Origin of the sequence: Coleofasciculus sp. B1-GNL1-01 (genome assembly GCF_040220235.1) — a bacterium.
Taxonomy (GTDB): domain Bacteria; phylum Cyanobacteriota; class Cyanobacteriia; order Cyanobacteriales; family Coleofasciculaceae; genus Coleofasciculus.
Genome location: NZ_JAVJTO010000089.1, coordinates 1 through 45,204, shown reverse-complemented (window position 1 = coordinate 45,204; position 45,204 = coordinate 1). Strand labels below are relative to the sequence as shown.

Annotated in this window: 40 protein-coding genes; 24 read left to right on the top strand and 16 right to left on the bottom strand. The window is 45.2% G+C overall.

Going from position 1 to position 45,204, the window contains the following annotated elements; genetic code table 11:
* Nucleotides 1-163: 163 nt before the first annotated feature.
* Nucleotides 164-1,144, bottom strand: a complete 981-nt coding sequence (gene holA, locus RID53_RS22210; protein ID WP_446390171.1) for a DNA polymerase III subunit delta — start codon at nt 1,142-1,144, stop codon at nt 164-166.
* A gap of 33 nt (nt 1,145-1,177) precedes the next feature.
* Here holA and RID53_RS22205 point away from each other — a divergent pair, with 33 nt between their 5' ends.
* The 5 genes from RID53_RS22205 to cbiE all read left to right on the top strand — a co-directional run bounded on the left by RID53_RS22205 (nt 1,178) and on the right by cbiE (nt 7,366).
* On the top strand, nt 1,178-1,966 hold the full coding sequence (locus RID53_RS22205; RefSeq protein ID WP_446390170.1) for a DUF1868 domain-containing protein: 789 nt from the start codon (nt 1,178-1,180) through the stop codon (nt 1,964-1,966).
* A 205-nt stretch (nt 1,967-2,171) separates the two neighbouring features.
* A complete protein-coding gene (locus RID53_RS22200) occupies nt 2,172-4,142 on the top strand; it encodes an AAA family ATPase (protein WP_446390169.1) in 1,971 nt (656 codons plus the stop codon).
* A 221-nt stretch (nt 4,143-4,363) separates the two neighbouring features.
* Nucleotides 4,364-5,221: an NAD-dependent epimerase/dehydratase family protein gene (locus tag RID53_RS22195; protein WP_446390168.1), complete on the top strand. Its 858-nt coding sequence runs from the start codon at nt 4,364-4,366 to the stop codon at nt 5,219-5,221.
* A 151-nt stretch (nt 5,222-5,372) separates the two neighbouring features.
* Nucleotides 5,373-5,984 carry a cobalt-precorrin-8X methylmutase gene (locus RID53_RS22190; protein ID WP_446390167.1) on the top strand — a complete coding sequence of 204 codons (612 nt, stop codon included), beginning with the start codon at nt 5,373-5,375 and terminating at the stop codon, nt 5,982-5,984.
* Nucleotides 5,985-6,091: 107 nt separating this feature from the next.
* Nucleotides 6,092-7,366 carry a precorrin-6y C5,15-methyltransferase (decarboxylating) subunit CbiE gene (gene cbiE, locus RID53_RS22185; protein ID WP_446390166.1) on the top strand — a complete coding sequence of 425 codons (1,275 nt, stop codon included), beginning with the start codon at nt 6,092-6,094 and terminating at the stop codon, nt 7,364-7,366.
* Nucleotides 7,367-7,411: 45 nt separating this feature from the next.
* On the opposite strand, the gene RID53_RS22180 is transcribed toward cbiE, so the two are convergent.
* Together RID53_RS22180 and leuB are read right to left on the bottom strand one after the other, a co-directional pair.
* Complete coding sequence (locus RID53_RS22180; protein WP_446390165.1) at nt 7,412-7,678, bottom strand: hypothetical protein; 267 nt, start codon at nt 7,676-7,678, stop codon at nt 7,412-7,414.
* An 89-nt stretch (nt 7,679-7,767) separates the two neighbouring features.
* The gene (gene leuB, locus RID53_RS22175; RefSeq protein ID WP_446390164.1) at nt 7,768-8,859 is read right to left on the bottom strand and encodes a 3-isopropylmalate dehydrogenase; all 1,092 of its coding nucleotides are present in this window, start codon (nt 8,857-8,859) and stop codon (nt 7,768-7,770) included.
* 302 nt (nt 8,860-9,161) lie between these two features.
* Between leuB and RID53_RS22170 the strand changes: the two genes are divergently transcribed.
* Together RID53_RS22170 and RID53_RS22165 are read left to right on the top strand one after the other, a co-directional pair.
* Nucleotides 9,162-10,868, top strand: a complete 1,707-nt coding sequence (locus RID53_RS22170) for an ABC transporter permease (protein WP_446390163.1) — start codon at nt 9,162-9,164, stop codon at nt 10,866-10,868.
* 99 nt (nt 10,869-10,967) lie between these two features.
* The gene (locus RID53_RS22165) at nt 10,968-11,882 is read left to right on the top strand and encodes a glycine betaine ABC transporter substrate-binding protein (protein WP_446390162.1); all 915 of its coding nucleotides are present in this window, start codon (nt 10,968-10,970) and stop codon (nt 11,880-11,882) included.
* 309 nt (nt 11,883-12,191) lie between these two features.
* Here RID53_RS22165 and RID53_RS22160 read toward each other — a convergent pair whose 3' ends face one another.
* Nucleotides 12,192-13,244 (bottom strand): GHMP family kinase ATP-binding protein, encoded by a 1,053-nt coding sequence (locus RID53_RS22160; RefSeq protein ID WP_446390161.1) that lies wholly within the window; start codon nt 13,242-13,244, stop codon nt 12,192-12,194.
* A gap of 107 nt (nt 13,245-13,351) precedes the next feature.
* On the opposite strand from RID53_RS22160, the gene RID53_RS22155 reads away from it, so the two are divergent.
* Nucleotides 13,352-14,632, top strand: a complete 1,281-nt coding sequence (locus RID53_RS22155; protein WP_446390160.1) for a glycosyltransferase — start codon at nt 13,352-13,354, stop codon at nt 14,630-14,632.
* A gap of 16 nt (nt 14,633-14,648) precedes the next feature.
* Complete coding sequence (locus RID53_RS22150) at nt 14,649-15,635, top strand: sulfotransferase family protein (protein WP_446390159.1); 987 nt, start codon at nt 14,649-14,651, stop codon at nt 15,633-15,635.
* A 73-nt stretch (nt 15,636-15,708) separates the two neighbouring features.
* Here RID53_RS22150 and RID53_RS22145 read toward each other — a convergent pair whose 3' ends face one another.
* The gene (locus tag RID53_RS22145; protein WP_446390158.1) at nt 15,709-17,100 is read right to left on the bottom strand and encodes a cytochrome P450; all 1,392 of its coding nucleotides are present in this window, start codon (nt 17,098-17,100) and stop codon (nt 15,709-15,711) included.
* Nucleotides 17,101-17,339: 239 nt separating this feature from the next.
* On the opposite strand from RID53_RS22145, the gene crtO reads away from it, so the two are divergent.
* From crtO to RID53_RS22130, 3 genes are all read left to right on the top strand, one after another.
* Complete coding sequence (gene crtO, locus RID53_RS22140; protein ID WP_446390157.1) at nt 17,340-19,040, top strand: beta-carotene ketolase CrtO; 1,701 nt, start codon at nt 17,340-17,342, stop codon at nt 19,038-19,040.
* Between the two features lie 137 nt (nt 19,041-19,177).
* Nucleotides 19,178-19,732, top strand: coding sequence for a DUF2231 domain-containing protein (locus RID53_RS22135; protein WP_446390156.1), 555 nt, complete (start codon nt 19,178-19,180; stop codon nt 19,730-19,732).
* 138 nt (nt 19,733-19,870) lie between these two features.
* The gene (locus RID53_RS22130) at nt 19,871-20,314 is read left to right on the top strand and encodes an OsmC family peroxiredoxin (protein ID WP_446390155.1); all 444 of its coding nucleotides are present in this window, start codon (nt 19,871-19,873) and stop codon (nt 20,312-20,314) included.
* A gap of 417 nt (nt 20,315-20,731) precedes the next feature.
* Here RID53_RS22130 and psbA read toward each other — a convergent pair whose 3' ends face one another.
* The 3 genes from psbA to RID53_RS22115 form a co-directional block, all read right to left on the bottom strand.
* Complete coding sequence (gene psbA, locus RID53_RS22125) at nt 20,732-21,814, bottom strand: photosystem II q(b) protein (RefSeq protein WP_446390154.1); 1,083 nt, start codon at nt 21,812-21,814, stop codon at nt 20,732-20,734.
* A 142-nt stretch (nt 21,815-21,956) separates the two neighbouring features.
* Nucleotides 21,957-23,474: an MBOAT family O-acyltransferase gene (locus tag RID53_RS22120; protein WP_446390153.1), complete on the bottom strand. Its 1,518-nt coding sequence runs from the start codon at nt 23,472-23,474 to the stop codon at nt 21,957-21,959.
* A gap of 363 nt (nt 23,475-23,837) precedes the next feature.
* The gene (locus RID53_RS22115) at nt 23,838-26,873 is read right to left on the bottom strand and encodes a DUF1574 domain-containing protein (protein WP_446390152.1); all 3,036 of its coding nucleotides are present in this window, start codon (nt 26,871-26,873) and stop codon (nt 23,838-23,840) included.
* Nucleotides 26,874-27,105: 232 nt separating this feature from the next.
* Between RID53_RS22115 and RID53_RS22110 the strand changes: the two genes are divergently transcribed.
* The 4 genes from RID53_RS22110 to RID53_RS22095 all read left to right on the top strand — a co-directional run bounded on the left by RID53_RS22110 (nt 27,106) and on the right by RID53_RS22095 (nt 32,927).
* Nucleotides 27,106-27,348, top strand: coding sequence for a hypothetical protein (locus tag RID53_RS22110; RefSeq protein ID WP_446390151.1), 243 nt, complete (start codon nt 27,106-27,108; stop codon nt 27,346-27,348).
* 96 nt (nt 27,349-27,444) lie between these two features.
* The gene (ppc, locus tag RID53_RS22105; protein WP_446390150.1) at nt 27,445-30,558 is read left to right on the top strand and encodes a phosphoenolpyruvate carboxylase; all 3,114 of its coding nucleotides are present in this window, start codon (nt 27,445-27,447) and stop codon (nt 30,556-30,558) included.
* 528 nt (nt 30,559-31,086) lie between these two features.
* Nucleotides 31,087-32,262 (top strand): AAA family ATPase, encoded by a 1,176-nt coding sequence (locus RID53_RS22100; RefSeq protein WP_446390149.1) that lies wholly within the window; start codon nt 31,087-31,089, stop codon nt 32,260-32,262.
* A gap of 2 nt (nt 32,263-32,264) precedes the next feature.
* Nucleotides 32,265-32,927, top strand: a complete 663-nt coding sequence (locus RID53_RS22095) for a phage tail protein (RefSeq protein WP_446390148.1) — start codon at nt 32,265-32,267, stop codon at nt 32,925-32,927.
* Nucleotides 32,928-33,116: 189 nt separating this feature from the next.
* On the opposite strand, the gene RID53_RS22090 is transcribed toward RID53_RS22095, so the two are convergent.
* The 5 genes from RID53_RS22090 to RID53_RS22070 all read right to left on the bottom strand — a co-directional run bounded on the left by RID53_RS22090 (nt 33,117) and on the right by RID53_RS22070 (nt 34,589).
* A complete protein-coding gene (locus RID53_RS22090; RefSeq protein WP_446390147.1) occupies nt 33,117-33,293 on the bottom strand; it encodes a hypothetical protein in 177 nt (58 codons plus the stop codon).
* On the bottom strand, nt 33,283-33,768 hold the full coding sequence (locus RID53_RS22085; RefSeq protein ID WP_446390146.1) for a DUF3368 domain-containing protein: 486 nt from the start codon (nt 33,766-33,768) through the stop codon (nt 33,283-33,285). Before RID53_RS22085 ends, RID53_RS22090 begins: the two co-directional genes overlap by 11 nt.
* A complete protein-coding gene (locus tag RID53_RS22080; RefSeq protein WP_446390145.1) occupies nt 33,765-34,010 on the bottom strand; it encodes a UPF0175 family protein in 246 nt (81 codons plus the stop codon). Before RID53_RS22080 ends, RID53_RS22085 begins: the two co-directional genes overlap by 4 nt.
* A 147-nt stretch (nt 34,011-34,157) precedes the next feature.
* Nucleotides 34,158-34,439: a hypothetical protein gene (locus tag RID53_RS22075; RefSeq protein WP_446390144.1), complete on the bottom strand. Its 282-nt coding sequence runs from the start codon at nt 34,437-34,439 to the stop codon at nt 34,158-34,160.
* Nucleotides 34,440-34,460: 21 nt separating this feature from the next.
* Entirely contained in the window at nt 34,461-34,589 is a 129-nt protein-coding gene (locus RID53_RS22070) for a hypothetical protein (protein ID WP_446390143.1), read from the bottom strand.
* On the opposite strand from RID53_RS22070, the gene RID53_RS22065 reads away from it, so the two are divergent.
* The 3 genes from RID53_RS22065 to RID53_RS22055 are packed head-to-tail and all read left to right on the top strand — an operon-like array spanning nt 34,588 to nt 39,525.
* Entirely contained in the window at nt 34,588-37,674 is a 3,087-nt protein-coding gene (locus RID53_RS22065; RefSeq protein ID WP_446390142.1) for a CHAT domain-containing protein, read from the top strand. The genes RID53_RS22070 and RID53_RS22065 overlap by 2 nt on opposite strands.
* A 32-nt stretch (nt 37,675-37,706) precedes the next feature.
* Entirely contained in the window at nt 37,707-38,060 is a 354-nt protein-coding gene (locus RID53_RS22060) for a hypothetical protein (RefSeq protein ID WP_446390141.1), read from the top strand.
* The gene (locus tag RID53_RS22055; protein ID WP_446390140.1) at nt 38,050-39,525 is read left to right on the top strand and encodes a hypothetical protein; all 1,476 of its coding nucleotides are present in this window, start codon (nt 38,050-38,052) and stop codon (nt 39,523-39,525) included. Before RID53_RS22060 ends, RID53_RS22055 begins: the two co-directional genes overlap by 11 nt.
* A gap of 40 nt (nt 39,526-39,565) precedes the next feature.
* Here the strand turns inward: RID53_RS22055 and RID53_RS22050 are convergent, their stop codons facing one another.
* Both RID53_RS22050 and cutA read right to left on the bottom strand, forming a co-directional pair.
* Entirely contained in the window at nt 39,566-40,300 is a 735-nt protein-coding gene (locus RID53_RS22050) for a phosphatase PAP2 family protein (protein ID WP_446390139.1), read from the bottom strand.
* Nucleotides 40,301-40,641: 341 nt separating this feature from the next.
* A complete protein-coding gene (cutA, locus tag RID53_RS22045; RefSeq protein ID WP_446390138.1) occupies nt 40,642-40,983 on the bottom strand; it encodes a divalent-cation tolerance protein CutA in 342 nt (113 codons plus the stop codon).
* Nucleotides 40,984-41,061: 78 nt separating this feature from the next.
* Here cutA and RID53_RS22040 point away from each other — a divergent pair, with 78 nt between their 5' ends.
* The 4 genes from RID53_RS22040 (at nt 41,062) to RID53_RS22025 (ending at nt 44,006) form a co-directional block, all read left to right on the top strand.
* Nucleotides 41,062-41,379: a hypothetical protein gene (locus RID53_RS22040; protein WP_446390137.1), complete on the top strand. Its 318-nt coding sequence runs from the start codon at nt 41,062-41,064 to the stop codon at nt 41,377-41,379.
* A 99-nt stretch (nt 41,380-41,478) separates the two neighbouring features.
* Nucleotides 41,479-42,024, top strand: coding sequence for an RNA 2'-phosphotransferase (locus RID53_RS22035; protein WP_446390136.1), 546 nt, complete (start codon nt 41,479-41,481; stop codon nt 42,022-42,024).
* Nucleotides 42,025-42,061: 37 nt separating this feature from the next.
* On the top strand, nt 42,062-43,267 hold the full coding sequence (locus tag RID53_RS22030; protein WP_446390135.1) for an AAA family ATPase: 1,206 nt from the start codon (nt 42,062-42,064) through the stop codon (nt 43,265-43,267).
* Between the two features lie 445 nt (nt 43,268-43,712).
* Nucleotides 43,713-44,006 (top strand): hypothetical protein, encoded by a 294-nt coding sequence (locus RID53_RS22025; protein WP_446390134.1) that lies wholly within the window; start codon nt 43,713-43,715, stop codon nt 44,004-44,006.
* An 84-nt stretch (nt 44,007-44,090) separates the two neighbouring features.
* Here RID53_RS22025 and RID53_RS22020 read toward each other — a convergent pair whose 3' ends face one another.
* A complete protein-coding gene (locus tag RID53_RS22020; protein WP_446390133.1) occupies nt 44,091-44,891 on the bottom strand; it encodes a hypothetical protein in 801 nt (266 codons plus the stop codon).
* Between the two features lie 124 nt (nt 44,892-45,015).
* Between RID53_RS22020 and RID53_RS22015 the strand changes: the two genes are divergently transcribed.
* On the top strand, nt 45,016-45,204 hold a 189-nt coding region (locus RID53_RS22015; RefSeq protein ID WP_446390132.1), incomplete at its 3' end, for a helix-turn-helix domain-containing protein.

Below are 45,204 nucleotides of genomic sequence, written 5' to 3'. Positions count from 1 at the left end.
CCTATTGCCTATTGCCTATTGCCTATTGCCTATTGCCTATTGCCTATTGCCTATTGCCTATTGCCTATTGCCTATTGCCTATTGCCTATTGCCTATTGCCTATTGCCTATTGCCTATTGCCTATTGCCTATTGCCTGTTGCCTATTCCCTGACATAAGACGAATTAACGACAAATTTGACACAGTTTAATCACTTGAGTTTGCAGAGTGGAGAGTCCGTCAGCACCTCGTTTTAGGCTAACCTCTAACTCTAATAAAACTCGTAACGTTGCCATTAATTGATCCAGGCTGAGGTGTTGCACATCTTTCTTCAAGAAGTAAATACGCTTAGGGTTACCAACTTCGGCGGCGTTAGCAATAACTTTTATATCCTTTTCCCCCTCACTTATCATTAATTTCACCCATAACCAAGTGCGAAATTGTCCCACAAGGGTGGCGACAATTCGTAATGGGTGTTCGTTGTTGTTGATTAAGTCAGCAATCAATCCTAATGCTTTATGAGTATCGCCTTTGAGAATACTCCCGGCTAATTGTAGACTATTGTGAGTTGTGGTCGTGACTAATGCAGAAACAGCGCGTTCATCTAAGCTAGTTGTTTCATCGCCTGCGTAAAGGCGTAATTTATCAAGTTCGTTGGCAAGTTGGCGGGTATTGTTACCCACTGCATCAGCCAGGAGTTCAGCCGCTAGGGGTGTAAGTTTGACACCTGTGGTTTGGGCGTAGGATTTAACCTGTTGAACTAATTCTTCGGTTTTCCAGGGAGGAATTAGGGGAAATTCTTTGATTTTGGCGTGTTTTTGCAGCAGTTTGGTGGATTTGAGTCGCCCATCGGGGCGAGTATGAGTGGTGAGGAGTAATATAGATTCTGGCGGAATAGCGGGAAGCGTGCGCTGAAGTTCAGCCAGAACATTTTCGGAACAGGTTTGGCAAACGCTGGTATCAACTAGCCAGACGAATCGCCCTCCCATCCCAAAGGGGGGAGTCATCGCCTGATTGAGTCCTTGAATCACGGCGTCGGGTTGGTCTGGGGGAATTTTATCATAGTTAAAACTCAGCCAGTTGGGATCGAGGACAGACTGGCGTAGTTCGTTGACGGCTTGGGTAAGGGAAAAGTCATTGTCTCCCCAATAAAGATAAATTGGCATAAGGATGTTTAGCGTATTCGGAGGAAATTCAACGTGGATGATACTTATCCAACCTATGTCAATCGGGTAGCGAGGATGACTGTACCCGATAGTTATCACTCCCAATTACCCAATATCCAGGAGTCACCGAAGTTTGAGCATCTGACTGATGGCACAACCAAGGCGGTTAATTTTCCAGGATACACGGTGATGACGCCACCGTGGGAGGATGAGTCGGAGAATGAGGCGTTTTACGGGAGTTTACAGGAGTTACAACGGATATTAGAGCAAGAATTGCCACCCAGTTTCATGATATCGCTTCCGCCTGAGAGTTTTCATTTCACGCTGGCGGATTTAATTTGGGAGAATAATTATCGGGATGCGGTGCAGGATAATCCAGAGTTTGAACCGCAACTTCAGGGACGTATTCGAGAGAGTTTTGGGCAATATCAGGAGTTATATAGGAATTCTTATCCTATATATTGGCAGTTTTTCGGCGTGATTGTTATGCCCCGTGCAATTGGGGTTTGTTTGGTGCCAAAAGAGGAGGAGTCTTATCAACGAGTGGTTGAGTTCCGGCGTTGTCTTTATCAAAATCCGGGATTAATTGGTTTGGGGGTTGAGCAGCAGTACCATTTTACGGCGCATATTACGTTAGGATACTTCGGGGAAATTCCAGCACAGCTTGAGCGCGATCGCATCAGTAGTATGTTATCGGATTTGAATGAGGAATGGTTAGGGAAGGAGGATAATTTATTTTTGGTTAAGCGGGCTGAGTTGCGGAAGTTTGATAATATGACTCATTTCTATCGCGAATCCGATTTTCCGGTTGTTGAGTTTTAAGTTAGTGTAGGGTGGGGTGGGGGGAATGTTTACGTTGATAAGTTTTAAACCTGCCCTTTGTTAGGTTGTTGAAGATGGGATTTGTGTAGTTGCGGTGTGAATGGTTTTGTCTCAGGATTGAATCGTTTTTAACGCAGAGGGACGCAGAGGAAAGCGCAGAGGTTCGCAGAGGGTTTTGCGTTAGTTGTGAGTAGGAGATGGTAGGATGTTTCTGGCTAAGTTTCGATTGTATAATTATAAGTCGTTTCGGGATTCGGGTTGGTTGGAGTTTGCGCCCGGTATCAATATTATTGTCGGACAGAATAATTCGGGGAAGACGGCGCTGTTGGAGGCGCTGACGCTGAATTTTGAGAATGTGCCGCATCGGAGTTTGAGAACTTTACCCAATTCGGATTCACGATTAGATGATGAATCGAGGGCGGAAGTTATAGTAACTTTACCCAAGGCGGAATTTATTGATTTCATAAATAAATTACCTGAGAATTCCTTTGGGATATTGCCGCACAATCATCAAAAATTAAAAGAATTCGTTGATTTTTTTCAAGAATGGCTATACAGTCTTCAAGACATTTATCTTCAAGTTTCCCAAGCCGAAAATTCATATATTGAAGATGATGATATACAAATCTCTTGTCTAAATCCTACTATCAAGCTTTACCATGTTACAGACAACAATTGGAATAGTAGAGTTGGGATAAAGCATAAAGCCAAAATAATTTCTTTTGAGTTGCGAGGAGACAATAAATTAAAGGTTGGCGATGAAATAACTCTTGAGGGAGATGAACAATCTATTTGGGTTACGATATTTAATAAATTTAAATACCGTATATATCGTTTTCATGCTGAACGTCCTACTCGATCAATATGTGATTCTGGAAGTAGCAGATATCTTCGAGCTGATGCATCTAATCTTCCTGAAGTTATCAATAAACTAGAGGAGCGAGGAAATCGAAAAATATTTGATCAGTTTAACGAATATGTCTCAAGAATTTTTCCGGAGATTCAGTGTGTTTCTGTTCATAATATAAAGATCAAAGAAAGACCTGTGCTTTCCTCTTCTGCAATAGAAGTTTTAGTATGGTCGAAAGATGCTGCTGAAAATGATAGAGAAGATTTAGCGATTCCTCTTTCAGCTTGCGGTACTGGAATTGGTCAGGTATTAGCAATTCTCTACGTCGTTATTACCTCCCAAGAACCGCGAACTATTATAATTGATGAACCCCAATCCTTCCTACATCCAGGCGCAGCCAAGAAACTAATCGAGATTCTCAAAGAGTTTCCGCAGCATCAATATTTTATCGCCACTCACTCACCGATGATTATAGCGGCGGCGAATCCTTCTACTATTGTGAAGCTGCGATATGAGGAGGGGGAAAGCAAAGCCGAGGTGATGAATTTAGACGATATTAAGGAACAGCGTTCTCTATTAACTGACTTAGGCGTTAGGTTATCCGATATTTTCGGGATGGATAATATTCTCTGGGTGGAAGGGGAAACGGAGGAAAACTGTTTTCCGATGATTCTAGAGAAATTAGCGACAACATCTTCTTTAAGAGAACTGCAAATCCTCAGAGTTAGAAAGGTTGGAGATTTTCAGCAGAAATCCACTAAAGCGGCTGACAATATATTTTACATCTACGATCGCCTGAGTAGTCGGATCAGTTTATTCCCGGATCAGATGCGGTTTTTATTTGATCGAGAGAATAGGTCAAATGCGGAAATTGCCAAGCTGGAAAGGGAACGTCCTAATTTGTTCTTTCTCCCTCGCTGTATGTATGAAAATTATCTGCTGCACCCACAAGCAATCACTACTATTATCAATGATGAGTATGAAGGCTGTGAAAATCTTACACCCGAAGAAGTTGATGCAGCCAAAGTCTCTGAGGCAGATGTTGAGCAAAAAATGGCTGATAAGAAATCTAAGAAGCGTTACTTTGACTCGAAAGAGTTTCAGGAAGACAAGCTAAAGGATTCAGATTGGGTTGACCAGAATATTAATGCAGCCAAGCTGCTCAATGATTTGTTTTCGGAGTTATCTGAAAATCGAATAGAATTTCGGAAAACTCGGCATTCTCTCAAGCTGACAGAATGGTTACTGGGATACGAACCTGAACAAATGACTGAACTGGCTGAGTTTTTACAGGGGGTGGTTGAAGGGAATATTGCTCAGATGTAAATTTTAATGGATTTGTAATAAATAATCTGTCATGCATTATCTCACTCTGTTGGTACAGTTTTGATTGAGCGGTTTGATCTCAGTATTGAATCGTTTTAACGCAGAGGTAAGCGCAGAGGTAAGCGCAGAGGTACGCAGAGGGTTTGGCGTGGGTTATAAGTGGGGGATGGTAGGATATAGTATTACTAAAATAGTTGCGATTACCAAATAGGAGGGTTACATTGATTGTCGAAAAGGTCTGTGAGAACGTGGCGATTATCGGTTGTGGCTATGTGGGAAAGGCTGTAGCTTGTTATTGGCAAAAACAGGGTCACTTCGTTACAGTAACGACGACTAGGAAAGAGCGCGTCACCGAACTTGAGGAAGTAGCCGCACAGGTAGTGATTATGACAGGGAATGATGCTAATGCTGTACAGTCTGTGGTACAAAATCAGAACACTTGTCTTCTGAGTCTTGCTCCAATCAGTACTCGCCAGGTGGATGCAGAGGTATATCGGGAAACCTACATTCCCACAGCGAAAAATGTGGTAGCCGCATTGAAGGAGACGTCTAGTGTTAAGCAGTTAATTTACCTGAGTAGCTGTTCGCTATACGGTAACAAAAATGGTGAGTGGGTTGATGAGAATTCCAGGATAGATATAGATAATAAGTATAATCAAGTGCTGGGTGAAGCCGAGCAGATTTTGTTAAGTTCTGTCCGTGAAGACTTAAGTGTTTGTATCCTACGCTTGGGTGGAATCTATGGTTCGGGTAGAGAACTAATGAAACGGTTAAGCCGTCTGGCGGGAAAAAGTTTACCTGGAAGTGGTGAAAATGTAGGTTTTTGGATTCATTTGGATGATATTGTTGGAGCGGTGGATTTCGCCCATCAGCATAGACTCAATGGTATTTATAATCTGGTTAATGATTTACGCTGGACTTACCGAGACTTATGCGATTATGTTTGCGACAAGCAAGGTTTAGAGAGAATTGTTTGGGATGCTTCTCAACCCAGTTTTCGTCCTCTTAATGCCCAGCTCAGCAATCAGAAGATTAAAGCAGCAGGTTACACGTTGATTCATCCCCAGACGATTGTCTGATTTAGAATTTGTGCGGTCATAAGCAAGTCGAACAAAAGAAAATAACACTGTATTAAGTGTAAGTAAATCGCCCTCCAACTCTTACTGTTACCTGTTACCTGTTCTCTATTCCCTGATCTCAACTGTCAACCTTAATTTTGTCCACCTACTTATGAATCCGCTAAATCATCCAATATTAGAGCAAAGTTTCGCTATCATTGACCAAGAAATTGGCGAACATACGTTTACGCCTGATGAATATGCGATTGTTCGACGGGTGATTCACAGTACCGCTGATTTTGAATTGGCTAAACTGATTAATTTTAGTCCAGAAGCAATTACATCCGGAATTGCAGCCATCCAGAATAAAGTCCCGATTATTACTGATGTGGGTATGGTTAAACAGGGAATTACGGGAATGGTGAGTAAGACGTTTGGGAATCCGGTAATGGCGGCGGTTGAACAAGCATCGGTGGCGCTTCCTGGGAAAACTCGCACAGAAACGGGTTTATTAAGTTGTTATCGTCAGTTTCCGGAAGCCATTTATGTGTTTGGTAATGCGCCGACTGCACTCTTAGCATTATGTGCTGAATTCCAACAAGCTTTAGTAAAACCAGCTTTGGTTATTGGCGCACCTGTGGGATTTATTTCTGTCGTAGAAGCTAAAGAGACTTTAGCAAAAACTCTAGTTCCACAAATTCGGATTAATAGACGCAAAGGGGGTTCCCCTGTCGCGGCGGCGATTCTTAATGCTTTAATAGTCTTAGCCTGGGAAAATTCGTGAACTTAACTTATAAGCATTTGTAGTAAGCGCTTGTAGTAAGCGCTTTAGCGTTTCTGGCATTAAAGTGCCTACTACGAACACCATAAAATATTAATAACAAATAACCCATGACAAATGACATTCATGTAGTCGGAATCGGTTTAGATGGTGCGGCGGGACTGACAGAATCCGTGCGACAATTAGTAGAACGGGCGACGCTGTTAGTCGGGAGCGATCGCGTCCTGAGTTACTTCCCTGATCATCCCGCCCCCCGCCTGGTTTTGGGCGATTTGACGCAGGTGATCCGCCAGATTCGTCGCCAGTTGACTGAGAATGAGCCAAATTGCTGTATTATCGTGTTAGTGAGTGGCGATCCTTTGTTTTTTGGCTTGGGACGTTTGTTATTAGCTGAATTGCCACGAGAACATCTCACGTTTCATCCCCATGTCAGTGCGGTACAATTAGCGTTTAGTCGGGTGAAAGTTCCTTGGCAAGATGCGGTGACAATTAGTAGTCACGGACGTTCCTTAGAACGATTAACCCAAGTATTACAACAGGGAACCGACAAAATTGCCGTACTGACAGATAAAATAAATACGCCGAGTGCGATCGCAAATCTGTTACTTGATCTGGATTTACCCTGTGAGTACCAGTTTTGGCTATGTGAAAATTTAGGTGGAACCGATGAACGGGTGCGATGTTTGCCTGTGGATGCTGTACACTTAGAAGCGATCGCGCCGCTGAATGTAGTGATTCTCCTACGTCAGTCTGAACCTAGTGATACTCCTCTAGATGTCGCCACATTACCCATTTTAGGGCTATCGGATCACAGTTTTGCCAGTTTTCGCGATCGCCCCGGTTTAATCACCAAGCGGGAAATCCGTACTCTGATTTTAGCGGAACTATCCCTACAACCGGAACAAATTATCTGGGATATTGGTGCGGGAACAGGTTCTGTCTCCATTGAAATTGCCCGATTATCGCCGACGTCTCAAGTCTATGCGATTGAAAAAACGGCAATGGGAACGGCTTTAATTGAACAAAATTGCCGCCGTTTACAGGTTACGAATGTTACCTCTATTTATGGTACAGCACCGGATATATTATCTCAACTGCCCACCCCCCAACGGGTGTTTATTGGCGGAAGTGGCGGGAATTTATTAACGATTTTAGAACGAACTCAGGCACAATTAGGAGATAATGGCATAATCGTGTTAGCCTTAGCCACCTTAGAACACCTGAATCAGGCAGTCAACTGGTTTAGCGATCGCGGTTGGACGTATCGATTGTTACAAGTTCAGCTTTCCCGTTCCATTCCCGTCGCCCAACTCACCCGTTTTACCCCCCTAAATCCAGTGACAATTATTCGAGCCATTCCACCGGATAAAATAAGTAAATTGTAGGGGCGGGTTTTTCGGCTCAAATGACCAATGACAAATGACCAATGACTAATAAATTTCCGCCTCAAGCTGACTCAATGGTACAAAACACTCTTGAGGTAAAAGAATTGGTTTCGCCCGAAAAATCAACTTGCCACGATAGGTAAAGCGGTCAATTGCCACACCCATGGGACGTTGGGTTAGGTGGGGATGGACTTCATAATAGGTATGGTATATCTGCCGAGCGGCTCTGAGAAGACCCGGGTCTAACAACATCGGTAACCCGGTTCGAGTGTCTTGATACTCTTCTTGCCATTGCTGTGATGTGTATACCACCCGCCTAACCCTATTGTTTAATTCACCACCATGATTCTTGTCGGACGTTTCGCTGTGGAGCGAGTCGCTGCGCTCCTAGTTGATTTAACTTATGGCTGTTTGAGAATCTCAATCAAAGCATTTCCCATCTCCTGGCAACCGACAAGCGTCATTCCTGCTGACATAATATCCCCTGTACGGTTACCTTTCTCTAAAACTTTAAAAACGGCTTGCTCAATTTGGTCAGCCGCCGTTGGTTGATTCAACCCATAGCGTAGCATCATAGCGGCACTCAAGACTTGAGCCAAGGGATTTGCCTTATTTTGTCCAGCAATATCCGGCGCGGAACCGTGAACGGGTTCAAAAACGCCAGGTCCTTTTTCCCCTAAACTGGCAGAGGGTAACATGCCAATACTCCCGGTGAGCATCGCCGCCGCATCAGAAAGCACATCTCCGAATAAATTGCCCGTGACAATCGTATCAAACTGCTTAGGTGCCCTGACTAACTGCATGGCAGCATTGTCAACATACAGATGAGATAACTCCACATCCGGATACTCAGCCGCTAATTGAGTCATGCGATCGCGCCATAATTGAGATACCTCCAGAACATTAGCTTTATCAACCGAACAGAGTTTACCCTGGCGTTTGCGAGCGGTTTCAAATGCCACTCGTCCAATCCGGTCAATTTCGGCTTCGGTATACGCCATTGTATTCACCCCCCGCTTTTCCCCGGTTTCAGTGGTAAAGATACCCTTGGGCTGACCGAAATAAACCCCGCCTGTCAATTCTCGCACCACCATAATATCCACTCCGTCAACCACCTCCCGTTTTAAGGTTGAGGCATCAATGAGTTGGGGTAATATGGTGGCAGGTCGTAAATTGGCAAATAAACCCAATCCTGCTCGTAATCCCAACAAACCTGTTTCTGGGCGTTGATGGCGCGGCAGGTTATCCCATTGATAACCACCGATAGCCGCCAGTAAAACAGCGTCGCTATGGCGGCATTTTTCCAGGGTGTCAGTTGGTAGGGGTTCCCCGGTAGCATCAATTGCCGCCCCTCCAATTAAGGCTTCAGTGAATTCAAAGCTCAGGTCGAACTGTGCGCCAATCACGTTTAACACATCTACCGCGACTGCCATAATTTCTGGACCGATGCCATCACCTGGCAAAAGGGTAATGCGGTAGTGCTGCTGTGCCATAACTTATCGTGTAATCTTGGGGACAATATCAAAACGTGGACACCTGAACCTTATGACTGACCAGGCAGTCTCTTATGATAACGGCTAATTGACCCCCCTGACCGGAATCAATGTTTCAATTTTTGAATTTTGCCGGGAAAATGGGGATTGGGGATTGGGGAAGAGGTGATTGGTGAGGAGGAGAAGAACGAATTGTAGTGATGAGTTTTTGAGGATTCGCTCATCGGGAACGAACTGGAGAACGCACAAAACTTATCGAGTTAGAACACTATAAGCTTTTACCTACGGAGACTGAGATTACGATGGCACTGAATTTAGTTAACCAACTGGGTGAATTGAATCCCCAGTTGTTTCGGGAAATCAAAGGACGGCTTAAACCTCGCAATATTTTAATTGCCGTCGCCATGTCTTTCCTGGGACAGTTACTGCTGCTGATGGCTTTCGCGGGTCAATTACCCGTGGCTAAAGAGACCATGATGGTTTACAACCGTTATTGTACAGGTTCAACTGAGGAATACTCTACGATTCCCGCCTGTCTATCCGATGGTTTGGGTGGATTTGTGATCAATTGGTCACTCTGGTGGCAGGATGTATTTTTGGGACTCAGCCTAATCGGTATTTTTGCCCTATTAGTCGTCGGCACTTATATGCTGATTAGTGATTTGTCTCAGGAAGAACGTCGGGGTACTCTGAATTTTATACGGCTGACTCCGGGTTCAACGCTGAGTATTTTAGGCGGCAAATTATTGGGAGTCCCCCTGTTACTTTATCTAGTCGCCGCCCTCGCCTTGCCCTTGCATCTGGTGGCGGGTATGGCAGGTCACATTGGTTTGAGTCAGATTTTAGCTTTCTACACGGTTCTAGGTGCTAGTTGCCTATTCTTTTTCAGTGGGGCGTTACTTTTTGGCTTAGTCGGTAATTGGTTGGGCGGTTTTCAAGCTTGGTTGGGCGGTGGGGCAATTCTCCTATTCCTATCGATTAGCACCAGCGTTATTGATGGGGGTATGACTGATTATCCTACCGATTGGCTGACCTTATTTAATCCGGCAATTTTGTTACCGTACCTGATTGATTCGAGTTCTCTAGATGTCGTTAATACGTATCCAAACGGTGATTTTTGGGACTTGCTTTGGTTTTATCTCCCCCTTGGAAAGACAATCTGGATGATGGCAGGATTTGCTATTCTCAATGCGGGTTTATGGAGTTACTGGATTTGGCAGGGGTTAAATCGAAATTTTCACAACCCTACGGCTACCTTACTGAGTAAGCGACAAAGTTATCGGTTAACGGCTTGCTTTGAAGTGATGATTCTCGGATTTGCCCTAAATCCTCAGGTACATGAATGGAAAAGTTATGCTGAAGGATTGTTTGAGAATCTGGAAATCCTGCTAATGTTTAACTTGATCCTGTTTTTAGGGTTAATTGCAGCGTTGAGTCCCCATCGTCAAACGATGCAAGATTGGGCGCGTTACCGCCATGCCAAACGCTCGTCCCGCAAGGCTGGAATTATGGCAGACTTAATCTGGGGCAAAACCAGTCCTGCTCCTGTGGCGATTTTCTTGAATTTAGCGATCGCGTCTGCTATTTTACTGCCATGGATTCTGCTATGGTCGCCCAATGACTACAAGACACCCGCGATTTTGGGTGTGTTGATTACGGTCAGTCTCATCGTTTTCTATGCTTCAATTGGACAGCTTATGCTGTTGATGAAAACACCGAAGCGGGCGGTTTGGGCTGCAACGGTGGTTGGTGGACTGATTATCTTACCGCCGATTATTCTGGAAGTGTTGTCCATGTCCCCATTAGTAGAACCTGGGGTATGGCTGTTTTCGGCGTTTCCTTGGGCTAGCATCCAATATGCGGCGGGAACCTCCGTATTATTCGCCCTCGTTGGTCAATCCCTAGCATTAGTCCTGTTGAATCTTCAACTAACGCGACAGTTGAAAAAAGCAGGTGAGTCTTCGACCAAAGCCTTACTGTCTGGGCGGATGCCCTTAGAGATTCAGTAATCGAATCCTCATTGTACTGTAGAGACGCGCCATGGCGCGTCTCTACAGCTAGAATTGTGTTGGCTAGACTCTTGGAAGGAAACCCAGAAAACCTGCATAATGCAAAAAATCCGTCAATTGGTAATTCTACCATTACTAACTCTTTTCGCGATCGCAACCCTTAGCAGTTGCGGTGGTGATAGTGCAGAATCAGGAGCGATTCGAGTTGGCTCAAAAGATTTTGCTGAACAATTTATCTTAGGAGAAATGTATGCGCTGGTATTAGAAGAGGAAGGCTTTCCCGTAGAACGCAAACTCAACCTAGGGGGGACTCAGGTGACTCACGAGAGTCTCAAATCGGGAGAAATTGATTTATATCCAGAATATACAGGGACTGGATTGATCACAATTTTGAAGCGTCCCCGGAATAGCGATTCCCAAGAAGTCTATGAAATCGTTTCCCAGGAGTATGCGGAACAGTTTAATTTAGAGTGGCTGGAACCCGCCCCCATGAATAATACATACACGCTGTTTATGACGCCAGAGGATGCCCAAGAGTATGGAATTGAAACGATTTCTGATATAGTGCCTCAAGCTAATGAACTGAAGATGGTTGGCACCTATGAGTTCCAGGGGCGTCCTGATGGATTATCTGGGCTGAAGCAAGTATACGGTGATTTTAAATTAGCAGAGTATAAAGCCGTGAATGCCGCATTGAGATATCAAGCCTTGGCTCAAGATCAAGCTGATATTGCCGTTGGCTTTGCCACAGATGGAGAAGTCAGCGCTCTGAATTTGGTCAGAATTAAAGATGACAAAAATTTCTTTCCTCCTTATGAAGTTGCGCCCGTTGTGCGTCAGGATGTCCTAGAAGAAAACCCAGAAATTGCCACGATACTCAATGAGCTTTCGGCAACAATTACAGATGAGGCAATGCAACGTCTCAATTACCAGGTAACTGGGAAACAACGGGAACCGGGTGAGGTAGCTAAAGAGTTCCTTATTGAACAAGGATTCCTGGAATCTAATAACTAGGGTGAACTCTAGTTAAGGGTTGCTGAATCAGTATTGGGGTGAGGGGAGAGAACAGGGAACAGGGATTTGACTGCCAACCTCAAGGTTAAACTGAAGTTCCCCCTAGCGAGCAAGATGCTCGCACTACGGCAAGGATTTCGCAATTATTGACATTAATTAATGCTTAAATGCCGAACAGCTTAAAGTCGGTAAAACTAAGACGACTATTATGAAATAATTTGGGCAGGTTAACCGAGTTATAATTGACATAGTTATATTATTTTTGTTGTAAGTTTTAACCCTTTTCCGTAGTCGGAATAGTCAAAACTATTAAGAGTTAGCATGAATAGTTAGCGTCAAGGGATGCATTTTGGGAAAGTCTCGCTTGATAATTCGGATAACTTTTTGTTGACTGGTTTTATTTTTTACAATAAATTGGGCAGTGCCATCGCCTTGAGAACCTACACCCTTCCCCCCTAAAATATAAGGTTGAATCGGCTCATAATTGAGCAGTTGGTGCAAAACGGGAGCCGTCAATTGTTGGGAACAAGCGGGGATGAGATAGCGATCAAATTCAGCTTGTGCCTGGGTCATCAACTGACCCAACTTTTGAGCATCTCCCGCTTGCAGTGCTTCAACCGCTTCTTGAGTAATTTGATAACTAATAGTGCCGAGATAGTGCTGTACATTCTTCTGCACGTTATCAGTACCAAAGGGATAACACTGATTCAGGCGGCTGAGGATTTCTTGGGTATTTTTACTCGCGCCCAGATCAACAATGACAAAAAACAAATCTTTGGCAACGTTTAGCTCAATAATATCTGCCGATGCACCATCAAAAATCATGGCGATGGGTTGATTCCCATAAGCGCAGGCTTGATCCATACGTCCACAGCGAGAGGGTGTGGTTGTCTCGCCCAGATAAGCATATTCCATTTCGCCTCGCCGATTCATTTTTAGGTCATACAAGCGATTAAAAGCGCGTGCGACTAAAACGCAAATAGCGGCACTGGATGATAATCCTTTCTGTATGGGTAAATCAGTGCGATAGTTATCGATTTCTACGCCATCTACTTGGAAGTAAGTGAGAAAATGATAGGCGACGCCAGCCGCATAACTGCAAAACCCTCCCTTTTGGGCTTCAGCCAGGAGAACAGAGCGTTCCATGGGCAACTGAATGGGTTCTGGACGAATACCATCACTCAGGGAAGCGTGAAGAATGAAATGAGTAGGGTGGGGCTTGACGTTGGCATAGAGTCCCTGGTTGGTACCTGTGATAATGGTGTAGCCTTTTTCAAGCTGAGGATTCAGGCGGCGGTAGCCTCCCGCCCAATCGCTATGCTCACCAAACAGACAAAGGCGACCTGGCACAAACAGTTCCATTCCTGTCCCCTATAATTATCGCGATCGCTATTAACTAGAGTACTCTGGAGATTAACACTTTGGCGCGATCGCTCTGGAGATCATCCCATTTACAATCTCAAACTGATATGACCCACTTTGGCATCATCTGTCCTGCTTCAGCAGGTCACCTCAACCCGATGACCACGTTAGGATACGAGCTAAACAAGCGTGGTCATCGTGTTACCCTATTTGGAATACTCGATGCTCAGCCCAAAACTGTGGCAGCAGGACTGGATTTTTGGGCAATTGGTGAATCTGAGTACCCTCTTGGGGCAAATGCTGAATTGTTTGCCCAATTAGGTAAACTCAATGGTCGCCCCGCCTTGCAATACACCATCAATTGGATAGCTAAACGGACAGCAATGTTTTTCCGAGAAGCTCCGGATGCTATCAAAGCGGCTGGTGTGGAGGCGCTGCTAGTCGATCAAGTTTCACCCGGAGGACGAACAGTTGCTGAATTATTGGACATTCCCTTTGTGACTGTCTGCTGTGCCTTAATGTTAAATCGAGACTACAATCTTCCTCCCTTTTTCTCTGACTGGCGCTATAGTCCGGTTTGGTGGGCGCGTCTGCGAAACCGATTGGGTTACAAGTTACTGGATAGGCTTGGGCGACCTATCCAAAACGTAGTTGCAGAGTACCGCCAAAAGTGGAATTTGCCCGTTAATTCTAGCTACGGTGATGCTTACTCCCAACTGGCTCAACTGAGTCAACAGCCTGCTGAGTTGGAATTTCCCAGGCAGCATTTACCTGAGTGTTTTCATTTCACAGGACCTTATCATAATCCCGCCAGCCGAGAACCCGCTCCTTTCCCTTTTGAAAAGCTAACTGGGAAACCTCTAATTTATGCCTCAATGGGAACTCTCCAAAACCGCTTGATGCATGTTTTTCACCAAATTGCGGAAGCTTGTGTCGGATTAGATGCTCAATTGATAATCTCTCTGGGTGGTTCTGCGAGTCCAGAATCTCTACCAGAATTACCCGGTTCGCCGTTAGTTGTTGGCTATGCACCCCAATTGGAATTGTTGCAAAAAGCGACTTTGACTATTACTCATGCAGGTATGAATACTACTCTGGAATCCTTGAGCAATGGTGTGCCAATGGTAGCGATTCCGATTGCTAATGATCAACCTGGTGTGGCAGCACGTATTGCTTGGACAGGTACGGGCGAGTTTGTTCCCCTAGCCAACTTAAGTGTTTTCTGGCTGCGAGGTGCAATTGAAAAGGTATTGAGGGAAGATTCTTACCAACAAAATGCAGTACGGTTACAAGAAGCAATTCATCGGGCTGGAGGAGTGAATCGAGCGGCTGATATTATTGAACAGGTTGTATCTACTGGGAAGCCAGTCTTAGCTTCAAAAAAATAATCAACGTATAAAAAACATGGAATCTATAGAAATTAATAAAACCACTGATGAATTCTACTTAAACTTGCTTCCAAACATCGATATCAGTCCTATTTTTATTATGGGAGATCATCGCTCAGGAACAACCTTGTTGTACAAATTATTAGTAGCAACGCAGTGCTTCAACTTTGTCAAAGCCTACCATATTATAAAGTATAAAGAGATTTTATCAAACTATCTAAATAAAACTGAAAATAAGGTGATTAAAGAGTTAGATCAACTTTTACGATCCCTGAACATAAATAATCGTATTATTGATAACGTGGAAGCAACTCCAGATTTGCCAGAAGAATATGGATTTATTCTTAAAAATAGAGGCTATGAATTTTACCTGAATTCTGAGAATTTATTTTTGTTTATAGAGCTATGTAAAAAAATTCAATTTATTTCCAATCTAGATAGACCATTATTAGTTAAAAATCCTTGGTGCTTTCCTCATTTTATATATGTTAAAAAAGTTTTTCCAAAATCTAAGTTTATCTTCATTCATCGACACCCACTTCACGTTATTAATTCAAAACTGAAAGCTACACGCTCTATATTAGCTGCTAAAAACCCTTATGTTGCACTGCTATCGCAAATGTATACACAGATATTTGAAAAACCTGTGCAACGCTTTTTTTATCAGGCTTTATACTCATCTTACTTCAATTTGGGATTACGTCGAGTCATTCAGCAGTCTGTTCAATCCACAACCTACTTCTTACAAAATGTTGATTTATTGCCTAATACAGATTATGTATCTGTCAAGTATGAAGATATTTGTCATCATCCTAAGGCAACTATTTTCAGTATTTTGCAATTTCTAGGACTACAGTCAAAAGCTGATTTAGCTTATGAAACTCTGATCGAACCACGTTCCGTTAACTTGCTACCAGAGGTGCAAAGAAAGTACAAACATATTTGCCAGGAGCTTAAACCATACTTATCATACCATGGGTACGATACTGAGGGTGGTGTTTGACCACCCTGATTGTTGAAAAGAGATGTAAGTTTTTTCTTGCTGGAGGTAAACAATAATCAATAGCAGGATGAGTTTAAGCGGAATTAGAAGCCATTTTGAGAATGCGTTGATTAAATCGCTTACCCTTTATTACCATAGGAACCCCTTTTTCAGGTGTCATTAAAAGACCTTTGCGTACTGGTTGTACAGGTTTACTTCCCACCAGTTCCATGTGCCAATGAGCAAGTACTTTAGCCAAAACTAGCTTCATTTCAAACAGGGCAAATGCCATACCAAGACAGCGACGGTTCCCACCTCCAAAGGGTAAATACTCATAGGGTAAAAATTGACGTTCTAGAAAGCGTTCTGGTTTAAACTGCTTGGGTTCAGGGTATAAATCTTCGCGATGATGAGTTAGATAAATACAGGGAGAGACTATCATACCTGGTTCAAACTGGTAACCCATAATTTGTAGTGAGGATTTGACCACTCGCGGGAAAGCAAACAGCGTTACGGGATAAATACGCAGTGTTTCTTGACATACGGCATTCAAATAAGGCAATCGGAAAATGGTATTAGGATCTGAATTTCCACCCAAGGAGTCTAACTCTTGTAGTAGTTTCTGGCGTACCTCTGGTAGATAATGAATCCAGTAAAATGCCCATGCTAATGAAGTGGCAGTAGTTTCGTGACCTGCTACCAACAGAGTAATTAACTCATCACGTAATTCTACATCGCTCATCGCCTCACCCCCTTCATCACGAGCCGACATCATTAAAGACAAAATATCAGTCCGAGATAGATCTAATTGCTGGCGACGTTCTGCGATTTCGGCGTAGATGAGTTCATCGATTTGCTGCCGTTGGCGTAGGAAGTGTCCCCATGGACTCCAAGGACCTAAATCCTGTTGCAGTGCTGGGAAAAGAAGTGTGGCAGCTTGTAAAAGAGGGAGCTTGGGATTCAGTCTTGCAGTAAGGAGTTCTTTTAACTGTGCGTAACGGGAACCTTCCTCTAAACCAAAAACAGCTTTTAAAATGACCTCGAAGGATATCTCCTGCATGGACGAACGTACTGAAAAGGGTTCGCCAATTTTCCACCGTGACGTCACTTCAAGAATAATGTCATGGATAAGTTGACCATAAGCTAACATCCGTTCTCCATGAAAAGGGGGAGTCAAAAGCTTTCGCTGTCGTTGGTGGCGCTTTCCTGAGAGGGCGATCAATGACTGCTGTCCCAGCAAAGGGAGTTTAATACCCGCTGCTTCACCAGAGTCTAACTGGTTTGGACTGGCGCTAAAAATCTCCTGAATCCCTTGAGGGTTGCTAATTAATACAGTTGGCTTACTGCCTATGCCAATTGGAAAAGTGAAAATATCACCATACTGTTGAGCGTAGGTTTCCAGCACCTCTAGGGGTTGAGTCAGCCACTGGATCTGATGCAGCAAGGGTCGAGTCGGAGGATTATCAGGCAGTTTCAGTGTAGGCATTTAATGGTTTATTAAGGGAGTAATGGCGTTATGAGGCAGACATAACTCATTAACGCCTAGTTTTAAGCAATTATTGCATTTGTACGATGATCAGCACAATAAAGCCGAACATACATTTAACCTATATCCCACGCTTGCATAAGTCAGAATCCTTTGTTTAAGTAACTTACTCCTTAGGGTAGATTCAACAAATCCTTCAGATTCATTACTATCTGGAAAATATCAATCCCTACTACCTTATGGAAACTTATGATGTCATCATCATCGGTGCGGGTCATAATGGTTTAGTTTGTGCAGGTTATTTGCTCAAGTCAGGTTACAGCGTTTTGCTACTCGAAAAGCGTTCTGTCGTAGGTGGAGCCGCTACAACAGAGGAAGCCATGCCAGAAGAAGCTCCGGGCTTCTACTTTAACCTTTGTGCGATCGATCACGAATTTATTCACCTAGGACCAGTTGTTGAAGAACTCGAGTTAACCAAGTTTGGACTTGAGTATCTATACTGCGATCCCACTATTTTCTGTCCTCATCCTGATGGCAAGTATTTCTTAGCTCATCGCTCCGTTGAAAAGACTTGTGCCGAAATCGCTCGCTATAGCCAGCGTGATGCCCAGAAGTATCGAGAGTATATGGACTTTTGGCATCGCCTGATTCAAGCCATTACTCCTATATTCAACGCCCCCCCTAAATCGATTATTGACATTTTAGGGAACTATGGGTTGCATAACCTGCAAGACATGCTTTCATTGCTAGGAGGCGTGGATAAAAGCCTGGACTTGCTCCGTACTATGCTGACAAGTCCTAAGGATTCATTAAATGAGTGGTTTGACTGCGAATTTGTCAAAGCCCCCTTAGCTAGACTTGCCTCTGAACTGGGGGCTTCTCCGGCGGAGAAAACGATCGCGATTGGTGCGATCATGATGGCACTCCGCCATGACCCTGGTACCGCCAGACCTCGTGGGGGTACGGGTGCCTTAGTCCAAGCGTTGATTAAGCTGGTGAACCATCATGGAGGCACTATCTTATGTGATCAGCATGTTGAGCAGATTCTCATGGGCAACAATGGACGAGCCGAAGCCGTTCGGGTTGCCGGGGGTCAGGAGTATCGGGCGACGAAGGGGATTATCTCCAGCATTGACGCCCAGCGTCTCTTTCTTCAGCTTATTGACCCAGCCGATGCCCAAGCGATCGCGCCTCAGTTAAACGAGCGGATCAAGCGTCGGATTGTCAATAGTAATGATGGTATTTTGAAGATCGACTGCGCCCTCTCAGAAGCACCCCGTTTTGAAGCGTATGACCATAAAGATGAATATCTAATGGGGTCAGTGCTAATTGCCGACTCGATCAACCAGGTAGAAGCAGCTCATAATTTGCCGATCATGGGACAGATTCCGGATCAGGATATCTCGTTGTGGGTGGCTGTGCCAACCGTCCTCGATCCCTCCATGGCGCCAGAGGGTAAACATACGCTATGGATTGAGTTTTATGCCCCCTATCAAATTCGTGGCGCTGAGGGGACGGGTTTGTTTGGTACAGGGTGGACAGAGGAGCGAAAGAACCAAGTAGCGGATCGGATCATAGACAAACTGGCAGAGTATGCGCCAAACGTCAAAGATGCCGTCATTGCCCGTCGCGTTGAGAGTCCGGCTGATTTAAGCGATCGCCTCGGGGTTTACAAAGGTAATCATTATCACATTGATATGACCCTAGAACAGATGATCTTTTTCCGCCCTCTACCCGAAATTGCCAATTATCAAACCCCCATTGATGGATTATTCCTAACGGGGGCGGGAACCCACCCTGGTGGCTCAATTTCTGGTCTACCCGGACGTAATTGCGCTCGTGTATTTCTCAACACCCAGCAGCCCTTCAGCCAGAACGTCAAAGAAGCCGGAAACTGGCTTAAATCCCGATTTGAGTATGTTTCTAAACTTTCCCAATAAAGCCGTGATTGGGTAAATGTTAACCAGAGTAGGTTGGGTTGAGGAACGAAACCCAACGCAAACGGCTTAGCTTAAACATTTGGTGTAAACCTTACTCCCGCAGTGATTTAATTCCATAAAACCATTAGGAGAAAACCATGGAGACTAGCGATTTTCAAACTCAAAGCGAAAACGTTCCGTATCCCAGCATTCCACCCCTCATCGATAGCCGGGAGACAGAATATCGGGGAACAGGAATTACCAGTTCGGTCGCGATTTTTGGTCATCCTATCCATCCGATTATTGTCATCTTCCCGATCGCATTCTTGAGTGGTGTCGCTGGTACAGATATCGGTTATTGGTTAACCCGCGATGTATTTTGGTCAAGAGCCTCAGTTTGGCTATTGGGACTGGGATTACTCTCAGCGATTGCAGCCGCGTTAATTGGTCTTGTAGACTTCCTGCGTATTTCCCGAGTTCGCCAGCGTACAGCGGGTTGGGTACATGCGCTGCTCAATGTAGGGGTACTGGTGTTGAGTGGTGTTAACTTTTTCCTCCGATTGGGCAAACCAGTGACTATTATTATTCCCGTGGGACTGATCCTTTCCTCAATCGTGGCAATTCTGCTATTAGCAAGCGGTTGGTATGGCGGTGAATTAATGTTCCGTCATAAGGTGGGTATCGTTGGTTCTGGTGAGACTCATGTGTCCTGAGCAGGCAGGATCTACCTTGTGACACATGCAGTTGTCACCCATAACTCCTAACATAAATTGGCGAATGATGTGAATTACGCAACAGCGTTTACCAATAAATAGAAAACATCACTTCAATACAACTTAGGAGGTAGGAGTTTGACTACATTAACCCGAACGGCACAAGCACAATGGAATGGCGACTTGAAAAGCGGCAATGGTCACATTAATGCATCAAGTCATATCCTCAACGATACTCCCTACACCTTTTCCACGCGCTTCGAGGATACCCCAGGTACAAATCCTGAAGAACTGCTTGCCTCTTCCCATGCGGCTTGTTACACCATGGCGCTTGCTCATACTTTGGCAGAAAAAGGCTATAAAGCTGAAAGTCTTCAAACGCAGGCATTCTGCTCGATAGAATCTCAGGAAAATGGGGGATTCAAGATTACCAAAATGCGTCTAGCCACGCAAGGACAAGTTCCTAACCTGGACGATACTCTATTTGGACAGATTGCCCAAGAAGCGGAGAAAGCTTGTCCAATTTCTAATGCTTTGCGTCAAAATGTAGAAATCGAACTTGATGCGGCTTTAACTAAGTAGGGGCTGCTGAATAAGTGTTGTGGTGAGGGGGAGCTGGGGAAGCTGGGGAAGCTGGGGAAGCTGGGGGAGCAAGGGTATATTTTTCCTGAGCAAGGTGATGCCATACTTATGAAGAATGCTACCCCATTTCCTTACACTTTATCCACTGTCTATACGCCTCAAAGCCTTGATTTATAAGGGTTCCCAGTGTGTGCAGCAAGCCCTAAGTAGTTGGACATCATTAAAATTGAGCATGAGGACAAGGGAACAGGGAACGGGGAACACCTCGACTTACCTCGACTCCGCTCGGTAACACGCTCGGTGTCTCACAGGGAACAGTAAGGATTTGACGCTCGTTAACTTTTCTTAGTACAGCAGATAGAAATGTAGGGTGGGCATTGCCCACCCTACATTTTACCGAGTATCTAATTCGGAGAACTAGCTGTTGATGCTAGGAGCCGTCAGAGCTACGGGAGTAGCTTCACCAGCCGCCAAGTCTAAGGGGAAGTTGTGAGCGTTGCGCTCGTGCATGACTTCAAATCCTAAGTTGGCGCGGTTGAGTACGTCTGCCCAGGTGTTGACGACACGACCTTGGGAATCCAGGATTGACTGGTTAAAGTTGAAACCGTTGAGGTTGAAAGCCATGGTGCTGATACCCAGTGCTGTGAACCAGATACCAACCACGGGCCACGCACCTAAGAAGAAGTGCAGAGAACGGCTGTTGTTGAAGGAAGCATATTGGAAGATTAACCGACCAAAGTAGCCGTGAGCGGCAACGATGTTGTAGGTTTCTTCTTCTTGCCCAAACTTGTAGCCGTAGTTCTGGGATTCAACTTCGGTGGTTTCACGAACCAGAGAGCTGGTTACCAGAGAACCGTGCATGGCGCTGAACAAGGCACCGCCGAATACACCAGCCACACCGAGCATGTGGAACGGGTGCATCAGGATGTTGTGCTCAGCTTGGAACACGAACATGAAGTTGAAGGTTCCAGAGATGCCCAGAGGCATACCATCGGAGAAAGAACCTTGACCGATGGGGTAGATGAGGAACACGGCGGTAGCAGCAGCTACAGGTGCGCTGTAAGCTACGCAGATCCAAGGACGCATACCTAAGCGGTAGGATAGTTCCCACTCACGTCCCATGTAGCAGAAGACGCCAATGAGGAAGTGGAAGGCTACCAACTGGTAAGGACCACCGTTGTAAAGCCACTCATCTAAGGATGCAGCTTCCCAGATGGGATAGAAGTGCAAGCCGATGGCGTTGGAGGAAGGAACAACAGCACCAGAGATGATGTTGTTACCGTACAGTAAGCTTCCAGCAACAGGCTCGCGGATGCCATCGATGTCCACAGGGGGAGCGGCGATGAAGGCGATGATGAAACAGGTGGTAGCGGTTAAGAGAGTAGGGATCATCAGTACACCGAACCAGCCGATATACAGGCGGTTTTCGGTGGAAGTCACCCAGCTACAGAACCGTTCCCACAAAGACGCGCTTTCGCGACGTTGTACTGTGGTAGTCATAATTCGATTAGTGCTATTACTTCATGATTCGATTGAAGCAAGGCAAAATTTTTGCCTCATCTTTAATGGTATTCATATTTATTTGAATCTTCCACTGGTTTTATTAATTAATTAAATAGTTTTTATAAGCTAGGCTTATAAATCAGAAATCAAAGTAGATATAAGGTAAACCGCCTTCAGGCGCTAGCAACCACACGGCATAAAGGCACAGCGGCACCAAGAGCAATTTCAGGGGCCAGTTGAGTTGTAACTTCAAACCCCGATGAATCCCATAAACACCCGCCATGAACAGGGCAACGATGACCAACAGCAGTGTAAACTCGAAGCGTTCTAAGCCAAAGGCGGTCAAATAAACATTTTCGGCAAACTGCACATCGGCGGGTTGACCCCAGAGGTTCTGAATTACAAAGCCAGCTTGTTTGAGATTAGGTAGCCGGAAGAAAATCCAAGACATGAACACCATCCATTGAGTAATTGCCCACGCCACTAGCACCCCGACTCCCGTTTGCCACCATCCTTTTAGCCAAGCGAAGCGGTCTGATAGGGTTTGGGTTAAACGATGCACCACCAAAGCCAAACCGTGCAATCCTCCCCACACGACAAATCCCCAAGCCGCACCATGCCAAATGCCAATAATCAGCATGACAACAAACAAGTTCAGACAGGTTCGACCTAATCCTTTACGTGACCCACCTAAGGGAAAATAGAGATAGTTGCGAATCCAATCCCCTAACGTAATATGCCAGCGCCGCCAGAAATCGGCAATGCTGGTACTAAAGTAAGGAAAATTAAAGTTTTCGGGCAGGTTAAATCCCATGAGGATAGCACTCCCCCGGGCAATATCGACATAGCCGCTAAAATCCAGATACAGTTGTAATCCGTAGGCAAAAATAGCCAGCCACAAATCGCCACTACCCGCCCGTTCTAAGTTGCCAAAACATAGATCAACAAAAATTCCGATGCGATCAGCTAAAAGTGCCTTTTTTACTGCACCACTGGCAATCAACCATAGTCCTTCACTCAAGCGATCAAAACTGGGAAATTGGATATCTTTAAACTCGCTAGCGAACTGATGGTAGCGAGTAATCGGACCAGAAATGAGTTTCGGGAAAAATAATTTATAGGTGGCAAATTGTAAGCCTTGGCGCGTCGCGGGTGCGCCTCGATACACATCAATTAAATAGGCAATACATTCAAAAACAAAAAACGAAAGCCCCAAGGGAGCAATTAAGCGATCGCTAATCCAGCTTGCCCCCTCTCGCGCCACGGGTAAATTCAAGGGGGCGGAGATATTCGTCAGGATAAATGGGACATACTTGAAGCTGACCAAACAGAGAATATTTAATCCAATCCCTAGCCACAAGAGTCTCAAACGTTTCTGATTCCAAAGTTCTTGTGCCATTAACCACTCTTCATTGGAGAGACGGTTATTGTTGAGATGTGACCCAGGGGATGTATTGACCGCAATTTTCTGCCCTAAATAAAAATTGAGCCAAACTATGAACAATAGCAGCGGAATGTATTGAATTTGTAAGCTGCTATAAAAAAGCAAACTGGCAATTAGAAGTATCCATAATCGCCACGATGAAGAACGCTGGCTCCAGTAAATAAACAGGACACCTAGCAAGAATAATCCATAAGTGATGGAGATAAATGCCATTTTTTTAGGAAATGGGGAATGGGGAATAGGGAATGGGGAATGGGGAATGGGGAATGGGGAATAGGCAATAGGGAATGGTTAATCGGGAATAGGGAATGGTTAATCGGCAATGGTTAATAGTAAAGGGCGACCCGACCTAATTGAAGGATTGGTGTTGGAAATTAGAGCAAGCGGGTCGCCCCTACAGTTTGCAAAGGACATAAGACCAATGACATAAGACCAATGACGCTTAAAATCCCAATCATCCTATCTTGATGAGAGAACTAAATTCTCTGTGTAATCAGTGTCAATAAGCTCTCACCTCCCTACCCTTATCTCCCCAATAAATTCGTGAAATCAGTGTTTTGACCAAGGACAAATTCACTAATCTCCAACTAATAATGCCCAGGGAATCATCGGGTCTTTCGCCAACTGATTAGAAACATCATACGCTCCAAAGCGATTCAGATGACTGGGGTCAGAAAAATGATCGGGTTTGCCGAGTAATAATCCACTTAAATCCCGAAAAATGAGTTCCCGTTCGACAGCATTCGCGTGCATGTATTGCTTAAATTGCTGTTCGTACTTAAGACGGACGGGATCTAAGTAATCGTTGGTCAAGGGTAGATTCACAAAAACCACAGTAATGTCATGTTCCTGAGCAAATGTTAACAGGGCATCAAATGCCTGATCTTGCTTACCCCGAAGCTGGAAGGATTGATAATCGCCATCATACGCCCCCGCCACTCTGGGATGGTTCTGGTAGTACGTTTCTGGGTCAAAGCGAATGGATAAGGGCAGGAAGCCATCCATATCAATGGACATATCTTGGTCTAAGTCTGGCTTGGATTCAGGAGAACTGGAGACATTGGGCAAGGTTTTCACCAAGGAGACAAACTGATCTCTCAATAGGGATTTGAGTTGATCCCGTTGAGGATAAGTTGAGGATAGTCCTGCCAAAAGTTGATTCGTTCCCTCGTCAAGGGATTGATAACTTCTCCTCAATGCTGCCAACGGCTGGGAGGTTTGGTTGGCTTGGGCGGGTTGCTGACCTGGGGTATTGGGAAATGTGCCAGCATTAAGCTGACGGTAACCTTCGGAATCTGCGATCGCCTCAAAGGTAGCATCAACTCGACCACTATTAAAGGCGCGAGCGCCATCTGCCACGATAATTAATTTCGGCAATTGATCCGGGGTGAGAATCCGGCGTGTCATTAAGTCTACAATCTGAGCCGTGGCACCATTAATGCCGAAATTAAACACATCAATGCCGGAATACCCCTCAACTGCTAACGCCTCTTCTAATGCCACCGGATCAATGCCGCGCATAGCTCGGGAACTGCCCATAATTAGCACATCAGGGCGATTTCCTTGTTGCAGGCGCTCTTGGTAAAGGGCTAACTTTTGATCGAGCAGTTGGTTATTAAACGGGGGATTCGAGGAACGGGCGAGGGCTAACATCGCCGCTTGCGTGGCATCTCCTCGCTCCGAGGGTAAGGAATCATCAATGATAATGCTTTTATCTCCTTCGCGGGTAAACCCAGAGGCGTTAAAGTCTTCGGCATCCTGATTGTTATTCTGTTGCAACGAGAGTTCAGCCAAATCTACCGGAATCGGTGACTCCTCTGCTGCTGATGCCGCATCTCGCCGGGGTAAACTGCCTTGGGGTTGCAGGATGCGACCAACGGGTCGATCAATCAAAAACATCAGCAATAATCCCATAATCCCCCACACCAATGACACTTTAACCGCTTGTGACGATTCAGAACTGGTGCGTTGGGTATCGACGGTGACACGTTGATTGTCTGGGGTGGGGACAAAAAGCTGGGTCGAACACAACCAGCGTCCAATTGTGCCAACGGCGGTTTTTGACCTACGCTGTACATCCTCTTTGAGCGTTGTGTCTGGTTTATGCTGACGCGATACCGATTGTTCGGTGGGAACAACTAACTCGCTAATGTCTGTATTAGAGGTAACAAATTCCGGAGTGGATTCTGAGGTCAACCGTCGGCGTTCGGTCAAATCTACCCCATAATTCCAGGCGGGAGAGGTTGCGCCAGCCGAACGTCCGTAAATCCGGACGCCAGCGATATTGGGGATGGCAAGCTGACGCAGCAGCCGTACAATGGGTAGGCTCACTTGCGCTTTAGAGGGACACAGGGGCGCTTCGCTCATAATGTGCAGCAAGTCGTGTTGACGACGCACTTTGAGTTGAATCCCACCCGTGGCTAGTCGCTGATCCAAATCGGGATTGAGCAACCGTTGTAGTAAAAAGGTGAGGGCATTTAGATTACCCTGTTGCCCTAAGGTATAGCTAGAAGAGGCGAGTTGGGGTTTTTCACTCGCGGGTAAGGTTACCCAATCCACCCAGACGGGTTTTTCCGGTTCAGGTTCGAGGGAAAAGTAATCCGATTCAACGCCATAAATGGTTGCCGCTTTAATCCCTTGGGGTTTTAATGATTTGAGCAGAGGCGCGATCGCATTCATGGCAGTGGTTTGGTCAGGAACTGGAGTTTTGCCCAGATCCAAGGCACTGCAAAACAGATGCAGGGTGGTTTCTTTCAAGACCGCCCGCACCGTCATCCCCACTCGCGCTAGCATTTGATTCGACAGCGTGGCGATCGCTTCCACATCTGCCCAACGCGCCCAATCCTTGAGCATCACGTCAGAGGGTGTCAAATCCACCCGCACCATCCATTCGGGTTTGGCTTCTCCGCGCACTTGAGCGCAGATGGCGGCGTCTTTAAACTCAGTCAGTTCCAGAGAGCGTAACTGCTGCACAATTGGCTCAGACAGTAATGCTACATCTGGGCTATAGTTCGACGTACAGATAACCCACAGCCGCCGATGATCAGGTTGTGAGGATTGGGACGGGATTTTGGGTTTTTGCTTGACGAGGGACTGTTCTCGATTGTCCTTGGTTGGCAAGTCCTGAATCTGGACATTGACACTCACACCCAAATGACTCAGATTAGCACTGAGATACCGGGCGATCGCGTCTGGGGAACCCGAACGGGCGAGACTTTCATGGGAGATGACAAACGCGGATTGAACAGGTGTCGTTTCCCAGGAGGACTCAGGACGAGATTCAGTGTCATGGGTATCTGTGTTGAGGCGAATTTCCTTAACCCATTCCGGACGTGATTGGGAAACTTGACGCCCGTAGATAATAATTTGGTAGATCGGGGTTTCCAGAGCAATCGGAAAGATGGCGGTGTCTGGCTTAGTTTTAAGGGCTTTAAGCAAACGATTGACTACCGTTTGAGCGGGAATACGTTCACGGCTTTCACAAAGAATATGTAAATTATTCCCTCGTAACCGGACTCTCAGGCACACCCCCGGTTGACCGATGGCATCGTAGACCCATTGAGCCAAAGAGGACGGATGATTGTTGTAGTTGCGCTCTTCGACATCCAACATTACAAATTTGTTACCTGGACTGATAATGGCGGCTATTTTTTCCTCTCATGATTGCACATTCCGCGAAAAACGGAGGAGTTGGGCGCAGGACAGCAGAGGAGAATGTAGAGACGTGCCATGGCACGTCTGGGAGCAGCGAAAGTTGGAGCAACTATAGTCTAGTATCAAATTGGGATCGGTCTTGGTCTTTGTAAACGATTAACTGTTGTTCGTGCGAGGTTGAATTTTAGTTATGGCATCAGTGAACCCAGATCCACAGGTAGCAGTCAATCCCTTACCGGAGTCTGCTAAACATTCAGCAGACCTCCTATTAAGTTTAGCCACAGGTCCGATGCTTGTGGGGGTGATTTCCCTAAACACGATTGGCTCATGGCTGCAACAGGTAGGGGAAGCCAGCGAGGAAGTCTTTCGGGGCGATCGCTTACCGATTCTTCCCTTTCCAGAGACGCCTCCTTCCCCCTCTAACGAAGAGTAGGTGGAAAACTGCAAAGAATTTGTCAATAATGAAACTATACAGGGTAGCATTAACCCCGTACAATGGATCATCCTTGTCTTAGTGCCAACAGACCCTATGAGTTCTCTCCTCCACTCATCCAATCAGGAATTGACCATCCCATCTACATCCCAATCAAAACTCCTGTTGCGTCACCGCATCAAAGTTGTGGAACAGTTGTGGGAGTCGGTTCTCCTTTCTGAATGTGGTCAAGAACTGGTCGATTTGCTGGCGTCTTTGCGCCAATTAAGTTCGCCAGAAGGACAAGCCACGGGGTTTTCGCTTTCATCGATTCCGGAAGTGATCGAAGGGCTTGACCTTAACGCCGCGATTCGGGCATCTCGTGCTTTTGCGCTTTATTTCCAACTGATTAATGGTGTCGAACAACATTACGAACAGCGCGATCAACAACTTTTGCGACGGGCTACCTACAATACATTAGCGGGGAGCGATCGCACCTCTGGCACCTCGATGAAAGCTAATGGCAGTTCACTCCCAGCATCCAACAACGGTGACGAGGCTAAACCATCTGGGAGTGAACCGATGGCGGATTTATTAGAAAAACGTTGGCAGGACGATAGAAAAGCCAAAAACACCAACAGTACCTTCCATTGGCTATTTCCTTATCTACGCGACCTCAACGTACCTCCCCAGCATATTCAGCGGCTAATTGATAATCTGGATATTCGCCTAGTCTTTACCGCACACCCGACAGAAATTGTCCGACATACGATTCGACAAAAACAACGGCGTATTTCTACAATCCTGCAACAGCTTGACCAAGCTGAGGAAGCCTCCCGCGCCTTAGGGTTGAACTCATCCTGGGAAGTAGAAGACTACACCGAACAACTTAGAGAAGAGATTCGGCTGTGGTGGCGTACCGATGAACTGCATCAATTTAAGCCCACGGTTCTGGATGAGGTGGATTACACCCTCCACTATTTTCAAGAAGTCTTGTTTGATGCCATTCCCCAACTCTATCACCGCTTAAAACAGGGTATACAATCGTCCTTTCCTTGGCTGAATCCACCCCGGAAAAACTTCTGTAAGTTTGGCTCTTGGGTGGGGGCGGATCGAGATGGAAACCCCTCAGTTAAACCGGAAGTGACCTGGCAAACGGCTTGCTATCAAAGAAATCTGGTTCTGGAAAAATATATCCACTCGGTTAAACATCTGAACAATTTGTTGAGCTTGTCATTGCACTGGAGTGATGTCCTACCGGAACTATTGGACTCTCTGGAGCAAGATCGCTCCCAAATACCGGAGGTTTATGAGCAACTGGCGATTCGTTACCGCCAAGAACCCTATCGCCTCAAACTTTCCTACATTCAGCAACGACTGGAAAATACACTGGAGCGTAATCTCCACCTGTCTCAGAGCCAACCCCTACAGCCAATTCGTCAGGAAACAACAAATCCCTGCATTTACAACTCTGACCAAGAGTTTTTGGCAGAGTTGCGACTGATTCAACGTAACCTAGCGGAGACGGGGTTAAGTTGTCAGGAACTTGAGACGCTGATCTGTCAGGTGGAAATTTATGGGTTTAATCTGGCACATTTGGACATTCGGCAGGAAAGTTCTCGTCATAGTGATACGATGCACGAGATTACTGAGTATCTGCAAATTCTACCCAAGCCCTATAACGAATTATCCGAAGCCGAACGCACCGAATGGTTAACCAAGGAGTTACCCACGCGCCGCCCCTTAATTCCGGGTGAACTCCCCTTTTCTCCAGCAGCCAGCGAAATCATTGAAACGTTCCGCATGTTGCGGCGGCTGCAACATGAGTTTGGTGAACAAATTTGCCAAACCTATATTATTAGCATGAGCCATGAAGCCAGCGACTTGTTGGAAGTGTTGCTCTTGGCTCAGGAAGCTGGACTCTATGATCCAGCAACGGGGAGGAGTAGTATTCAGGTTGTCCCCTTATTTGAAACCGTAGATGACTTGAAGCGGGCACCAAGGGTGATGAAATCCCTATTTGAGTTACCCCTGTATCGGGCATGTTTAGCTGGCGGTTATGAGGCGCTGAAGGAATGCGAGAAAGCGATGGGCAACGAGGATTCCCCGGCTTTCCCATCTTATCCTCAACCGTTGCAGGAGATAATGCTGGGCTACTCAGACAGTAATAAGGATTCTGGGTTCTTAAGCAGTAATTGGGAAATTCACAAAGCCCAAAAAGCCCTACAGCAAATTGCCGAAGACTATGGGATTGCTGTACGTATTTTCCACGGACGCGGCGGTTCCGTGGGGCGTGGCGGTGGACCAACCTATGAGGCGATTCTGGCGCAACCCGGGCGGAGTATCCAGGGACGGATTAAGATTACGGAACAGGGTGAAGTGCTGGCGTCGAAGTATTCTTTGCCGGAGTTGGCACTTTATCACCTGGAAACTGTGACCACGGCGGTGATTCAAGCAAGTTTGCTGGGAAGCGGCTTTGACAACCTGGAACCGTGGAACGAAATCATGGAAGAATTGGCGGTGCGATCGCGCCAACATTATCGGGGGTTTGTCTATGAGCAGCCGGATTTCTTGGATTTCTTTAATGAAGTGACGCCGATTCAGGAAATTAGCCAGTTGCAAATCAGTTCCCGTCCCACTCGTCGCGGTGGTAAGAAAGATTTTAGCAGTCTACGGGCAATTCCTTGGGTGTTTAGTTGGACACAAAGTCGTTTCTTATTACCCAGTTGGTATGGCGTAGGTGCGGCGTTGAAAGGGTTTTTGGATGAAGAACCCGAAGAAAATTTGAAGCTGTTGCGTTATTTTTACTTCAAGTGGCCCTTCTTTAAGATGGTTATCTCTAAGGTAGAGATGACGTTGGCAAAAGTGGATCTACAAATTGCGGGTCATTATGTGGAGAAATTGTCCCATCCCGATGATCGAGAACGGTTTGATCGGTTATTCCAGCAAATTAGCGAGGAATTTAACCTGACTCGTGAGTTAATCTCGTTAATTACCGGACATAAGCAGTTACTGGATGGTGATCCAGAATTACAGCGATCGGTACACTTGCGGAATGGTACGATTGTTCCCCTGGGTTTCTTGCAAGTCTCTTTGCTGAAACGGTTGCGCCAGCATAGCAGTCAGATGGCATCGGGATTTGTCCAATCTCGGTATAGTAAAGGTGAGTTACTGCGGGGTGCGTTGTTGACAATTAACGGGATTGCTGCGGGTATGCGGAATACAGGTTGATTGTCATTGGTCATTGGTCATTGGTGATTGGTCATTGGTCATTGGTGATTGGTCGTTGTAGGGGCGACCCGCCTGCACTAATGAACAACACCAATAAACTCAATTGGATCGGGTCGCCCTGTACTGGCGTGGCGCAGTGAAAATTGTGGGATGAATATTACCATTGAATCGGGCGCACGTCGGTCATCCGTGCCAACTTAAGGTCGAAAACCAATGCTGGTAAGGTTTTCAGCTATGTTTATCTACTGCTCAACCTTTCCCTCTCATCCCCTAACCCCAACTCCGGACCCCCCTCGTTCCCCCCTACAAGAGGGGGGAGGACAGAGGATGCTTCGCTTTTGTTGCACGGGAGAAGGAGGATCGGATGCTCTTGCTCCCCTCTCCCCGGCGTGGGAGAGGGGCTGGGGGAGAGGGGTTGAGCTTAAGTTGACACCAATGACGTCGGTGCGCCCCTACGGTGGAACAGGTTGTAGGTTGGGTTTCGGCGCGTCAACCCAACAAAAATGACTCAGCCAACGCTATAAACTTATGCTCCAACAAATCCAGATAGAAAACTACAAATCCATTCAAAAGCTAAAGTTAGGCTTGGGGCGTGTAACTGTATTAATTGGTGAAAATGGTTCGGGTAAGAGTAATATCCTGGAAGCGATCGCTTTAGCCTCAGCCGCTGCGAATGATAAATTAGATAATGAATTTTTGTTTTCCAGGGGAATCAGGGTTACCAACCCGGAATATATGCGTTCAGCTTTTGATAAAGAGCAGATTACCCAAGGAATAAAAATTAATTTTTACGAAAAAAATTCAGATTTTAAATTTGGTTATATCCTTCAAAATAACAATCAGCCCTATTCTTCATGGTTGATAGAAGAAAATAAAATTGACAAAAAAAAAGAACAAAAAATTGAGAATGATATCCGAAAAAAATACAGTCCAATTATTCCAGTTAATGTAGAAAATTTAGAGATTAAATTCGATGATAATTTTATTTTAGAAACGATTTTAAGGAAAAAGGAACAGTTTATAAAACAAGAAGTTCATCAAAGTTACTTGGATAATTTTTTGATTTACTCTCCAGAAAATTTCGCCTTAAGACAGTTTGAGAAAGAAGGGCAAATTCAACCACTAGGAATTAATGGCGAAGGATTATTTAAACTTCTCAAAGTATTAAATTTAGATCAAAGTAAAATTAATGAACTCAAAGAAAAACTAAAGTTGCTGTTTTGGTTTGAAGATTTCACCATTCATGCTGAATTCCTTGATAGTGAAAAAAGCCTGAAGACAAAAGATAGGTATTTAGATCCAGACTTATCTGCCTTTGACCAAAAAAGTGCAAATGAAGGATTTCTATTTTTATTGTTTTATTTTGCGCTTTTTATTAGTGACGATACACCGCGTTTTTTTGCCATAGATAATATTGACGCTTCACTGAACCCCAAATTATGCAGCCAGTTAATGCGAGAATTAGTTCAGTTAGCCAAAAAGTATGATAAGCAAGTTATCATTACCACCCATAATCCAGCAATTTTAGATGGATTAGACTTAGATGATCCGGAGCAACAACTCTGGGTTATTTACCGGAATAAATTTGGACATACCAAAGCTAGACCTGTTGAAAAGCCCACTCCTCTGGAAGGACAAGATCCGGTAAAATTATCAGAAGCATTCATGAGAGGCTACATCGGCGGACTTCCGAAAAATTTCTAGCGATGACAACTTTTGGCTTGATAGCAGAAGGCATAACGGATCAAGTGGTTATTGAAAATATTTTAATCGGGTATTTTAACAATCCTGATATTATCGTTAACCCCCTGTTGCCTCTCAGGGATGAAACCGATAAAAACAGAGTTGAGAATTATAGCAATTGGTTAAAAGTATTTGACTATTGTGCTTCTAGTAAATTTAAAGAAGCGTTTCAATTTAGCGATTATCTGATTATCCAAGTCGATACGGATACCTCAGAAGAAGTGCATTATGATATTCCTAAGTATCAAGATGGGGAAGAATTGACTCCTGAAGAGTTAATTGATAAAGTCGTGGAAAAGTGCCAAGGATTAATAGGCGAAGATTTTTACTATAAATACCAAGCCAGAATCATCTTTGCTATTTCTGTTTATTCAACGGAGTGTTGGCTGCTTCCCCTTTACTTCACCAATGATAAACAAGCGGCACAAACAAAAAATTGTTTCCAGCGATTAAGCCGCCAGTGTCAGCAAACTATCCGTAAAAACTATAATGAGTATGATTCTCTTTCAAGAAACTACTGCAAAAATAAAGTGCTAATGAAAAATTACGCCCGAAATCCCAGCCTAAAGATTTTTGTAGAAGGAGTTCAGGCGAAAAACATTGTTATAGACGATGAACTTGTTTAAAATAAGTTAAGTTAAAATATTGCATAAGCGCCACAACCTTTTGGCTGAAGGTCGTTGTAGGGGCGACCCGCTTGCACTAATGAACAACACCAATGTACTCAATAAATTCGGGTCGCCCTCTACTGGCGCGGCGCAGCGAAAATTGTGGAATAGATATTATCATTGAATCGGGCGCACGTCGGTGCGCCCCTACGGTGGAACGATTTCAATAATCGTTTGTTCTGGAAAATCGTGGCGGTTCCAAATTGCGCCGTTGTCTAGGTGAATGATAATTGCATGAATGTATCCCCGTGCGATGGGTTGAGTCAAAATACTGATCAACAATCCACCCAAACACTCAATACTCTCTACATCTCTACTCGCCATCCGCTTGCAGGACATCTGCATAAAGCTGCTGACTGACTCTAAACCTTGCCTGGACAATCAAATTATCCATCACAGGTTTAACAGCCAGAATTCGCCCTAAACGTTTTGCTGTAATCAGCACTCCCAAAAGTCCCTTAACTTTCAGCCCATATCTGGAAGCGACTATTCTGCCAAGTTCCTCGTCAATTAGCAGCAAGTCAGCATTGAGTTCAAGTGCGAGAGCAATTGCTTCAGCTTCGCCTGCGTCCACTTCTTCACGAAGCGACTCAATAGGCTCATTGTTCGTAAGTTGCTGGATTTGAATCCAATCAAGCGTGGGGACAATTGCAGCTTGGGTGTAGATTGTCGCCACCCTAGCGATTTCCTCAGCAACAGCCGTCGGGATAATGATTCTGGTGTAAACCTGTTGTAGCAAAGGAAGATGCCCTAGAACCGCTAAGTTACTGATGGGTGAAGTGTTACTAACAACAATCATTGCGGATATAGTGTATCAATGGTTTTAAGATCTTTTCGGAAGTCAGCAACATCATAATGAACACAGATATCCCGACTGGCAATCAAATGCTGGAACTGGATTAAATTCATGCCAAGTAAACGGCTAGCTTTGCCAATGCTGATTTTTTTCTGTTGGAACAGCATCAGCACGATTTCTTGAATCAACTCGGCTTCTGACATCTGTGAAGCCTTAACGATTTCATCTGGGATGGTAACGCTCATTATCTTGCCAGTCGATTGAACTCCTTAGCTTCAGGATACACGGACAGATTATTATAGGTGATTGATCCTTTGTCATTTGTCATTTGTCATTTGTCATTTGTCATTGTAGGGGCGACCCGCTTGCACTAATTAACAACACCAATAAATTCAATTAGATCGGGTCGCCCTCCACTGGCGCGGTACGGCGAAAATTGTGGAATAGATATTATGATTGAATCGGGCGCACGTCGGTGCGCCCCTACGGTGGAACAGGTTGTAGGTTGGGTTGACGACAGGAAACCCAACAGAATATAGGGCTGAGGTTCCCTTACTACAAGCGATCGCAAAACCAGAAAAATCAGCAAAATTGGCGTCGGGGTGGGTTGAGTCCAATCTGGGTGCAACGGCAAAGATAGTCGTGAAACCCGCTTCTACCCAGTCATCCGCCATGCCATCGAACGACGCGAAGGGTCAAAATTTAGACCAATTCTCTAGGCGCAACCTCTCTACCCGGTGAGGATTGACTCGGACAATTGCCCCAATCGCGGCTAATGCGTCATCATAAGAAAATGGCATCAACTGGGGACTTGGCGACTGCATGGCAAAAGGCTTTGGACAATCAACCAGTAAGGGGAAAACGGGGCGTCAGTTTTTTGAGAGGCTGTGGGATGCATCTGAAGCGGGAAACCAGGATCAGGTGTATCGACTGCTGGAGGAGAATGCTGACACGCTGACGGATAACTTTGCTCAACTGGTGCGCGAAGATGCTGAGTTGAAGCTGAGGAGAGCGAACAAAAGACAGCGAGGAAAGTTGGCAGGAAAGCTGTGGAAGTTTAGCGGCTTCATTAACGAGTTTCCTAGGGGAAACAGAGCCAGTCATATCGAGATTGCGATCGCCTGTTGCCAAGTCTTAACTAAGTTTTCTCCCCGCCGCGCCTTTCCAGTGCAGTGGGCGACACTCCAAAATGATCTGGGTGCTTGCTATTCTGATAGGATACGGGGCGATCGCGCAGAAAACCTCAAGGTGGCGATATCCTACTATGAAGCGGCATTGCCAGTCCGCACCCGCGAGGCGTTTCCGCAAGATTGGGCAATGACTCAAATAAATCTGGGTGTTGCCTATGATGAAACCAAGCAATTTACTGAGGCGATCGCAACTTACCAAAACGCCTTAGAAATTTGCACCCGCAAGGAGTTTCCTCAATATTGGGCAATGACTCAAATGAATCTGGGTGTTGCCTATAAAGAAACCAAGCAGTTTGCTGAGGCGATCGCAGCTTACCAAAACGCCTTAGAAGTTTACACCCGCGAGGCGTTTCCGGAATCTTGGGCAATGATGCAAAACAATCTGGGTAATGCGTACCGGGACGCCGGACAGAGTAAACTAGCGATTCCCTGTTTACAAGCGGCTTTGGAAGTTTTGACTCGTGAAGCGTTTCCGGAAAAATGGGCAGTGAATCAATACAATCTAGCAACTGCCTACAGCGACTTGGGACAAATTGACGCCGCAATTACCTATTTCCGCTCATCCCTAGAAATTTTGCAACCCGCCGCTTTTCCCGTCAGATGCCTGAAAGCTGGACGAGATTTCGGTAATACTGCCTTTAATGCCGAAAAATGGCAAACCGCGATTGAGGGTTATGCCGCCGCGATTGAAGCGGTAGAAATTAGCTGTAGTTGGGCAAGTACCAACCAACGACGGCAAGAAATCTTAGCAGAGGCGATGGATGTCTATACCCAAATCGTGCAAGCTTGCCTGAATAATCATCAACCCAAATTAGCCCTAGAATACGTCGAGCGCAGCAAAGCCCGCAACCTTGTCCAACTCTTTGCCGATGCGGAGAGTACCCTCCACCCCAAAGGCGATCAAGTTGACCGAAAGATTCGCCAGCAAATCGAACGCCTGAAAGCCCAAATTACGGACAAACACAAACAACTGGATAATCTGGGGGAAGAGGCGGGATTGAAAGGCAACCCGATACAATTTAGATTCAGCGATGAACTCTGGGAGGAAGACGCCATTGACGAGACTGCCAACCCAACCCCCCAGGCTGCTTTAGATTCCCCTCCCGCCTCCCTTATAGATCCCCCTCCCGTCCCCCTTCAAAAGGGGGAAGCCAAAGGATGCTTCGCTTTTGGTTCCATGGGGGAAGCTTTTTCTTCACAAGAGAATTCAAAGCCTCTCTCCTCGCTGGTGTTTGTTTTGTTGAGTGTTTTAAAAACGTCCGCCACTGAGGGTAGTGAAAATAGTAACCCCAATCAACTGTATACCCAGCGATTGCGCCAAGAGTTAGAGGAATTACAAGCAAAATTCGATCAGATTCTCGATCAAATCCTAGAGGCTGACCCCGCCTACGCCCTCACCCAAGCAGTTCAACCCATCCGTTTTGCGGAAATTATGCACCTGTTAGACGAGAAAACCACAATCATTGAGTGGTATATTACCGAAAAACGATTCTTCGCCTTTGTCATCACCCACAACCAAGAACCCTACGTCTGGCAATCTCAACCCGACGACCTAACCCAGTTAAACCAATGGCAGCAGGACTATCTTAACGACTATCAACACGATAATCGTCAATGGTGCAATGATCTCTCCTCTCGCCTAGAAACACTCGCCCAGATTCTGCATCTCGACCACATTCTGACTCAATCTCCCCTTCCCAAAGACTGTCAGCAACTGATTCTGATTCCCCATCGCTACCTGCACCTATTCCCCCTCCATGCTTTGCCTGTTTTATCCTCTTCAGTTGACAACCCACAGGATACAGGAAATACTACCGCCGTTCTCCTGGATCAATTCCCTGACGGTGTGCGCTATGCACCCAGTTGTCAACTCCTACAACTTAGCCAAAAACGCTGTCATGAACCCCAGTTTTCCCAGACAACCGCATCGAAGCATCTATTTGCCATGCAAAACCCGACGGAAGATTTAAACTTCGCCGATGTGGAAGTAGAAGCGATTAGCAGATATTTCCACCCCGCCGATATCCTACCCAGTCAACGCGCCACCAAAGAGATCTGGACTCAAGCCACGACTCAAAACCAGTTACGCTTGGCGAATTTCATCCATTTTTCCGGTCACGGTTATTTTAACTTTGAATCACCCCTGCGTTCTGCCTTAGTATTATCGGGTGCGACTCTATCCGAAATACCCGAAACCGATGAAAGTCGCTATATCCAATCACCCGACAAACACCAGATTGACTTGGAAAAATGCTTACTCCTCGAAGAGATTTTCGCCCTGGATTTACGTCCCTGTCGTCTCGTCACCCTCTCCGCCTGCGAAACCAGTTTAACTGACCCAAAAAGCCTCAGTGATGACTATATCAGCTTACCCAGTGGTTTCCTAGTGGCGGGAAGTCCCAGCATTGTTGGAAGTCAATGGACAGTCTGCGACATAGCAACGGCATTTTTGATGATTGAATTTTACCGTAATCTGGTGGGGCAGAGTCAAAACCCCTCTGAACTATCGCCAACACCAATATCCGTCGCCAAAGCCCTGAAAACTGCCCAATGTTGGCTGCGCGATGTGACCAAGGATGAATTGCGAGACTGGTTAAAACCGCTCAATTTAAGCCCAGAACGCCAGCAAGAAGTAGAACGCGAATTAAAGTTATCATTGAACGAACGACCCTTTTCTCAGCCTGCGTATTGGGCTGCATTCTGTGCCATTGGACAATAGAAACCACTCGTTTATTTTAGGACAAGACTCTGATGAACTACGCCCAAATTATCGCCGGATTTCGCGAATTACTGGAAGAATCCAACAATTTTGACCGCCAAGCTTGGCAAGACTTACCCCAGTTAGCCCAAACTCTGGATCAATTCAGTGATGATGACTTTAACCCCGTTGCTGATGCGATTGTTGACTGGTGCGCCGCCCATCAGCCCTTGGGCGAAAATTTACGAATGGTAGCTGTGCGCTGGACACCGCAAAAAGCTAACCCGGCTGACGAAGAAGGAATTAAAAAGAATATCTCGGTGATCCGAGAAACCGTGAAACAGAAAGCCGCCAACCCGCAACCCCCCACGCCCAATTCTAATCAGACGGTATCGAATGACGACTAAACTCTATGCCCCGAAAGTTTACCTGTTTGCATTCCATCTTTTCAAGACACCGGATGTTGATGGCAATGTGTCGATAAAAGACCCGGACTTGTTGTGGGATAAATGTCATGATATCTTTGCCAAATTCCATATCAAGGAACAACTTAACCTGCATCCGCCCCAACCTCATAATGATCGGTTTGATTTACTCGATGGTGCAAAACCCAATGATTTTGTCCTACCCATCCACACCGAAATTTCCTATAAAAACACCGATTTAAAACTAGAAGGCTTTGCCTATCCCCTACAACTCTATGATAGCTATGGCTTAGGATTAAATCTCGGCTGTCCCGATCCGCCCCTGAACAATGGTCATAAAATACAGCCCGTCGATTCCTCAGTTTTAGAGGCGTTAAATCCCGATTACTGTTTTCTCCCCGATACCATCCAAAGTTATTTTGGACAAACGGTAATTATTACGGCTTTGCTAAGCGATAACCAAAAACGCCAAGGCGATAAATTCCTGGAAGAATTAGCGGATGAATGTATCCGAGAATTTGCCTATGACCCGCACAAACGCCCGGAACTTTACCGGAAAGGACAATTATTTGGTAGTCCTATTTTTGAGTATGGTTTAATCAGCACGCCTAATACCTACCGCCATATTCTGGTCTGGTTATTTTCTGACCCAGTAACGGATACCAAATTCCAAGAAGGCTACCAGTTATTACTCGATTTGTTTTTCTATAGAAATAAAGTTATCACCGAGTTTCGCCATAGCCGAGACACCTATACGGATGCATATCAAGCCTATAAACACATTCAACACCTGATTCGTCAGACCTTCAACCAACTCCCCCAAACTACCGATACGCTGGATGAAAAGAGTTTAAAGTATCTCAAGGGTCAGTTGAAAGAAATGGCAAAGCAAACAGTTGAATATTCCGACTTGTTACGCGATTTAGAGTCTCGCCGGAACAGTATTGCGATTAATGCGGATAACTATAACACTAAACTGCAACTGATTCAGAATAAGTTCACCTTAGACAAGGATAAAGACATCAGTTTTCTGGATAGCTTTTACCGGGAAAATTGTCAAGTCTTTCAAGAACAAATTCAAGGCGACTTAGGCTATTTTGTCCCCGGTGCAAACTTACTAGAGAAAGCCATCTCCTCAATTCGGGGTATTGTTGAAATCGACCAAGCCCAACGCGATCGCATTCGGGAAGACCAAGATAAAACCCGCGAACAAGAAGAAAAAGACCGGGATTATCGCCTAGAACGAACCATCCAAGTTTTGGGTATCGGCTTAGGGACAGGCGGACTGGTGGCGTCCAGTTTTAATCATATTGACAAGCCCCTCTTACCCCCTTTTTCAACTAACAAACCGCACCCCGTTATTTCCACATTCTTCTGGAGTGTTTTAGCCGCCCTACTCGCTGGATTAGCGACGTGGTGGATTACCAAACAGAAAACCAGGACGTAATCGATTATTGTACCAGCTTCCCCTGACCACACCACTGAGTTCAACCATCGCTATTTTCTATAGCCGCTTTCTCCTCTGGTTTAAGTCGTCGCTGACTCCGATGGGGTCTAATTACCAAGCAGACGCCCACTGCCCAAGCAATGGATGCCATCCAACCTGCAATAATATCACTGGGGTAGTGAACTCCTAAATACATCCGTGTCCAACTAATCGCGATCGCAAACACGATACCTCCAATCACCGTCACCCAACGCCAACGGGTATTCCAGGTCAAAATCATTAATACAATCGCAAACGTCACGCTTCCCATCGCGTGTCCACTAGGAAACGCATAATCAGATTCTGGCGCCGGGGATTCCCACAAACTCGGACGTACTCGCTGGAGAGTTGACTTAGCGGTACGATTAATAATAAGACTGCCTAAATAGGTTATCAGCGCATAAATGAGGAATCGCCACTGGCGTCGGAATGCCAAGATCAGTACTATCGCTACAGCTAAGGGAAACACCCCCCAATAGGCACCCAACTTTGTCAGGTTTATCGCAAACGCATCGAGTTGAGGGGAAGTTGTTGAGTGAATCGCTAATAAAATTGGCACATCCCAGGGAAAACCCCCTTCCTTTTCCCAAATTTCCTCGGCTAATTCTCCGAAGATTTGCACGGGGACATAGACACCCAGAAATAATATGACCAGAGAACGCCAATTGCTGGTTAATAATTTGACGAGAAATTTCCAGAAGGATTGAATACGCTTGGAGAGTTCATAAGTAGACATTAAACAGAACGAAATGTGACGGTGTACAACTTTAGAAAAAGGGCGACTTCCTCAAAAGTCTGATTATCCCACAGCCGAGGACAAAGGACATCATCAAGAAATTACTTATCCCTCATCCCTATACATATAGCACTACGCATTAAGGTTAGGACAATACAATTGGGTGAAAAGGCAACAGGCAACAGGCAATAGGCAACAGGGGAATGTCCTAACGTATCCCCGTAGGGCTATACATTTAAAATTAGGTCAGGGCGGGTTTTGATTCAATGTTATCATCAATGGCGAAACGAAAGTCCCTAAACACGCATCTAGAAATTATGGACTATTCCCGAAGCAAAAGGTCACAATTTTTTCACAGATACATTCTCCGAAATCCACTGTAAATAATCCTCAGATCCAGCAATGATCGGCAAACCAATAATTTCAGGAACGTCGTAACTATGCAACTCCTGAATTTTGGCAGCTAACTGGTCAAATTGAGATAAATCTGTTTTTATCACTAATTGCCACTCTTGGTCACGATTCACTTTGCCATCCCAAGTATAAATCGATCGCACGGGCGTAATACTGACACAAGCTGCCATTCGCGCTTCCACTAGGAATGAAGCGATCGCGTCTGCTTCTTCTTTTGACGTTGCCGTTACCAAGACTACACCATAGCTAGAGGTTGATGTCTTTTCCATAGAACCATTCCTCTGTTCCTACGCCTGGTTCATTGTATCAACTCACCTGAAAAAAACATATAGTTACACGAGATGATCGTGCGATCGCGGAGTATCTATATCAGAAGTCGGAATAGTACCTCCTGGATAACTCATCCTTTAGCAGGTGGCGTTAATTCCAGGTTTTCTGCTAATGAAACAGGCATTCCTCATTTCCTCTTCTCTCCGACTAAGGGAATTCTCAAAAGCATTATCCTGTTGGCAAAAGCCTGTAACCTTAGAAAACGCCCAACCTGTTACCGCTACGGTTTAAGCGGCGCGAGAATGGATTCAATGGCTACAGAAGAGTTAACAGGTAGACAATTTTTAGCAATTGTAGTATTGTATAATACAAACCCGTATAGTCCTCACCCCTGAGTGTGAACCCATTCATCTGACTCAGACTCAAGGCAACGTTAACTAACCATTGTTTAGGGTTAACCAAACCATTCTTAAAAGCTATTGATTTAATCAACCATGAACTCTACCCGCCTGGTTAAAATTAGTAAATATCTCAGCAAACATCTGCGACATCAACCCGAACGGATTGGGTTAACCTTAGAACCAGGGGGTTGGGTCAACGTTGATCAACTGCTATCTGCTTGTAAACACTATTCCTTTCCCCTTACTCTCCATGAACTTAAAGAAGTCGTCGCCAAAAATGATAAACAACGCTTTTCCTTTGATGCGACAGAAACACGGATTCGCGCCAATCAAGGGCATAGTATCGCCGTTGATTTACAGTTAGAACCAACCTTTCCACCAGAGGTACTCTACCACGGTACAGGTCACAAAACTGTTGAATCGATTCGGCGTCAAGGCTTATCTAAAATGTCACGGCATCACGTCCACTTATCTCAGGATATCGCAACGGCAAAAAAAGTAGGACAGCGTCATGGTTCTCCGGTGGTTTTCGCTGTCGATGCTAAAGCCATGTCGGAAAGGGGTCATACATTCTACTGTTCCGAAAATGGCGTGTGGTTAGTGGATTTTGTTCCCCCTAACTATCTACAGCAACTCTAATCCGCCAAGAATTTCCAACTCAGCAGGAAAAATAGTGATGAATTCAGAACAGCTTTGGTCTCAAGACAATTCTCATCATAATAATCGGCAATCGAAGGGGTTGTTGGGCTTAGGCTGGCGTCCTTTATCCCGGCAGTTTGATTGGGAATTCGTTTTACATTTGCTGCAAAATGATACATCAGAGTTATTGCAAAAGACTCTAGACTTTACCAGTGATGTGGCTGATGCATTAGGGCGAAATCACTATAATATTTTTGCCAATGTTTTGAGCTTATTTTCCGAAAACATGCGTTATGAGTGGGATGAGTTCTGGGAGTACATTACCCCTGACCCGCCAACGCCTAATCATTGTCAGCGGGAGACTATATTTGTCAATACACCCGTCACCCAAACGGTTACCCGCGAGAGTATTCCGATTGAGTATGTCTTGAATCGACTGCAAGAAGTCACTTTATTTAAAGTCTTAGATATTCTGGGCAGTCCCGATTTAATTACTCAAGATTATATGGATCGCCGCTTTTATTATCCTCTAGAAAAGTTTGCTAATTGGGAACGCTTAGACGTGTTTGGCACAGTCTATGGCTACTGGTCAAATCCAGAGATTTGGTTACAAATTAGTAACCAGGGTCAAGGACGGCGCTGCTACAGTTTAATGGCGGATGAAATTCGCCCTTTAGTGAATAAAGCCACGTATAATGTAGCTGTGATGCTGAGTGGCTATCAAAGTCGGGTGGGGAAGGTTCATAGTCAGTTTCAGATTAGAGACTTTCCCAGCGATATTCAACGGTTTACGGATACCGTTCAGCAGTCAATTCTGGATCAAAACCAGTTAGCGATTGTGGTGCATGGTGAACCGGGAACCGGGAAAACGGTATGGACACAAGCGCTGGCAAAAGAAGTTCTTGTACCGTTGGGGTATACAATTTTTATTCTGGATCATGATGCGGTAGAAAATTTTGTACCGCCGAGTTATTTGGAACGAGTTGCCCTAATTATTAACGAAGCGGATAACCTAGCCAAAAATCGAGCCAGTGAAGTAGCGCAATGGAATAATAAAACGGAGCATATTCTCAGTTTATTGGATGGGACGTTGTATCAGAGTGTGATTGATGACACTGGGATTAAAGCCCAGCAAAAATTAGTGGTATTAATGACCTGTAATACTACAGAACGATTCGACCCGGCGATGTTACGTAAAGGACGAGTGGATTTGACCTACGAGTTTATGCATCGATTTGTGTGAGGCTGAGTAGTGGCGTGGCACAGCTAAAATTGTGGGATAGATTTGATGATTAAATCGGGCGCACGTCGGTGCGCCCCTACAATTTTAATTCACCCAAGCATTATGAATCCTGTAGGGGTACGGCATTGCCGTACCCCTACCTCAACATTTCTACCCCACCCTAACCCTCCCCTTATCAAGGGGAGGGAACCGGATAAGATTAAAGCGATGAAATTAAAAGTTTTACAGGGAAAAGTTCTTACTTTAAGTTTACACGGATGCAAGCCTCGCGCCCCTACGAGGCTAATGTAACAATTGAGACATGCTACGCTACTTCAAATAATTTCATCCTAAAGGTATAAGCTGAACTTGACCTTATTTCCTAGAATGAGAGAGTCTCCGTTCTAAGAGTTATTACATTAAGTAAATTCCCTAGTAACGAGATAATGAATTCTATAAAAAAGTTATGTCTTTTCTAAAACGACCCCTTCTATTACTTCCTCTTGCTTTACTGCTTGTTGTTTCAACAGGTTGTCGCGTGGAAAAAGAGCAAGCCGGGGAAGAACCGGATGTGGATGTTAACGTAGATCCTGGACAGGTGCCCGAATATGAAGTTGAGGGACCAGAGGTTGATGTAGGAACCGAGGAAAAAGAGGTTACCGTTCCTGATGTGGAAGTCACCCAAGAAGAAAAGACGATTACCGCACCTGATGTTGATATTCAACCTCCGACTGACAATGATTCCCAAGGAAATCAATAATAGTAACAGTTAGGGAGCTTCTTTTAGAAACTGAGAAGCTCCCCGAATAATTTGTCAGAACGTAATGGCTACTTTCGGATACATCTAGGCTTGGCAATAGTCTACCGTGTTTTTGACGGATTCAATCGTAATATTTGCCCCTTTTCTGACGATAAATTCACTCGCACCAATTTCACCATCCAGACTTCCCCAATCATAGCTATAGCCTAATCGTGTCCACGGATAACCCTTGTCACCATAGGAGGCTAACTGTAAAGTATTGATCCAATCCTGATGTTGCGGATCAACAGTCTCCGGGAACTTCACATCACAGCGAGTATCGTTGATTTCTGCATCGGGACAAGGACGAAATAAATCCGACGCATTCACCCACATTTCCACAAATTTGGTTTTGCCATTGTGAGGCGGTAAACCGAGGTATTGTTCTAGGCGTAAGGTGAGGCTTTCTGGGTCAAAGTTTACGGTTCGGGCGAAGGTTTGCAGTTCGGGAACCGCCGTGACCCAAATTTCTCGGCTTAATTCCATCGGTAAGCCAACTTGATTATCATAGCCATTCCAGGATGTCCAAGTCACCATTAATACTTGTTTTTGTCCCTGGTAATCTCTCCATTTTAAATTGGGATTGTTGGCGGAAATGGCTTGCAGAGTTGTGGAGATTTCTGATTCATCGGCGACTTCCGCGTCTTTAACGGCTCTTAGATATGAGCGTTTGAGTAAGGTTTCCAACAGGGAGGAATCGACTGATGCGAGGGTGACAGGGGTGGGAGTAACGAATTGGGATAAAGGCGCGGCTGTAGCTAGGCTGGACGAGTTGGGAAGGTTAATACACCAAAATCCGATGATTAAGGCGAAAAGAGAAGCAAGAAATCGACTGTATTTGTTCATAAATCGTATTGGGAAAAACGCTAAGGATTTTTGCCAAAAAAGAAGTGACTAAGTAATATAGCAGCCCTAAATAGGTCGCAACAGATATAATAGTAATAATACATCCCTAGGAAAAGGACACAAAATGAACATTATAGATGAATTAGCTAATTTTATCAATCAGACAAAAGAGTCCAAAGAAATTAAGAGGGCTTTGGCGGTGAAAATGATTTTGGAAGGAAAATCATATCGTGAAGTCAAAGAACTATTAAAAGTTTCTCACAGTTTTATAAGCCAATGGAAAAACCAAGCGCTTTTTCAGGGTGTGGAAAGT

Bases quoted from the DNA above. Each gene is read 5' to 3' on its own strand.
- holA (WP_446390171.1), bottom strand. From the start codon at position 1,144: ATGCCAATTTATCTTTATTGGGGAGACAATGACTTTTCCCTTACCCAA.
- RID53_RS22200 (WP_446390169.1), top strand. From the start codon at position 2,172: ATGTTTCTGGCTAAGTTTCGATTGTATAATTATAAGTCGTTTCGGGAT.
- RID53_RS22190 (WP_446390167.1), top strand. From the start codon at position 5,373: ATGAATCCGCTAAATCATCCAATATTAGAGCAAAGTTTCGCTATCATT.
- cbiE (WP_446390166.1), top strand. From the start codon at position 6,092: ATGACAAATGACATTCATGTAGTCGGAATCGGTTTAGATGGTGCGGCG.
- leuB (WP_446390164.1), bottom strand. From the start codon at position 8,859: ATGGCACAGCAGCACTACCGCATTACCCTTTTGCCAGGTGATGGCATC.
- RID53_RS22170 (WP_446390163.1), top strand. From the start codon at position 9,162: ATGGCACTGAATTTAGTTAACCAACTGGGTGAATTGAATCCCCAGTTG.
- RID53_RS22165 (WP_446390162.1), top strand. From the start codon at position 10,968: ATGCAAAAAATCCGTCAATTGGTAATTCTACCATTACTAACTCTTTTC.
- RID53_RS22160 (WP_446390161.1), bottom strand. From the start codon at position 13,244: ATGGAACTGTTTGTGCCAGGTCGCCTTTGTCTGTTTGGTGAGCATAGC.
- RID53_RS22155 (WP_446390160.1), top strand. From the start codon at position 13,352: ATGACCCACTTTGGCATCATCTGTCCTGCTTCAGCAGGTCACCTCAAC.
- RID53_RS22150 (WP_446390159.1), top strand. From the start codon at position 14,649: ATGGAATCTATAGAAATTAATAAAACCACTGATGAATTCTACTTAAAC.
- RID53_RS22145 (WP_446390158.1), bottom strand. From the start codon at position 17,100: ATGCCTACACTGAAACTGCCTGATAATCCTCCGACTCGACCCTTGCTG.
- crtO (WP_446390157.1), top strand. From the start codon at position 17,340: ATGGAAACTTATGATGTCATCATCATCGGTGCGGGTCATAATGGTTTA.
- RID53_RS22135 (WP_446390156.1), top strand. From the start codon at position 19,178: ATGGAGACTAGCGATTTTCAAACTCAAAGCGAAAACGTTCCGTATCCC.
- psbA (WP_446390154.1), bottom strand. From the start codon at position 21,814: ATGACTACCACAGTACAACGTCGCGAAAGCGCGTCTTTGTGGGAACGG.
- RID53_RS22120 (WP_446390153.1), bottom strand. From the start codon at position 23,474: ATGGCATTTATCTCCATCACTTATGGATTATTCTTGCTAGGTGTCCTG.
- RID53_RS22115 (WP_446390152.1), bottom strand. From the start codon at position 26,873: ATGTTGGATGTCGAAGAGCGCAACTACAACAATCATCCGTCCTCTTTG.
- RID53_RS22110 (WP_446390151.1), top strand. From the start codon at position 27,106: ATGGCATCAGTGAACCCAGATCCACAGGTAGCAGTCAATCCCTTACCG.
- ppc (WP_446390150.1), top strand. From the start codon at position 27,445: ATGAGTTCTCTCCTCCACTCATCCAATCAGGAATTGACCATCCCATCT.
- RID53_RS22100 (WP_446390149.1), top strand. From the start codon at position 31,087: ATGCTCCAACAAATCCAGATAGAAAACTACAAATCCATTCAAAAGCTA.
- RID53_RS22095 (WP_446390148.1), top strand. From the start codon at position 32,265: ATGACAACTTTTGGCTTGATAGCAGAAGGCATAACGGATCAAGTGGTT.
- RID53_RS22090 (WP_446390147.1), bottom strand. From the start codon at position 33,293: ATGGCGAGTAGAGATGTAGAGAGTATTGAGTGTTTGGGTGGATTGTTG.
- RID53_RS22085 (WP_446390146.1), bottom strand. From the start codon at position 33,768: ATGATTGTTGTTAGTAACACTTCACCCATCAGTAACTTAGCGGTTCTA.
- RID53_RS22080 (WP_446390145.1), bottom strand. From the start codon at position 34,010: ATGAGCGTTACCATCCCAGATGAAATCGTTAAGGCTTCACAGATGTCA.
- RID53_RS22075 (WP_446390144.1), bottom strand. From the start codon at position 34,439: ATGGCGGATGACTGGGTAGAAGCGGGTTTCACGACTATCTTTGCCGTT.
- RID53_RS22065 (WP_446390142.1), top strand. From the start codon at position 34,588: ATGGCAAAAGGCTTTGGACAATCAACCAGTAAGGGGAAAACGGGGCGT.
- RID53_RS22070 (WP_446390143.1), bottom strand. From the start codon at position 34,589: ATGCAGTCGCCAAGTCCCCAGTTGATGCCATTTTCTTATGATGACGCA.
- RID53_RS22060 (WP_446390141.1), top strand. From the start codon at position 37,707: ATGAACTACGCCCAAATTATCGCCGGATTTCGCGAATTACTGGAAGAA.
- RID53_RS22055 (WP_446390140.1), top strand. From the start codon at position 38,050: ATGACGACTAAACTCTATGCCCCGAAAGTTTACCTGTTTGCATTCCAT.
- RID53_RS22050 (WP_446390139.1), bottom strand. From the start codon at position 40,300: ATGTCTACTTATGAACTCTCCAAGCGTATTCAATCCTTCTGGAAATTT.
- cutA (WP_446390138.1), bottom strand. From the start codon at position 40,983: ATGGAAAAGACATCAACCTCTAGCTATGGTGTAGTCTTGGTAACGGCA.
- RID53_RS22035 (WP_446390136.1), top strand. From the start codon at position 41,479: ATGAACTCTACCCGCCTGGTTAAAATTAGTAAATATCTCAGCAAACAT.
- RID53_RS22030 (WP_446390135.1), top strand. From the start codon at position 42,062: ATGAATTCAGAACAGCTTTGGTCTCAAGACAATTCTCATCATAATAAT.
- RID53_RS22025 (WP_446390134.1), top strand. From the start codon at position 43,713: ATGTCTTTTCTAAAACGACCCCTTCTATTACTTCCTCTTGCTTTACTG.
- RID53_RS22020 (WP_446390133.1), bottom strand. From the start codon at position 44,891: ATGAACAAATACAGTCGATTTCTTGCTTCTCTTTTCGCCTTAATCATC.